The following is a 56,548-nucleotide window of genomic DNA, read 5'->3' on the forward strand; positions in this document are numbered from 1 at the left end:
GTGCCGGCCGGCACCTGTACGTCGACGATCGCTCCTTTGGCCTTGCCCAGCAGTGCCTGGCCCACCGGGGATTCGTTGGAGATCTTGTTGTTCATCGGATCGGATTCGGCGGACCCGACGATGGTGTATTCGACGATGTCGCCAAACTCCAGGTCTTTCAGTTTGACGGTGGAACCGACGCTCACCACTCCGGTATCCACGTCTTCGTTGGTGATGATGCGGGCGTTGCGCAGCATTTTTTCCAGCGTGAGAATGCGCCCTTCGATAAAGGCCTGCTCGTTTTTCGCCTCTTCGTACTCAGAGTTCTCGCTGATATCGCCATAGCTGATCGCTTCCTTGATCCGCGCCGCTACCTCTTTGCGTTTAACCGTTTTCAAATCCTCCAGCTCTTGTTCCAGTTTCGCCAAACCTTCTGGTGTAAGAATTACTTCTTTTTCCGACATGGTTCAATTCCCCCGTTTACAGATAATTCCTTCGCACCTGGTAAAGTACAAAGAATTATATGTAGATGTTCTATACAATATACAGTTCGATCGTGCATGACATAAGGCTTCATAGGGAAAGCTGCCAGGGTGAACTGGCAGCTTGAGTCCTGATAATACGGTGTATTATAGGATATGAAGGAACCCTTGTCAATGTCTGGGATGTTACGAGCTGACGGCTTCATCCGGCACGAAAACGTCTGCTTCGTCGAGATCGTCGGCGTGGTTTTCCACCCATTCGACGTAGTCCATCAAGATGCGGCGCAGCTCTTCCTCCGTCTCCACGGCATTGATCAGGTTTTTGGCATGGGTGGCCCCTTTCAGCCCTTTCAGATACCAGGCTGCGTGCTTGCGCATCTCCAGGATGCCGACGCGCGGCCCCTTCAAGGCGATCAGCCGCTGAGCGTGCAGCAGGCAAATCTCCACTTTTTCGCGGGCTGTCGGCTCCGGCGGCAGCACCCCTTTGGTCAGGTACTGAACAGTGCGGTACAGCATCCACGGGTTGCCCAAAGCGGCTCGGCCGATCATCACGCCGTCACAGCCGGTCATGTCCAGCATGCGGCGCGCGTCTTCCGGCGTCGCGACGTCGCCGTTGCCAATCACGGGAATGGAGACCGCTTCCTTGACGCGGCGAATCCAGTTCCAATCAGCCTTGCCCTTGTACATCTGCACGCGGGTGCGACCGTGGACGGCAATCGCCTGGGCACCGGCACGCTCCACCGCCTGGGCGTTTTCAATCGCGTACAGATGCTCGTCATCCCAGCCCAGACGCATTTTGACCGTAACCGGTTTGTCCACGACATCAACAACCGCGGAGACGACTTCGTATATCTTGTTCGGGTCCAGCAGCAGCCGGGCGCCGGCATCACAATTCACGATCTTGGGAACGGGACAGCCCATGTTAATGTCGATGATGTCCGCGTTGGTGTTCTTGTCAACATACTTCGCCGCTTCGACCAGCGTTTCCTTGTCTCCGCCAAAAATCTGCAGGCTCAACGGCTTTTCCCGTTCGTCAACAAACAGCATATCCATCGTCTTCTTGTTGCCGTGCACGATTCCCTTGTCGCTGACCATTTCGGCACAGACCAAACCGGTGCCAAACTCCTTGGCGATCAAGCGGAAAGCGGGATTGCACACCCCTGCCATCGGCGCAAGAACGACGTTGTTTTTCAACTCGATGTTACCGATTTTCATTTATACACAACCTCCTTTTCCCGCAAGGTACAAGTGACCTCTGCGCTGATACATGCGCGGGCGGGCGATGCGGAGAGCGTCTGACCCAGCTGAAAGGTCATTTACTATTTATAGCACATAATTCTTCGTAGTCCACCTGTAAAGTGCTGGCGATTTTGCGCAGCACCGGTTCGGTCGGCGTGCGGGTGCCCCTCTCCAGTGAACCGACAAACGACAGGGACACGCCCATCTTGTCAGCCAGGGTCTGCTGCGTGTACCCCTTCAACTTCCGGAATGACCGTATGCGATTGCCCAATCGATTGTTCCCCACTTTCGTACCCCCTTGTCATCCTGCGGCAACAACCGGAGAAGGTCATCGACGGTCCGGCCGAATACGGGAAGCGGTCCTCCCTCCCAGACGTCACGAAGCGGAATCAGAACAAATGCCCGATCAGCCATCTCCGGATGGGGAATGACCAGGTGTTCCTGCCTCACCGCTTGGCCGCCGTACAGCAGCACGTCGATGTCGATCGTGCGCGGCCCCCAGCGGACGGTGCGCACACGTCCCAGTTCCTGTTCCACTGCCAGCGCTTCCTCCAGCAGTTTTTCCGGGGACAGATCCGTTTCCACCGCGATCGCCATGTTCAGGAACGCGTCCTGCTCCACGTACCCGACCGGATCGGTTTCATAGACGGATGAGATCCGCACGACGCGGATGCCCTTCCGTTCGTTTAGCTTTTGCACTGCCTGCCGTAAGTTGTCCGCCCGGTCCCCCAAGTTGGAACCAAGGGCGAGATACGACCGTACCGTCATACGTTCATGTCCTCTCTTCTGCGCGTCATCTCGATGGCAACCGAGTCGTATTGGCCGTTGATGGGCGGGTTGGGTTTCGTCACCTTCACCGTCACTTCCGCGATCGGGAATGACTGCAACAGTTGGCCGGCAATGCGGGCCGTCAACGCTTCCACCAGGTTGTATCGCTCTGTTTCGACGATTTTTCGAACACAATCAAAGATATCGGCGTAATTGACCGTATCGTTTAGATCGTCGCTGGCTCCGGCGCGGGACAAGTCCAACGCCAGCACCAGATCCACGTAAAAACGCTGCCCGAGCTGGGCCTCTGCTTCGAAAACGCCGTGATAGCCGTAAAATGACATGCGGTTAAAGTAGATTTTATCCAACAGGGAGGCCTCCCTTGCACATCGCGTCCATCATTGTGACGACCCGCTTCATTTCCTTGACGTCGTGCACCCGGACGATGTGGCAGCCCTTCGCTACGCCCAGGGCGACGGTGGCAGCCGTACCCTCCATTCGGTCATGCACCGGCAGGTCGAGCACCTTGCCAATCATCGATTTGCGCGACGTGCCGAACAGCACCGGATAGCCGAGCGCGACCAGATCGTCCAGGCGGCGCATCGCCTCCAAATTTTGGTCCAGCGTTTTGGCAAACCCGATCCCCGGATCGAGGATGATCTGCTCGTCGCGGACACCAGCCTCCCGCGCGATGCGGACCGATTCCCGCAGATCGCGCACCATGTCGCAAAAGAAGCGGGAGTAGGCCATGTCTTCCCGGTTGTGCATCAAAATGATCGGAGCATCGTAGCGCGCGGCAACCCGGGCGATTCGCCGGTCCCGTTTGGCTCCCCAGACGTCGTTGATGATGTGGGCGCCGGCTTTGATTGCCTGCTCCGCCACTTCAGACTTGTAGGTGTCAATGGACAGCGGGACCTGCACTTCCTCCACCAGCGCGCGGATGACCGGCATGACGCGCTCCAACTCTTCCTCCAGTCCTACTTCCACAGCACCGGGGCGCGTCGACTCTCCGCCGATGTCAATGATGTCCGCTCCCGCTTCCACCATCGCGCGAGCCCGGGCAACCGCCTGATCCAAGTCCACGTACCGGCCGCCGTCGGAAAAGGAGTCGGGCGTCACATTCAAAATCCCCATCACCAGGGTCCGCTGTCCCAACGGCAGCACATAACGGCCGCAGACCAGCCCCCGTCGCTGCCGAAGCTGCCGACGCATGGTCAATAGCTCCAACACTTCCTGTGCCGCTTCCAGCAGGCTTCCTTCCTGATCCGGCAGCCGGTGCAGCAAGCCCTCCAGCTGACCTTGTGTCGCCTGGATCAGAATGTCGGCCACTCCGGACGAAGCCGGATTGTCGAGGACGACTGCATCGCCTCCGCACGCCTGTACGCTTGTCCGCAGCAGTCGTGCAGCTGCCGGCGACAGACGTTCCAGGTGGATCAACAGCGGTTCTCCCGCTACGGCCAGCCGCTCCAGGTCGGACTCGCACACGTTTCGGTCAGACAGTTCCGCCGCCAGTCCGGCCCGGCTCCGGCCGTGTATCACAAATGGATTGTGCTTCATCTGCCTAGCTCCCCTTCAGTTGTCAATGACAAGGTGGCATGTTGATTGATAGCATACCATACTTACCTACCGGACGCTACCGATTCGCGGTAGGCGCGGCGCAAAGCACGGGTGTATTCCCCGTACGAAGCCGGCACCGGTCGGCCGTCGATTGTGCTCACCGGCACGACCTCCTGCACCGAGTTGGTGACAAACACTTCGTCCGCCTGCACCAGCGCATCCGGCCGGTACCATCCCTCTTGGGCGGGGATGCCGAGCTTTTGCGCCAGTTTCAGCACATGGCGCCGGGTCACGCCGTCGAGAATGCCTGTGTCCGTGGAAGGCGTGTACAAGTGGCCGTTGGTCACCCAAAACAGGTTGCTGACGATGCCCTCTGCCACATAGCCTTCCCGTGTCAAAAACAACCCTTCCACGTCCGGCTGTGCTCCCAATTCCAGACGGGCCAGCGCGTTGTTTATATAGTTGTGCGATTTGAACCGCTGATGACCCTCCGCCGTCTGGCGCGGTACGGACAGCGTTTGCAGTTTCTTGGGCCGGGGCGGTTCCGTCAGGGGCGGCACTTCTTTTGCAAAGATGAAGAGCGACGGCCTCACATACTCATCCGACGCCAGGCCGACTCCCTCCGGCCCGGCTGTCACGCTGAGCCGCACATACGCGTCGGCCAGCCCGTTGGCATCCGCCGTCCGCAGGATCGCGTCAGCCAATTCCTCCGCCGTCCACGGCGCTTTGATGCGCAGCGCCAACAGCCCCGAACTGAGCCGGGCGTAATGGTCGTCCCACAGAAAGAGGCGGCGCTGGTAGACGCGCACCGTTTCAAACAGGCCAATTCCGTACAGGAAACCGTGATCCAGGACGGACACCGACGCCTGTTCCGCAGGCATGATTGTTCCGTTTACGTAGATATGCATTTCGCGCTCGCTCCCGACAATCGGTATTCGAGTTCATCATACCACATTACGTCCTGCCTCAGCGCTCTTTCCGCGCACCGTGTACGGTGCATCATCGGGGATGGCGACATGGTAATCCCTACAAAAAAAAGGCAGTACGCACGGGACGCACCGCCTTTTTCTGCCGGATGGCTGTTGATTGGCTTCAACGCTTCTCCCCGTTTTTTACGGAGACATCCAGCCCTTGTATTTTCTTTTCCTCGTCGTCGTTGGTCAGTTCCCTGGCCGCCAACTTGAACTCCGTCAACGTCCGGCCAAAGGCGCGGCCGATCTCCGGCAGCTTGCTCGGTCCAAAGATGACCAGGGCGATAATCAGAATCAAGATAAGCCCGGGGATACCAATGCTGGATAACATGTCAGGCTACACTCCCTCGCAGATTAAAAGCCGGTGATGGCAATGACGCCAGGCAGAGCTACCGAGCTGCCGCCTTTCGGCCAGTGGCTGGTCGGCCGGTCGTAGGACGTCAGGTTTTCCCCCGGATGCTGCACGGACAGGAACAACGTCTTTTCGTCCGGGGTAAACCACGGGCCGGTCATCTCCGCGCCGACCGGTGCAGATGCAAACTGCACCGCTTCCCCTTTGTGGTCTCCGGAGGTCGGGATCAAGTAGACGCCGTTGTTGCCGAATGGCGTGTAGATGCCGCTGTTCATGGACGATGACGAAATGTCGGTCACCACCCAGAGGTTGCCTGCGCTGTCAAACGCCATGTTGTCCGGTGCCGCAAACCCGCTCTGCGGACCGCCGGCGGCAAAGATTTCAAAGGTAAATGCGGTGCCGGCATGATTGCCGTCCTGTTCAAACAGGCGGACGATCTGGCCGTAGAAGTTGCCGTGCTTTGCGTTGTTCGTCATGGCGATAAAAACGCTGCCGTCGATCGGATGAACCTCGACGTCTTCCGGCCGGTCCATCGGGGTGGCCCCTACGGCTTTGGCCGCATCGCGGCAGTTGACCAACACGTCGGCCTGGGAGGAAAACAGCGGTTTGCCCGCGCTGTCGGTCGCCTGCTGCAGCACCTCGTTGGAGGCATAGTCCAGCGCAATCCAGGCGCCCTTGCCGAAGTTGGCCACGTACAGCGTACCTTCTTCCAGCAGCTTGGAGTTTTGTTTGCCCGCTTTCGGGTCGTATTTGCCTTTGGAGACGTATTTGTACACGTACTGGTCGTTGGCGTCGTCACCCATGTAGACGACCAGCTGTCCCGTCGGCGCGATCACCATGGCCGTATTTTCATGGGAAAAACGGCCCAGGGCGGTATGCTTTTTCGGCGTGGATGCCGGATCAAACGGATCCACCTCCACCACCCATCCGTAGTGGCGGCTGTCCGGCAACTTGCAGTCGTTCACCACGTCCTGGAAGTTTTCTTCGCAGGAGAGGATGGTGTTCCACAGCGTCACACCGCCGGAGCAGTTTGCAAACGTGCCGGTCACTTCCTTGGCGATGGACGCGGCCGGGCCGGTCAACACGTGTTTGGTCAAACCGCTGACGCGGCAACCGTAGGCGGAGTCGCTGACCAGCTTCCACCTGCCGTTTTCCTTTTTCACTTCGATCACCGACCCGCCCAGCGCATACAGGTACTTCCGGATTTGCTCCGCCGTTCGCCGGTTCTGTTTTGGATCGGCGTTAAGCGCGTCATAGCCGGTGACGTAGTATTCCAGTTCGCCCAGATACTCGTGATTTACCCACAGGAGGCCGTGGTCCGACCTGCCGTCAATCGGGAGGAAACAGGTGAAGTCAGCGTTGAAGCCAAACGTGTCGCCTGCCTTGTTGATTCTGTCACCGTAGACAGCCACGACGTCGTATCGAAATCCTTCGGGCAGCACTACATCGTCCTTGGTGGTTGGCCGGATCGGTTTGAACTTTGGGGAAAACTTGTGCTTTTTTGCCTCCAGCCCGAACAGGTGGTCGGCCGTTTTTCCGGAGAGCGATTCACCCGCTGCCAGCGCCGGTATGCCGGTCGCCAGTGAAGCCAGCGCTGCCGCACCAGCGCCGAGATATGTCAAAAACTGTCGACGGTTCACGTCCATTGCACATTCGCTCCTTTACGTTACGCATCTGTTACGTCGATTGTACAAGCGAATCGTCGACATTCGGTTAATTCCGGATAAATGTTGTGTTAATCTTTGGTCTATTGAATAAAAAAGCGCCCGAGTGCATCGGACGCTTTCACATTATCGTTATCCTGCTGCTTGTTTCGCATACGTATCAAGGAAGTTTTGCAGTAGCTGTTTGCCGTACTGGGTAATGATCGATTCGGGGTGAAACTGCACGCCTTCGATCGGGTAATGGCGATGGCGCACGGCCATGATCTCCCCTTCCTCCGTCCGTGCGGTCACTTCCAGCACGTCGGGCAGGCTCGCCTCCTCCAAAATCAGCGAGTGGTAGCGCGCCGCCGTAAATGGAGAGGGAATGCCGCGAAAAATCGTCTGGCCGTCGTGATACACCTCGGACGTCTTGCCATGCATCAGCCGCTCGGCACGCACCACCTTGCCGCCGAACACCTGACCGATCGACTGATGGCCCAGACATACGCCCAGCATCGGAATTTTGCCGGCGAAATAACGGATGGCCTCCATGCTGATGCCCGCCTCATTGGGCGTGCACGGCCCCGGCGAAATCATCAGGTAGTCCGGCGCGAGGCGCTCAATCTCCTCCAGCGTAATCTTGTCGTTGCGGACGACCCGCAGCTCCTCGCCCAGCTCCCCCACGTACTGCACCAGGTTGTAGGTAAAGGAATCGTAGTTGTCAATCATCAAAATCATACGCTCAACTCCTCTCGACTCGCCTTTCTCTGCTCACTCAACTCCAATGCTTTCCACAACGCTTCCGCCTTTTTCAGCGACTCGACATACTCTGCCTCGGGACGGGAGTCGATGACGATACCCGCCCCCGCCTGCACGTGGGCCATGTCGTCCTTGACCACCATGGTGCGGATGGCGATGTTGACTTCCACGTCGCCATTAAACCCGAACCAGCCAATCGACCCGGTGTAGACACCCCGTTTGACCGGTTCCAGCTCCTCGATGATCTCCATCGTCCGCACTTTGGGCGCACCGGTGATCGTCCCGCCGGGAAATGCAGCCGCGACCGCGTCAAACGCGTCTTTTCCCTCCGCCAACTCTCCTTCCACATGGGAGACGATATGCATGACGTGGGAGTACTTTTCCACGACCATGAACTCGCTCACCCGTACGCTGCCGTACCGGCATACACGGCCGAGGTCGTTGCGCTCCAGATCGACCAGCATGACGTGTTCCGCCCGCTCTTTTTCGTTCTCCACCAGTTCGCGCACCAGTGCCTCGTCTTCCGCGTCGTTTCTTCCCCGCGGGCGCGTGCCGGCGATCGGCCGGGTGCTGACTGCGCCGCCCTTTACCTTGATGAGCAGCTCCGGCGAACCGCTGACCAGTTGAAACTCGGGGAAGTGCAGGTAGCCCATGTACGGCGACGGGTTTAGCTTGCGCAGCACGCTGTAGACGTCGGCTGGCATCACCCGCATCGGCTTGCTCTGCCGCACCGAGAGGTTCACCTGAAACACGTCCCCTTGGGCAATGTACGCCTGCACGCGGCGCACCGCCTCTTCAAACTGTTCCTGGCCAAATGACACCTGGGCCGGGGTGGCCGACTCCAGCGGCCGCTTGCGCAGCGCGTCCCAGTCGGTATCGTCCGCCTGTGCGTCCCGGGTCAGGGATGTAAGCTCTCGGGCCCGCTGTGACAGGAGCTCCGCCGCGTCGCGGTACGAATCTTCCGTCAATCCGCTCGTCGGCAGGTGCGTCAGGCAGTAACATTCCCGCGTCGCATGATCAAAGACAAGAAGGTCTTGCACTATCATAACATACAGGTCGGGCAGCCGTAAGTCGTCTGCAGCGATCTGCGGCAGGGTCGGTTCAAAAAAACGGTTCATGTCGTAACTAAGGTATCCCAATGCGCCGCCGCAAAAGTCGGGCAGACCCGGCACAACCGGTGTCCGGTAGCGGGCCAGCAGCTCACGAAGCGCAAACAGCGGGTTTTCCCCTGTTATCCGTTCAGTTTGGCCGTCAGCGAACGTGACTGTGGTTTGCAGGTCCTTGCTCTGCATCACCGCGACGGGCTGCCAGGTGAGATAGGTAAAGCGGCCGGCTCGTCCGCTCTCCAAGAGCGCCGCTCCCTCCAGTGAGGGCTGCAGGGCATTGAGCAGTTCCCACGGGTCCAGGTTCTCCGGCCAGGCGAAGCGTACAGCAAGCGGGACGTACGGATACTCGCCAGCATACTTCTCGATGTCGGTAAAGGATGGCAGGATCAAATCAATTCACGCTCCGTCATTCTGCTTTCTCGCCTCCAGCATATCACATTCACCGGGGATGTTTCGCGGTTACTTTTTGGCTGCGCGGAACGAATCGCATGAAATAAAGAACGCCGGCCGCAAGCCGACGTTTCATTTGGTCCAACGCTTCTTTCCGTCTTATTCTTCAAACTGATACAGCGGGGTGGACAGGTAGCGTTCACCGTTGCTCGGAATGACCGCCACTACTTTTTTGCCCCGACCCAGCTTCTGCGCCACCTTCAGCGCGGCAAAAATAGCCGCACCGGAAGAAATGCCGCCGAGAATCCCCTCGTTGCGGGCAACGCGTCGTGCCGTTTCGAAGGCTTCCTCGTTTTCTACCTTGATGATCTCGTCATACACATTGGTGTCCAGAATCGCCGGTACAAAGCCGGCTCCGATGCCCTGAATCTTGTGCGGGCCCGGTTTTCCGCCGGACAAAACGGGCGAGGCGGCCGGTTCCACGGCGACAATGTGGACATGGGGGTAATGTTCACGCAGCAGTTGACCAACGCCTGTGATCGTCCCGCCGGTGCCGACACCGGAAATAAACGCGTCGATCCCGCCGATTTCTTTTGCCTGCTCCAAGAGTTCCCGACCGGTCGTCTCCCGATGCACTTTCGGGTTGGCCGGGTTGTTGAACTGCTGCGGCATGAAATAGGAAGGATTTTCTTTCACCAGCTCTTCCGCCTTGCGAATGGCGCCGCCCATGCCTTCGCTGCCCGGTGTCAGCACCAGCTCTGCTCCGTAGGCGCGCAGCAGATTGCGCCGCTCAATGCTCATCGTCTCCGGCATGACCAGGATGGCGCGGTATCCTTTGGCTGCTGCCACCATGGCCAAGCCGATCCCGGTGTTGCCGCTCGTTGGTTCGATAATCGTGTCTCCCGGTTTCAGTTTGCCTTCCGCCTCAGCAGCTTCGATCATCGCCAGAGCAATCCGGTCCTTGACGCTGCTGCCCGGATTGAAAAACTCCAGTTTCAGGTAAATGTCGGCCATATCAGCGCTGACGACGCGATTCAGCTTCACCAGCGGCGTATACCCGATCAGGTCCGTAATGGAATTGGCGACACGCATCGTGTCAATCCCCCTTTTTATAACCTAGTAAAATGCTAGGTTTTATTGGCATAATTATAACAAGGTGTGCCTAGGCCGGTCAATGAGGCATTTGCCCAGATATCTGGGCGCCGACCGCCTTGCGCAATCGTTACAAAACGATCGCCACCGGGTAAAGGCGGTCGACGAGCGGTACCCTGGTTTACATCTCCTGCATGATCTCTTCCAGCGCCGCTTTATCGTAGTGGTAGCGCTCGTTGCAGAAGTGACAGTGGACCTCTGCTTCGCCCTTTTCTTCAATCAGGGCCGTCATTTCCTCTTTGCCCAGGCTGACCAACGCCTGGCTCACCTTTTCCGGCGAACAGGTGCAGCGAAACTGAATGTCGGTCCGGCTGAGAATTTTCGGCTCGTCCAACACGCGCTCCAGAATCTGTTCCGGCGTCAGACCTTCCCCGATCATCCGGGATACCTGCGGGAGCTGCCCCAGCCGTTCTTCGATCCGGCTCACTACCTCGTCCGGCGTACCCGGCAGGAGCTGCAGAATAAACCCGCCGGCGGCCAGCACGGAGCGATCTTCCGGATTGACCAGCACACCCACGCCGACCGCAGACGGGGTTTGCTCCGAAGTGACAAAGTAGTAGGTGAAATCCTCGCCAATTTCACCGGAGACAATCGGCGAACTGCCCCTGTACGGCTCCTTCATTCCCAGGTCTTTGACCACGTACAGAAACCCGTCGGTGCCGACCGCGCGAGCCACATCCAGTTTGCCCTTGTCGTTCAGTTCAAAGTGAACGTGCGGGTTGGTCACGTAAGCGATGCCTTCCCCGTGGGCGTTGGCCTCGGCGATAATCTGCCCAATGGGCCCGCCCCCTTTTACTTTGACGGAAAGCCGCTCATCTCCTTTCAGCATGGCCCCCATCATCAACGTGACGGTCAACGTCCGCCCTGCGGCCGCCGTCGCCGTGTTCCACATGTCGTGGCGGCGTCTCATTTCTTCAACAATGCCGGTCGTCCGGGCGGCAAATGCGCGCACATGCCCGTTATACCCGGTCGCCCGTATCAAATAATCGCTCATGCAGCGATCCTCCTTTTGCCATGACGTCTGCAAGAAGTAGTGTACCACAAGAAAACCGATGCCGCTCAAGCCAAGCGTGCAGCGCGGCGCATGGACAGATTTCCGACTCATCCGGGCGGTATCCATCACTTTGTCACACACTTTGAAGCAGCAGTTTGGCCAGTAATCGCCCCCAATCACAACAAGCCGGACAAGTCGTGTCTGCAAAAAAAATCCCCTCGTCAACGGAGGGGGATGCGTATTCTTTATTATGAAGTGTTGTCACGTCAGGTATTCTTTGAGCACGCGGGAACACTTTTGCTTGCGCAGCCGATCAATGGTGGTCGCCTCGATCTGACGGATGCGCTCTCGAGTGAGGCCAAACATCCTGCCCACTTCCTCCAGCGTGTAAACATGGTCGTCGTACAGGCCGTAGCGCATGGCGATAATCTCCTGGGCGCGCGGGCTAAGACGTTCCAGCGCGGCTCGCATTTGAACGCGCAGATCGATCTTCTCAATCCAGTCTTCCAACGACGCTTCTCCGTCATCTACGATCTCCGCATAGCTCAGGCATTCGTCATCATGTTCAAATGAGTTGGGTTCGTCGTCCAGTTCAGCATCAATCGATTCCATTTTGAGCATCAGCGCATACTCAATTGCTTCTACTTTTTCTACGGGAATGTCCAACCAGTCGGCAATCTCCTGCCGATCCGGCGTGCGGTTCAGCAGGTGGGCCAGGTGAGTCACCTGCTTTTGATAGTGCCGAATCTGCTCATGCATGTGGACGGGAATGCGGATGAGCGCACCTTTATCGTTAATCGCGCGGGTGATCGCCTGTGAAATCCACCAGTGGGAATAATGGTAGAGACGGACACCTCGGTTCACATCAAACTTGTCAATGGCAGTAAACAGGCCGATAGTTCCTTCCTGGATCAAGTCCATAAACGGCATGCCCTTTTGTAAATGGCGCAGGGCTGTGCTGACCACATAGCGCAAATAGGCCCGCACCAGCGTCTCCCGGGCGCTCAAATCCCCGTCACGCTGATAGCGAACCAGGCAGTCCAGCTCTTCCTCTTTGTCCAACATGGGTGTTGCAGCGACGCTTTCCAGAAACAGCAGGGTTGACGTGTCGGACCGCAACGAGCGGGGCACGGTAATACCCAACTGCTTTTCGACTTCCCGCCAGCGACGGGGAGTAGACTGGAAAGTGGAGGTACTCACAGTCATATGCAACCCTCACTTCTCTGGAATGGATATTCACGTTGAGGTACAAGCCAGTTGTTCTCGGATGCGTTATTGTATGCGTATTTCGACAAAGCCTGGGCAATTCCTCCCTGTTTACAGAATATTAATGTTAGTATTAGCAAATAGTTGATGGGAGCGCTGACATTTTTAGGTATTTTGCTTTACACAAAAAGCATCCCGAAACAACGGGATGCTTGGAGAAAAACGTCGAAAATTCGCGATATCTCCAGCCGGCATTACCGCTTTAGCTCCTCGACGCTGACGACGGGAAAGGCGTGAGCGGGCAGTAACGGCAGAAACGGACGCTCGTCCACGTACGCAACGACCACATGAGAGGGGCCTACCATTGTCTTCGGAGCAAGCCGGAGTTCCTCCCCGCGCTGGGTCACCACCACAATCTGCAGATGACCGCCAGACGGACGCTCTGCGCCGGTTATTGCCTGCTCCAGGTGCAGAGCAGCTCCGTCGTACCGCAGCCGGAGCTGCAGATCCTTACGCCAGGAACGAAAGTCGACGTAATGGCGCACAAACCGCAGCGGATCGGTAGTGACGCTGTCGGCGGCCGGCAGGTAGCTGCTGCCTTCCCGGCGATAGCCGCCATTCTCCCGCATGCGCTGGTCAAAGCGGAGCAGCGCCTCTTCCTCGACCAGATCAATGACGCCCTCTGTCTTCAACACTGGCTCGACTGCAAAGGTAGCGTGATGGTTGGCCAGTTCCAGCAAGGTTTTCACTTCCATCTTTTTCTGCATGGCAATGTCGGCGTCGACGACAAACAACCCCACCAGCAGAAATAACAGCAGAGCCGAAATGGACAGTACATTGATGCCCGTAAGCCTCCCCTCCCTTTTCAAACCGTTCGGGCAGCTATTTCCCATGGGCACCGCCATTCGATTGGGCAAACAGCTTTATTCGCAACCTGGTTTATAAATCGTAATCCATGATATTGATCGTCCCGTACCGCTCCACCCGCATCGTTTCGCTGCCTACAGGAAGCAGTTGAGTCAGGCGCGGATAGGGGATTTCCACCTGCAGTAAAAATTCATCTTCGTGACTCCACAATACCGGATCGGCCGCCCGCGTTCTGACGATGCTGACGGACAGCTCTGAGTCATGCAGGAAGAACGATTTTTCCGACAGTTCCCGCGAGACAAAGGAACGGACGTCAGCCAATACTTCTGCATCGCTGCCGCCCCCGTGATTGCTGACGTATTTGGCGGCGGCAGCGCTCACCTCCAGCAATTCGTTATGCGTCTGCACCACGGTATGAACCTGCAGGATACCTAGCGGGACCAAAAGAAGCACCATCACATTGAGAAGAACGGCCACAACCTGTCCCATCAGCCCGTCCCAAACCGCGTCACGTTTTCCAACAGGTCCCCGAAAAACCGCGTGCAGACCGAAAGGAGGTTGTCGGGGCCGCTCAACAGCAGGTGAACAGTTATCGGCAGGACGATCACCATCAAGGCAAGCACAGCAATGAGTTTGTTCACACTACCACCCCGGATCAAAGTATTCGGAGGGACGACTGCCCGTAAACAAGAACGCGGCATTGCCTTCCGCAAACTGATTCAGCCATTGGGCGACACGGGACGGCCGGACGATGAGGGTAAGCGTGACCATTTCGTTTCGCTCCTTCAAGGCCCGCTGCTGCTCCGTTTGAGGCCAGCTCCCCGCAAACACGTCTCCCGTCACATCCCAGCCCAGCTCCGCCATCTTTTGCCGGTAGTAATCGGCAAGGGCCGGATCGAGATAGCCGATATCCTGCATGTCATCCAGCACATCAGCGAAAATGCTGCGTGCGATCGCTCGTTCCATGGTGTACATGTGGCTGGCCGCAACGGCGGAAAACAGCACAATCATGACAGACAGGCAGATGAGAAATACCTTTGTCTTGACCATCTAAGCCGGTCAGCGATCGTTCAATGAAAGCTGAACGTCGCTGCCCTGTACACCCTTTCCTGTTGGGTTTGATACAACTGTTTTGAGGAATCGCTCCCCCATATAAACGCGCACAGACTGCCAACCATGACCAGGATGATGAGAAACGTCTGCAGATTGAGCATCAGTTGCTGGAGTACGGAGTGCCGTCCTGCATTTCGAACTGCACCCGTTCGCTTCTGGTGTCGTATTTGAGCGAGCGGACCGAATTGTTGATGCGTTCCGCCGATTGGTTGGCCGATGGGCTGAGCTCGTTTCCGTAGGAACTGACGCCGATGCCAAGCACCATGACACACGCCAGGAAGATAAAAAACATTTTGGACATACGAAACACTCTCCTTACATGATTTGATCAGGTTGACAAACTGCCGAAAACATGAGCGGGGGAACCGGTTTGTCCTAAGGGATGGCCTGGTTTATCCAATGAACCGCCCTGTCGCGCAAACCGCCCTCATGTACAATCGAGCCGTTTACCTTTGACAGACTGGATACGATAATGCCCAGTGTCAATACAATGCAGATGAGAATGGAAAAGAGCTTAGTCATGTTGCTGCCCCTACCTTACGTCAAGTATTTGTCGAGAATCTCGGTAAGCAACTTGTACCAGGGAAACATGGCTACCAACAATCCAATGTAGAAAGCCGGGTAAACGATCACGCTGTAGCCAATCCCCAGCGATTTGATCTGCTTGCGGTGACGATACATGCGTCGATGATCGACCGCCCACTCCAACCGCTGCATGGTGACAGCCATCTGCCCCTCGCTTAGGTGCTCGACCGTCCTCATGCTGGACACGAGCATGACCGCGTCGTCCACACCAAGCCTGCGCTTAAACGTCTCCAGTGCTTCCTCGCGGTCCTTGTTCCACTCTGACAACGTTGGCAGGTACTCCTTCAGCTTGCGCGTAGGCCGTGCTGCCTTGACCATCGCATTGTATATGGGCACCTGGTTTTCCAGCAGATTTACGTATCGGTTGACGAAGCGGGCGATATCGGTGCTGAGCACTTCCTCGCGGTACCCCGCCCACATCTTTAAGCCGACGTACGGCAGCATAAAACTGATCGCAGACGCCACAATCAGGGAAAACAGCGGAAAAGACTCGCCTGCGCTCAGCATCCCCCACAACAGAATCAGCACACAAACGGCACTCCCGCTGGCAAGCTGCAGGAACACCCACTCCGGTTTTCCCCAACCAAACGGCCGGCCTGCTCGCGCCAGCAGTTTTTCCCACGCGCCGTCTTCCTCGGCGTTGACCGCCTTTTCCCACAAGCGGCGCCACTGCCCGGTGACAAACAGCCTGGGGCGGCGCATCGACGCCACCTGCTTGCCGATGGCAAACACGGCCACAAACACGAACAGGGACCCCAGCGTCAGGCAGACATACATGAGCAACAAGCGCATCAGCGATACCTCCGTCCCCAGATGAACGCTAATAAAATGGAAAGAGCCCAGACCGTTACCGCGAGCGACAGTATGGCCTGTCCGTCAGCGGTAAAGAAATACAGGCGGTATGAATCTTTCAGCAGGCTCTGGTTGTAAGGAATCAGACAGATGCAGATCAGGATGACCAGAATCAAGCTGACCCAGATCGCGTAAATCTCAGAGTTCCTTTCCTCTTTTTCGTCTTGTTGAATAAACATTTCGTTGGTCAATCGATTCAGTGCGCTCTGAATGTCCTCCGTCTCGCCTTCCAGACCGCTGGCCGCATACATGGCAAAATCGTGGGCCCACGGGTGATTAATCCGCTCGGCGAAGATCTCCACCGCCCGGACGGGATTTCCTCCGTCCGACAGATGGTTGTTGAGCAGCAGCAAATCGGGCAGCAGCTCTTTCGGACATTCTTCCACCATATCTCGAAACGTCAGGATAATGTTTTTCCGGCTGCTGTAATAACGTGCAAACAGGTCGACAAAGCGGCAAAACGCGCCAATTTTCTTGTTGATGCGCACTGTATAGCGGGCGTACAGCAGCAGAGTCGGCAGCAATACCAAGAGCACAAACAGGGACAGGGATACGACGATATTGCCAAGCAGGATGCCGGAAACAAACCCTGCAGCTCCCCCAATCAGCGACAGCAGAATATGGGCTTCCGGCGTACCGCCAGCGATCCCGCACCATTTTTCGTACCTCTCGTATATGATGCGGTTTGTTTTGTGGCGCAGCATCCTCTCTCGCCACACGGCCACCGTCTTGGGAAAGAAGACGTTGGGAGCGGACCAGGTACGGTACAAATGAAGTCCGAGCAGCCAGAACCCGGCAAACAGGCAGACAGACATGGGAATAAACAGCAGGTGTTTCATAGCATCCTTCCCATATCGATGAGACGTAACTCCTTTAAGACAGCCAGATCAGCCCTGCCCACGTGGCACATGTATTCCACCAAATGTTCGTCCAGCTTCTTCCCGGTCCATTCATAAGCACCTGTCTGCCTGTTGCGAAAGACAAGCGGCACGGACTCAACCCGGTTCATCACGTCGTTCCATTCGCTGACATGTATGGCGTCGATATAGCGGTGTCCATTATTCCGATAGGTCAGTGAATTGACGAAATTGACTGCCCGACTGATCCTCTCCTGGGTCAGTTCAATGCTCCGTCCGCCATATTGATAAACGAGGTCGGTCAAGTCTTGCAGTGCCTTGTGTGGAAATCGTTCATGCATGGCGGCGATCGTAGCGTCTGTTCCCCGCACGCCGGCGTTGACAAAGTGATACGCTTCGATCGGCTCCCGTATCTCCCCGATCAGAATCGTGTTGGCGGTGGTCCGGTACATGTCCTTGAAGCAGCTTTCCAATTCGATGCCGATCTCTTCCACGTTTTGCAGTTCGATCACCTCGCCCGGCCAAACATCACCAAATCTCATTTCATGTTCACTTTCAAAAATCGTGACGTACTCGGTTTGAGGGTCTTTCAGTTTTAACATGCAGAGCATCAGCGTTGTCTTGCCCGCTGCCATCGGTCCGATCACCAGGACGTTGCTTCTGCCGTACACCTGCTGCTCCAGCAAAAGCTGCACCCTTTCGTCAAACGTGGGCAGCGGCTGCATTCGCAATTGGTCCAGCGAAAACGAAGGCGTGGTAAAGCGGCGCACAATGATGGTCGGCACCCGGGAATAGGGAAAGGTGAACATGGTCAGCCTGGCTTTCAACGAATCGAGATACCCGCTCAAGCGCGGCTTTTTTTCGTGAAAGGTCAGGCCGGCGGCATTGGTCAGCTTTTGCTGAAGCGTCTCCACCTCCGTCCAAGTGGGTGTGTACGGCAGGCTCTTTTTTTGCCCCTGCTCGATGTACGCCACCGGTCGACCTGCTGACACCCGTACCTCCTCCACCCATGGCGACAAATGCAGGACGGCATCCAGAATTCCCCACCCGTACGTGGCAAACAACAGCCCTTCGTATCCGTTGACATGCGGCAGAATTTCCTCGGTTACCGGCCGCTTCAGCACTTCTTCAAAGTAATGCTGCAAACGCAGGATGACATGGTTGTGGCTGTTCCGGTCGCCCATCTCCGCGAGGGTCAATATCCGCTGCATCTCCATCTTCTCCTCGGGAGTGGTGCCAAAGTGGTTCAGGTAGTCGCGGGCTGCTTGCTTGAGGTCTTCCACATCCTTGAGCTGCGATGCGTTCCATTGTCGGATAGCGGTTTTCATCGGCAAACCACAGCTCCTTCGTCCGCATGTACCGCATCCACCATCGCCTGCAGGCTGGTGACGTACGGCTTGGGCGGAAAGATTTCTTCCACCAGCACGCTGTGACTGCGGTGCGATTGAATCAGCCGGGCATTGGAAATGCGCGGCACCACTCCATATACGGAGATTCCTTCACCGATGCGGTACGTCTGCCCCTTGTCCAGATGACTGAGCATCACCTGATACTTCACCCCCCGCTCTGCCCAGGCATGAATCCACGCCTTTGCGTTCTCGATGCCAAACGGATCAGCCCGCACAAAAAACAGATTGCGGTCGGACTCGTAAATCAACCGGTGCAAGGCCTCCGTCTCCGGAAAGCAGTATCCCCAGTCGATGTAGATGTAATCGAACTGCTGGCGCAGGGCCGTGAGCAAATTGGAGATCTCTCCGCTTTTCCAGTTGCATGTGGCGCTGGCATAGTAGAGGTTGGGCAAGTGGCTGATCTGTTTGCAGCCTCGCTCCCACTTGCGGGCCAGCGCTGTGCGCATTTCCAGCAGGTCTGGCCGAAACAACGCCAGATGATGCAGCTGCAGCTTGAAAAAACGGGTCAAATCCGGCTTTTGCGCGTTCATGTCAAGAACGACGATGCGCTTGTCGGGATTGCGCTTTGCCAGCAGAATCGGATAATTGATGCAAAACGTGGTGATGCCTGAGGAACCGTAGCTCATCAAAGTGTAGACAATGCCGTCGCCCTTTGCGGCGGGCAGTTCCTCGTTTTGCTGCGTAACGCCCAGTATCAGCGCGATTTTTTCCCGGATCTCCTCCTGGTTGAGAGTGGCCGGAAGGATGTACAATCCGGCTGGATCGATTTTCTCCATGACTGTTGCGATCAGGGATTCATCCTTGTACAAAGGCACGATGATGACGGGCACACCCTCCGGGAGAACCTCCTGCACACGCGGCAGCCACTCCCAGACCGGTTCGTCAAACATTTCGGAAAACAGCACCGCTGCTTCCGGTCGGTACAGTTTGGCGAGGCGAAAATACTCTTCGGCCGACTCTGCAACCAGCGACTCGCATTCCGTCGGCAGGTAGGTTTTGACCAGTGATTTCATCGGAAAACATACAAGGGTTCTCATGGGGTCCGATCCTCCGCATCGGAAATTTGACCAATCTGAATGGTCCCGTACATCATGGCTTCGCTCAATGCGACATACTGCTGATCGGAAAGGTTGAAGCCGATATAAGCCGTCAAGGCGGTCGGCTGCGCACGGTAGTCGCGGTAACGCTTTTCCCCGTTCAAGAGCGGTTTTTCCCGGGAGCCGTTAAACACAGCATCCATGTGATCGGGGCCTGGAAGCATGCTTGGCTTCAGCGTGTATATCTCCGTACCGTTGCTGTCCTTCACCGTTGCCAACCGGCTTTCAAACAGCAGGTCGGCCGTCGCGTTCGTCTTGCGAAAATGCGTCGGTTCGGGCAAATGCTCCAGCTCCGTCGGCGGCTTGTACTTTACCCAAATCTTGACGCGGTCCCCTTTTCGCAGCTCGGTGATGGGTTCGATAGACGTCAGCGGAAATTCGTAGCGAGCCTCCCCCTTTTCCGGCAGCAGTTGCGTATCGGTCAGCTTCTGTTTCAGCACTTGTTCCCCGGCGTAGATCGTCTGGGAACTGCGTTTTCCCAATACGCTCTCCAGCGATTGAAAAGACCCGGGCAAAATCTCGTCCACTTCTTCCTGAACCAGCACCACGTCCTCTCGCGTGATCGGTTCAAAGGGGTCGATCTGTTTTCCTTCGGCCACCTTTACCACCGGCGCAAACAGCCGTTCAATGGCCAGCGCGTCGATATACCGGGTCGCCGCGTAAAAGCAGGAACCGGCCAAGAGAAACGAGAGCAAACTGATGAGCAGCAGCGTCTGCTTTTTCATAACATCCTTCCCTTTTCCGAGTGTAGCAGCGGTAGGAACCGATGTTCCTCCTCCGTGTACAGCTCCAGCAAGAGGCTGGCTTTTGCTTGGGCAGCCGCCGTTTTCTCGCTGTCGATCAGGGGAATGACCGCGTCAATGCCTGGAGCAAAACGTTCGCTGTTCCAGAGCGAGATGGTTCCTTCCACCTTTTTCATGATGGCGGAGCGGCTCAGATATTCGTTCCATTTGTTTGCGATCAGCCTGATTTTTTCGCCGTGTTTCTCCCACCACGAGGGCGTTTCTTCTGTCAGAAACAATCGGGTAAACCTGGCCAGGTCGGAATCGAACACGACCCAGATTTCGTCAGCCAGATCCATTACCCGGACGGCCTGTTCTTCTTTCCAGCGCGAAGACAAATCGATGACGACCGTGGCGCTCTCTTTGGTCATTCTCAGCAGCCAGTCCGCCGTGTCGGTCGGAGTTAATGATTCATTCGACAAAGGGGTATCCACCAAGATGCGCAAGTGATTGGATTGCATGAGGAGCACGGATGCGGATGAGTTCTTGAAGCGATGATGCGCTCTGCGTTCGCAGTCGAGCGCGAAGTAATAATAGGAAGCGGTACCGGGCAGTTCGCACAGCGTGACGGAAACTCCGCTGCCGGCCAGCAAAAACGACGCGTTGGCCGCCAGGAAACTGGCGCCGGCCTGGGCGTACAACCCGGTTACGGCGATACAGCGGCGCACCGCTGCAGGTTGTTCTTCCGTCAAAGAGGCTGACAGTTTGTCCTTTAATGACTGCCACAATCGCTCTTCTTCCCGGGATCGGGCGTATTCCCTCTTCTCCAGTTCGCGGAACTGGGTGACGAAGCGGTTTACCTGCTGAAACATCGCTTACCCCGCCTGCGAACCCTTCTGATTCTCTTTCGTCAGCAGGTACTTTTTAAATTTTTCCACCATTTCCTTCATGGTCAGCGACTTGCGGTGATAGTAGTAGATTTTTCGGAGCCGTTCGCGCTCCTGCGGGGTGAGCTCCTGCTTTACCTGGCTGACCATGTCCTGCAGCAGGGCCAGTTCCACGTTGTTGGGCCTGCCTTTTCGCGGAGGGTTGGCAAAAAGCTGCTGCTGCTTCTTGTCAAACGCATTGGGATACTCCACCAGCCACATGTCCACCAATGATTCGATGTCATCGTACGTGCGAATCCCGAGCTTCATCAGGTATTTGAAGTAGGCGGGCAGCGTCCGTTCGCGGGCCTGTCCCATCTGCCAGCGCTTGATAAATCCCGTCGGCGTCGTCAACAGTTTGGTCACGTCCCGAATCAGTGCGCTGCGATTTTCCGACTTGTATTGCACAATCGCCTCCTTGACGAGCGAGAACAAAATGTCGTGGTAGTTGGCCTCATCTGATCGGCTGCCGTACTGGAGCAGATACCAGTCTTCCACCGCCTGGTCAAAGTCTTTGCGGCATGTGGTTAACCGGAGCTGGTCTAGGTGTTCGTAAAAGCGATCCAGTCCGTAGCGGGCAACGAACTCTTCCTGGTAACTGCCGAACACGTACGCGATGAACACTTCTTTCAACTCTTCCAGTGAAATCAGGCAATTCGTTTGTTCGTAGCAGCGTTCGACCAATTCGATTGCGCTATTCACAATCACTTCAAATTACCCCCAATATTTACAAATTTATACATTTATAGACATTTTGCTACATCTCTCGCGCTTCGTCAAATTATTTTTCCATATCGGAAAAATGGGGGATGATCCGCCTCGCACGCACCCGTGCAAGGCGAATCCCGAGAGGTCTACTCCACGTAAAAGTAGAGTTCCTCTCCCGTCGCGAGCAGAAGAGCGATTCTTCCCCCGCGCTCCATGACGGTTGGAGCACTCTCCATCGTCACTGCCCCGTCATTGAGTACAACTCTGCTTCCAAATCGGTGCACAGACTCGATCTGGAAGAAACCCTGCGGCATGCGGTCCAGCGACAGATGCCTGCCGGGTTTGTGCTTTTGGTAGCGGACTCGCCTGCCCAAAAGCAGCTCCACGTTTGCGGAGCATTTGTGGTGAGCTTCTACTGTTGCCATGCGCAACGCCTCCTTTTCTCACCAACATACGGCCGTTTCATGTGCTTATAAGCCTATGAAACTACCTTTACCGTATGAAAAGACAGCGCATGGACGCAAATAAATTTTACGGTTCGTTCCACAATTCAGGATCGGCCAGTTCGGGATACATGTCGGTGATCATGTCGAAAGGGGAGAAATACAGGGTATCGACCAGGATTTTCAGCTTGTACTTTCTCAGCAGGCTGTATGCCTGCTCCGTCTTTCCGAAGATGCGGGGAAGCTGCCGCAGGTCCTGCAGCTTCATCAGTTCGCGGCACATGTAGTCAATGCAGATTTTGGCCCGTTCCTCCCCCTTGACACTCTGAAAGTACAGCGGTGGAAAGTGGCGGCGGACGCCCGCCAGCACTTCCCGGTACACCCACAGCACCTTTTGTTTTTCCGTCATTCGCGGAAGGTACGGATACGCGTATTCGACCATGTAGTAGACGTCCTGCGGCTTCGCCTCGATCGGCGGCTCGATGTACTCGCGGACCAGATGCAGTTTCAGTTCCTTGACGTCCTTGATGCTCATCTCCTTCCGCGCCTGCTCCGGTGTCCATTTTTTTACCTGTTCGATCGCGTACCGCAAGACAAGCTGCACTTTTTGCTTGCGGTATTGTGCATCTTCAAATTCGTACGGCGAAAAGCGCTTCTGTTCTCCGTTGAGAATACGCTTGTACCGTTCGACAATTCTTGACGGCACTGCTCCTCACTCCTGTCCCATTTCTGGAATATATTGTTACGTTACCATGCAGAAATAGGACAAAAATAACAGTTCACCCGCGCTTATCTGGTTCAAAAATCATAGATGCCCGACTGGGACGTTCTGTCCATCCCGGCTTCGACCTCCTGCCACAGGAGGGGAAGTCGGCTGAAAACCTCCACGCGTACGTGATAAATGCCCTGCCGGTACAAATGTTTTTGCTCTCCCTTTTGATGAATGATCACTGCTTCATCCGCCCGCCGTTTGATGGCCGGACTGTTCAGGCGCCACAGAATCTCCGCCTCCTCCCTCGCGCCGCGAACGATGTCGGCCTTGTTCCGCCTCGCTTCCCTCGTCGTGGCAAACAGATACGTCCGCTTGCTGCCCTCATCGTCGATGTACACCCACTTTCCTGCAGCCCGCGCCCCTTTGGACACGATGTCAGCCGTCTGCTGCGCCTGCATGCTCAACAATCCCGCCTGGCCTGTGAGCAGCAGCAGCGATACCAGTCCGCCCAGACAGAGGAGAAAAAAGAGCGCGGTCAACGTGATGGACCCGCGCTCATCAACCAATCGCTCGCTTATCCCGCGCAAGCGCATCAACTTCCTTCCTCCGCGTTTTCGATCATTACGTGGTAGCTTTCCGTCACTTCCTGCGGCGTGCCGGATGCCAGCAGGCGAAATGCGATCGTCGCCTTCGCCTCGACGTGATTTCCTTTTTCCACGTCCCGCCCGTAAGCGACAGCCGCACCTCCCCCCACGTCATGCCAATGCCCTGCTCCAGCTCCGCCTCGCCCCGTTCCCTGGCGTGGTACTGCGCCAATCCGTAATTGGGCTGCACGGCGGCGATCCGCCCGGCCTCATAGGCGGCCTCCAGCGCTTTTTGCCGGTTGTAGAGAATGGTAAACTGGTCAAACGTAAATACAAACAGTATCCAGACGAGCGGAAACACCAGTACAAACTCCAGGAGCTGGCTGCCACGCTCGTCCCATACGAAACGGCTCCAACGTTTTTTCATCTGCTTACCTCCAGGCCGGCTGCAGCAAATAAGCGGCCAGCAGGAAAACCGCATAGGGAAAAACAAGGGCGGATTCTGCACGACCAGGCAGCCACAACTGCCGATGCGCGGTCCAGCCCGCCGCCAGTCCGTGCAGATTGAAGCGCAGCCGCCGCCACGTCTTCGGACGGCAGCAGACTACTGCCAGGCACAGCAGCAGCGAGTGCAAAAACAGCGGATACACCTCCGCCCAACTGGTCCAGGCGCCGACTGCCATCAGCAGCTTCTGGTCGCCCATCCCCATGCCTCGCACCGCGACCGGCCCGACCGTCAGCAAAAACGCCCCCAGCAATCCGCCCAACGCCAGCCATCCCGCTCCGCTCTGCCACTGATAAAGCAGACCAGCGGCCATTGCGGGCATGGTCAACCTGTTCGGCACCTTGCGGCAGCGCCAGTCAGACCACGCAGCGGCCGCCAGCAGGGCGAACAAGACCGCCTCTTTCATTTGCTGAGCTTTTCCTCCAGTTCCTTCAACTTGGCGTCCTCCGCTTCCCCCAGGGTAGCCAGCGTGGGGATGATCAGGATCAGGATGACGGCGATGATAATGACCATCTCCACAATCGTGACGCCATCCTCCTCCCGGGCAAATCTGCGCACGTATTCTCGAACGAACGACATACAATCCCTCCTTTGCGGTGTGTATTATCACTCTGACAAAAGACAGCGGGCACCGCAAAAAAAAATTACAGCCGCGCGCCAATGCCCATGAATGCTGGCCCCATGACCAGGTACAGCAAAGGGACGCCCATCATCACGATTACAAACGGCAGCAGCCGGACGCTCAGCCGATTCATGTGGGCGGAAACCGCATCTTCCTGCTGGCGGACCTGCTCCTCCACCAGGACGGCCAGCATGGGAGCCACGCTGACGCCTTTGCTGATCGCCTCGTTGATCTCCAAGGCGATGGCCGTCAGCGTATCCACCTCCCAGCGAAAGGCCAGTTCCTCCAGGGCCTTGCGCCAACTGCCGCAGCGCTTCTCTTCCACTTCCAGCCTGGCAAGTTCGCGTCCCAGCCTCCCGTCAAAGCGGCGGGCCGCCTGTTTGACCGCTGCCTGTATCGGCATGCCCGCCTCGACAAGCGCCTGCACAATGCTGAAAAAGACCGGCACCTGTTCCGCCATTTCCGCCTTCGCCCGCTTGTCCGCCCATTCCAGGAGCAGGGTGGGCAGCAAAAACGCCAGGACGGCCCCCAGCATCGGCCAGGCAGCCAGCATACTCCACTCCCGCCCGCTGTACAGCCGGGCAGCCAGCTGCAAGGCCGCTCCCAGCAAGACGGCACCGCCCACTGCCTTGGCCAGGGCCACTTCCGTCACCGTGATTGGGGAGCGCAGCCGGTAGAGCATGTCCGCCGTTTTCTTTCGGTCCACGCCCGTCCATCGGCATAAACAATCCAGCCACCGCTCGCGCCGCTCCAACAGGCGTACGATCGTCCAGGAGGACCGCCGACGGCGAAACGATTCCGCCAAATGGGCCTGCCGCTCCCGCTCCAGCCGCCCAAACAAATCTCCCTCATCCGCAGCCGTCTTTTCCAGGCAGGCCGGCAGCCCAAACAAGAGCACGGCCACCCCGGCCAGCGCGCTGATCAACAACACATGGTCATCCTCCTTTGTGAATGCCTTTGCGGGCGAGGTGGCGAATCACTTCCCCGCCAATCAGAATGGAGAGCAGCGCGCCCAGAATGGACAGGCGTCCTTGAATCGTTGCCGTCAGCGGATCAAAATGGTGCGGATTATTTACGTACAAGGCGGTGACAAAGACAAACGGCATGACGCTCAGCACGTTGACCTGTGCCACGATCTGCGCCGTCGCCGCCCTCTGCCTGCGCAGCGATTGGCGGCGCCTGAGGATGGTGGCCGCCGCCAGATCAAGCGTTCTGGCCATGTCTCCGCCCATTTCCCGCTGAATCTGCACGATGGTCGACAAGTAACGGACATCTGGCGAGCCCGTCCGCCGGTAAAAGGCAGCCATCACCTGTTCCAGCGGCACCTGCGCCCGCAGCAGCTCCACCACCCGGCGGTATTCGTCCGTGACGGTCTTGTTCACGTACGGACTGGCCGCCACTTCTTCAAATGCGTGCAGGTAGGACGGAGAGGTGCGAAGCGAGCTGGCCATCAGGCGAATCGCCTTTACGTTATCCTCTTCAAACCGGTCTTTGCGCCTCGCTCCCAATACGCTGACCAGCCGCTCCGCAAACAGAATGCCGGCAGGCAGGGCGGGCAGCGCCAGCCACCAGGAACGCAAAATCTGCCCGCTCACTCCGTATGCAGCCAGTCCGAACAGGCAGACCAGCGCCACGTACTGATGGACCTCCATTCCTGAACCCGACCGCTGCAGCCGCTCATCCAACCGGTCCCACACGCTCTTTCGCTCCTTTTGAAGCTGTTCGACGATTGCGTGCCTGCCTGCCGATCCCCCCTGCCAGAAACGGCGGGGAAGCAGCAGCAGGACGATTCCCGTACCTGCCCCGGCGGCAATCACCATCCCGATATCGACCATGATTTGTCCCTCCTACATTGGGATGGGCGTCGGAAAAAAGACTTGTTCCGCCTCTTCCGGCCGCAATCCCTTTTCCAGCCAGCGCCGCACCAGTTTCTCCGGCTTGTAGCCGGTCCATCTGAACTCTCCCACCACTTTGCCGTCCCGTATCCCTGTCGGTTCGTACACGTAGATGTCCTGCAAATATACGCGTTCTGCGATCACCTGCCGTACGTTGCAGGCCCGCCGGATCAGCTCCTCGTGCGACTGACCGGTTCCCACCACCTCGGTGATCGCCACCACTTTGCGGCTGCCGTCCTCCTCGAACCGCTTGACCTGCACAATCAGGTCGAGTGCCGAACCGATCATCAAGTTGCGCTCCAACGAACTGTACGTCTCATCCGCTTTGCCGAACAGGATGGGCAGGGTCGAGTCAACCAGCGCACGCGGCGAATTGGCGTGGGCCGTGCTCCAGCTGCCCGGGTGGTCGGTATTCATCGCCCACAGCATGTCGACGATCTCCCCTCCACGCACCTCGCCGACGATAATCACGTCCGGCCGTTTGCGCAGCGAAAGACGGACACAATCCCGGATGGAAAACCCGCCTTTTCCCTCATGGTTGGGCGGTTTGGCCAGAAAGCGGCGGACGAACGGATGCTGCAGTTTCAGTTCCAGCACGTCCTCGATCGTGATGATGCTCAAGTGGTGCGGCACGTATTGCGAGATCAGATTGAGCAGATGGGTCTTGCCCGACCCCGTCCCGCCACTGACCAGCCCGGATGCACGGGACAAGCCGACCGCCCACTGCAAAAAGCGAAGCATCGGCTCGCAGATCGAACCGTAGGCCAAATAGTCCGCCTCTGTCAGCAAATCGCGGTGTTTGCGGATCGTCAGCATGTGGCCGTCCGGCGAAATGGAGCGGTGGGCTGCCGAGATGCGTGAGCCGTCTGGAAGCTGGGTATTTAATTCCGCCCTGGTTTCGTTAAACTCCCGACCCATCGAGGCGGCGATCTGCTCCAGCAGGCGGAGCATCTCCTCCTCGTCCCGGAACACGGGAACATCCGGCACTTCCAACCTTCCCGTGCTCTTGCGCTCCACCACCAGGCGGTCGTAGCGGTGAAACAGGATTTCCGTGATGTCCGGGTCCTCCAGCAACGGGTCCAAGGGGCCCCAGCCAATCAGCGAGCGCAGCAGCCGCTCCACCTCGACTTCCAAATGCGCGGAGGCAAGCGACGTGCTGGTCTCCAGCAGCAGGCGGATATCGCGGGACAGTTCCTCCAGATACGCCGGCTGATGCTTTTCCTCCCACAGCCGCTTTCCGTGTTTCTCCACAATTTGCGTCCGGACGGCCGCCTCTGTCTCCGCCGGTATCCGCTTGTCGCCGACCGGCTGCTGCATGTGCATCCGCTCGTTTAGCGTTTGCGGCGCGCGCGCCGTTTCCCGCACATGGGATCGCAGGTCAAACCGCTCTCGTCCTGCCGTTTGAATCCCCAGCAGCGTTTTTCGGTCAAAATTCATCACGTTTCCCTCCTTACCGCCACAGCCATTTCAACAAGGCGGGCCGCTCTTTCGCTTTTCCCTTGACGCTGTCGTTTTTGGCTGAATCCAGCGGCAGCAGGATGCTGCCGAGCGCTTCGATCGCCTCTTTTGCCGCGCTTCTGCCGGGATGAAGCACCATGGGCGTCCCGGTGTTGATCGACTTTTTCACTTCCGCGTCATCCGGGATCGGGTGGATCTTTTGGCTCGGATGCAGGTGAAAATACGCCCGAATCTCGTCCAGTGTAAACATCTCCCGCTTCTGCATCCGGTTCATGCACAATTGAATCCGCTCCTCCGGATATTCCGCCTCCCGCAGCAGTTTTAACATCCGTTGAATATTTTCAATGGAATCTACGATGGGATTTCCGACCATCACCACGCGATCGGCAAAAAACAACGCCTGGATCGTCGCGTCCGTCGTATCGGGTGCCGTGTCGATCAGGATCACGTCGTACGCGCTGTGTTTGAGCGTTTCCAGCATCAGGTACAGGTGGTAGTCGCGAATCTCAAAACTGTACCGGATGTCCCGCGGCGACGTGAGCACGTGAAGGCCCGTTTCCTCATAGGTAACGACGTACTTGTCCACCTCTTCGGGCTGCATCTTCACGGCCGCGACATACTCCTGCCACTCCTCGGGGCGTACGTCCAGCGGATCTTTGCCGTGACGGCGAACCAGTTCCTGCAGCCGGGCATCGATGTCCTGCACCCAGGTGAACAGGTTGGGCGAACGCGGCAGATTGAGCGACGTGGCAAACGTGCCCAAATCCAGGTTAAAGTCGACTGCCAGCACCCTGAGCGGCCGCCCGTCCCGCTTTTGCAGGGAAAAATAGACCGCCAGCTCCCGCGACAGAAAGGTCTTACCTACCCCTCCCTTGGGGCCGTAGACGGTAATCAGGTGCTTGCTCGACGAGCGGCTTTCCCGGTAAGGCTGGACCGGTTTCGCCTCGGCGACGACATGAAGACCGGGCGCAGATCCACTCTCTGCGGCAAACGCTGGGGCTCCTCCCGCTTGCACTCCTCCCATCGGCAGCACCTGCAGGGAAGCGTGCTGCATCGCCAGCGCCTCCAACTGTCCGGGCTGGATCGGCTTGGCGATTACCCATATGCCCAGGTTGCGAAAAAACGGTTCCCACGCCAGCTCCCGGGGCTCGCATGCGGCGATATACGCCAAATGGGGAAACGCCAGCCGAAATTGCTGGCACAGCACGCCTCGTTCGGCCTCCCTGATCCCGCCCAGCAGCACCAGGTCTGGCCGGACGTCACGCAGCATCCGCCAGGCGGTTTCCACATTTTCCGCCTGGCCGCACGGCTCCAGCCACTGGCTGCCAGCCAACTGCTTCCCAAGCGCGCTGCCCACGGCGGGATCGTCATCCACGATCAGCAGTCGTTTTCTCACGAACGTTCCTCCTCTCCGTCGATCCATCTTTTTTTGGTCTTGATCAAGGCGGCGGCAAACGCCGCGTCACCAATACCTGCTGTTTGCCCGTCTGCCGGTGACGCCTGGCCCAGGCGGATTTTGCCGTAGTGTAGCGCATGGGTAAGCAGAACGGCCTCGTCCATCCTGAGCGACAGGGTCACCGCCTTCAGCCGGGGATGATCCCCCTCCATCTCCCGCTGGACACCGATGATCGGCATGTTTTTTAAAAGCAGCCCCGTGTGGGCGCCGGCGTCGTCTTCAAACGATGCATACACGTGTACCCGCTCCCCGACAGCGACGTAGGGAGTCACACCCGATACGTTGTCGACGGGGATGCTGATGCCGGTCATGGATGCACCCAGTGCCCGCTCCTGCCCTGCTGCACCCGGCCGTTCCACATCCTCGGCCAACAGCGGCCGGCCTCCCTCTACCCGGCGGGCCAGGGGCAGGCCGACGAAGCGCGGCGCCTCCTCCCACGTGATCAGCCCCGGCACCGGAGACGACTGCATGCGAAACAGGCCGCCCAGCGAAAGCTCCGCCCGCTCCAGGTCGGACGCTTCCAACCGCTGTCCGCTTTCTTTGACCACTCCCTGCCGCAGTTTGACGTAGGCGATCGTGTGCGGCTTCAGCACGTGATACGCACCGGCCGCCACGCAGGCTGCCAACAGCAGGATCGCCACCAGCCGCAGCGGATGTATCGACATCCCGCAACCTCCTCTCCTGTATGCTGCCATCAGCGTACAAAGGGATAACGGGACAAAAAAAGCCGCTCCAGGTGTGGAGCGGCACAGACGGGGGACAAAACGTCTGGGACTGACCGATTTCATTATCCGGTTGGTGCCGGTTTTTCGTTCATCTTCTCGATCACCTCTTCGATTTCAACCCCTGCAAAATCTGTAAACAGATTTTTTATAGCTGCAGCAACAATACCCAGGAGTAACAGCACAAGCAAAACGGCAACCGCCGGAGGGGTCCACTCTCCCACGAAATTCCCCTCCCGATTACGTGTTCCGCCAACCCTGCAGTCATTCTCACTGCTCCGCTCTGCAATTGTCCTTTCACAAACAATCAATTCTCGCTGCGGCTAGAACAGTCTGTATACGTAGGACAAAAACATACCGAAGAAGAACAAGGTAGTGACGCCAATCGGCTTTCGCTCCCGCTCGATATCTATAAACCTAAACACAAAGAACAGAATCAATATGACAATCTTCCAAAGAGCGGATACAAATGGAAACGTAAGGCCGATTCCAAATGCGATCGTTCTCATGACTATAAAACTGGCAGATTTCATTTTCTCCTCATTCACCCCGTTGATTCCCTGCACACGTACAGTCGCCCGGAGCATCGCCATTCTCCTGCACTCGTCATGCTTGTAAGAATGCCGCTTTTATAAATCTATCATGTTCTATCAGCCAAACATTACCATTTCTTATCACAAATGTAAACAAGAAGCTATTGCCGATAAGCCACCGAAAAGAGAAAAGCCGCAGCATTCCTGAAGAAGCTGCGGCTTTCTCTTTCCACTGCGCACGCGTTTCTTTGCGCGTACGCCCCTTATTGATTTCGTTCGTAGATCAGGCGAAGTCCCTTCAAGGTCAGGTAGGGATCGACCACGTCGATGCACGATGCCTCATCTGCGACCAACGAGGCCAGGCCGCCGGTCGCCACCACGGTGGGGCGGGTCTTGTTCTCGGCGATAATCCGCCGTACGATGCCTTCCACCAGGCCCACAAACCCGTAGTAGATTCCGGCCTGCATGGCAGTAATCGTGTTGCGCCCCACCACGCTGGGCGGTTTGGTCATCTCGAAGCGCGGCAGCTTGGCAGCGCGGCTCACCAGCGCTTCCGTGGAGACGCTGATCCCCGGAGCGATCGCGCCGCCCCAGTACTGTCCCCGTTCGTCCACGTAGCAAAACGTGGTGGCCGTCCCGAAGTCGACGACGATCAGCGGCGCGCCGTAATGATGGATGGCCGCCACCGCGTTGACGATCCGGTCCGAGCCCACCTCGCGGGGATACTCGTACTTGATGTTGAGGCCGGTCTTGATCCCCGGTCCGACGATCAGCGGCTTGATGCGGAAGTATTTGTCGCACATCCGCTCGATCGTCAGATTCAGCGGCGGCACCACCGAAGAGATGATCACCCCGTCCACCTGATCCAGCGTCAGGCCGACGCTGTCAAACAAACTGCGGACCAGCATGCCGTACTCATCCTCGGTCTTGTTGCGGTCGGTGGCGATCCGCCAATGGTGCCGCAGCTCTTCGCCCGTATACAGTCCCATGACAATATTGGAGTTGCCGACATCCATCACCAGTAGCATGCGGGTTCCCCTTACCGTTTACGTGTATTGAGATCGAGACTGATATCCAGCGCCTTGACCGAATGCGTCAGCGCCCCGACGGAGATGACGTCCACACCTGTCTCCGCGATGGAACGGATTGTGTCCAGCGTGACGCCGCCGGAGGCTTCCACCACGGCGCGGCCGCCAATCAGCGTCACCGCCTGTTTCATTACGTCCAGCGGCATGTTGTCCAGCATGATGATGTCCGCCCCTGCGTCCAGCGCCTCCTGCACCTGGTCGAGCGTCTCCGTCTCCACCTCAATCGTCATCGTGTGCGGAACCGCCGCCCGGGCCGAAGCCACCGCCTGGGCAATGCCGCCGGCGCCCTTGATGTGGTTGTCCTTGATCATCACCGCGTCATACAAGGCGTAGCGGTGGTTGTGACCGCCGCCGACGCGGACCGCGTACTTCTCCAGCATGCGCAGCCCCGGTGTGGTTTTGCGCGTATCCACCACCCGCGCCTTGGTGCCGGAGACCGCTTGGGCGTACTCGCTGGTCCGGGTGGCGATGCCGGAGAGGCGCTGCAGCAGGTTGAGCGCCAGCCGCTCTCCGCTGAGAATGGAGCGGACCGAACCGCTCACTTCGGCGATCTGCTCCCCCTTTTCGACGCGGGCCCCTTCCTTCACCAGCGCGGTAAAGGACAGCGTCGGGTCCACTGTTTCAAACACCAACTGCGCCACCGGCAGACCGGCGATGACGCCCGCTTCCTTTGCGTACAGAATCCCGACGCCCTGCGCCGTTTCCGGGATGGTGCTCATTGTAGTCACGTCGCCAAATCCGATATCTTCCTGCAGCCACTCTTCGATTTTGCGCTGCAATTCCCGTTTACTCCACATCGTACTGTTCACTCTCCTCGCGCACGCCTTCGCCGATCGATTGGATGATGTGCTTGCGCCAAATCAGGTCGTCCTTGTTGGGGAAATCAATGCGATAGTGACCGCCCCGGCTTTCCTCCCGCAGCAGTGCCGCGCGCGTCGTCAGCACGGCGGTATTCAGCAGGTTGAGAAACTCAAACGATTCCCGGTCACTGTACGTTCCGTAACAAAACTGCTGCATGCGCTCCAGCTCGTCCAGCGCTTTTCGCAGGCCTTTCTCATGCCGTTTCAAGCCCACGTGGCGCAGCATCAGTTTTTGCAAGCGGACCCGCTGTTCCCGCGTGTCCACGCTGCGGGATGTCCGCTTTGGCTCCACCGCGGCAAACGGACGCACCTCGGGCAGCGGCGTCAGCTCGCGGATGCGGCGAACGATGCGGTGACCGAACACCACCGCCTCCGACAGCGAGTTGCTCGCCAGCCGGTTGGCACCGTGCACCCCCGTGCAGGACACCTCGCCGCAGGCAAACAGCCGCCTGGTGGAGGTCTCGCCATTCAGATCCGTCTGCACCCCGCCCATGATGTAGTGGCAGGCGGGCGCCACCGGAATCCAGTCCGTCACCATGTCCAGCCCGTACTGCAGGCAGAACCGGTAGATGGTCGGAAACCGGTGCTTGATCAGCTCTTCCGACTCATGAGTAATATCCAGGTATACGTAGGACGAATGGGTCTTTTCCATCTCCGACACGATCGCCCGGGCCACGACGTCGCGGGGAGCCAGTTCTTTTTGCGGGTGGTATTTTTCCATGAACCTCTCGCCGCTGGTGTTGCGCAAAATGGCTCCTTCCCCGCGCACCGCCTCCGAGATGAGAAAACGGGGCGCTCCCGGGTAGTAAAGCGCGGTGGGATGAAATTGAATAAACTCCACGTCCTTGATCCGTGCCCCGGCGCGGTACGCCATCGCGATCCCGTCCGCCGTGGCGATGTCGGGGTTGGTCGTGTAGCGGTAGAGCTGTCCCGCTCCCCCCGTCGCCAGCACGGTTGCGTTTGATTCGAGGAAAAACAGGCCGCCTTCCTGGTTCTGCACGATGACTCCGACGCACTCGCCGTCCTGTGTCACCACATCGATCGCGAAGTGGTTTTCCAGCACGGTGATGTTGGCTTGATCGCGCACACGGGCGGACAAGGCGCGGACGATCTCCGCCCCGGTCGCGTCGCCGTGGGCGTGCAGGATCCGCCGCTTGCTGTGCGCTCCCTCTTTGGTCAGCTCATAGCGCCCCTGGGCGTCCTTGTCAAATTTCGTACCGTACGCGATCAGCTCTTTCAACCGCTCCGGTCCTTCGTGCACCAGCACCTCCACCGCTGCGTACGAGCAGAGGCCCGCTCCGGCGATCAACGTATCCTGCCGGTGCAGCGCGGGGGAGTCCGATTTGGCCGTCACAGCGGCGATCCCTCCCTGGGCCCAGCGGGTATTGCTGTCGTCCAGCCCCTTTTTGCTGATCAGTACCACGTCGGCGTACTCGCTCGCCTGAAGTGCCGTGTACAACCCGGCAATCCCGGCGCCGATCACCGCCACGTCCGTTTTTACACGAGGCAGCGTATGCAGGTCAAAGTCAACGATATAACGGGGAATCATGCCGCTGTGTCCCTTCTCTCTTCCGTGTGATCAGATGGCACATCTTGTCCCACTCATTATAGCAAATACCCGTTTGCCGCCAAAAGCCGGTATGCCGCCCGATAAACAAGCAGATGGCCGATCGCCGCTCGTTACAGCCAGCGGAAAACATTTGTTACTACCCGGCTCCCCCAAAAACGGGAGCGGCAAAAAAGAAAACATGCCGCCCATTTTCAGGCAGCATGTTTCGCTCATGCGTTCGCTTGCGTCCAATCCATTACGTCCCATTTACAGAGAGCGCGCCTTTTTTCCTGTACAGACGGCCGCTCACTGTGCCGGCCGGCACTCCTTGCACGTACCGTATACCTCAAATTTGTGGCCGGTCACCTGGAATTCCTCCGGGATCGATTGCAGCACGCTCATCGGACAGCCGGGCAGTGCCGACGTCTTGCCGCATACCGTGCAAATCACGTGATGATGGTGGTGGCCGTCAACCGAGCAGGCCAGCCGGTACTTTCCTTCCCCGTCCAGCTCCGTCTCTTCCAGGATGCCCAGTTTCACAAATGTGGAGATGTTGCGATAGACTGTGTCAAAGCTGAGAGAGGGGTAGTGGTCCCTGATTCGCTCCATGATTTCCTTGGCCGACAGGTACCGTTTCTCTTCCGCGCAGATGCGGATCATCTCTTCCCGTTTGCCGGTGTATTTGTATCCGTTTTCTTTCAATATCTGCAGCGCTTCTTCTACCGTCATCGCCAACGCTCCTTCCCGCTTACTATGGTCTTACCGCAGAGCGGCCCTCAGCCGTTTCACTCCCAATACCGCAACCAAGATGAGAACAGCCATCAATACAATGGTACCACCTGAAGCCCAGTCCAGCAGATAAGCAAGGTAGAGGCCGACCAGCACGGACATCTCCGCGAAGACGATCGCGTACAGGATCGTCTGGCGGAAGCTGCCGGCAATCTGCAGGCTGGCCGCCACCGGTATGGTGATCAGCGCCGAGATCAAGAGCACGCCGACAATCCGCATCGACGCCGCGATCGTCAGCGCGACCAGCACCATGAACCAGAGGTTGATCGACCGGCGAGCCACCCCGGAGACGCGGGCAAATTCCTCGTCGAACGAGACGGCAAACAGCTCCTTGTACAGCAAAAACACGGTGACCAGCACCACCGCCGCCACGCCAATCAGCGCATACAAGTCGTCCTTGGTCACGGCGACGATCTTCCCGAACAAGTACGAGTACAGGTCGGCGTTAAATCCTTTGGCGATGCTGATCAATACCGTAAACAGCCCCAGCCCGCCGGAGATGATGATCGGTATCGCCAAATCCTGATACGATTTGTATACCTTTCTCAACCGCTCGATAAACAGCGATCCTGCCACCGAAAACAACATGCCGAAAAACAGCGGATTGACCGCTTGAAACAGCGCCACCTTTTTGGACAGCAGCATCCCCGCCGCGACGCCGGAAAGCGTCACGTGGGACAGTCCGTCCGCCATCATCGACAGGCGGCGCACAATCAAAAACGTCCCCAATATGGGACAAATCAGTCCGATCAGCACCCCGGACAGCAGGGTGTAACGCAAAAAGTCATACTGCCACCAGTCAGCCAGCATGGTCATGCTCCTTCTTTCCGTTCCCCGATTGTCAATGATGATGAGCGAGCAGCTTCACCGTATCGCCGTACATCTGCTGCAAGATGCGCTCGTGACTGTGGGCAAACTCGTCCGCCGTCCCGTGGAAGTGCAGCCGCCGCTGCAGGCAGGCCACCTTGTTCACCCACTGGGTCATCACGCCCACATCGTGGCTGACGATCATCATCGTCATGCCGTTCTCTTCCTTGAGCGAGCGCAGCAGCTCGTAAAACTGCTCGATCGATTCCTGATCCACGCCCACCGTTGGTTCGTCGAGGATCAGCAGTTCCGGCTCCGCCACCAGCGCCCGGGCGATAAACACCCGCTGGAGCTGACCGCCAGACAGGCTGCCGATCCGCTGATCCAGCTTTTCCGCCAAGCCGACGCGTTCCACCACGTCCCGCACCTTCTCGTGATGGTGCGGCTTCAGGCGGCGGAACAGCCCGACCTTGCCCACCAGGCCGGAGGAGACCACTTCCCGCACGGTAGCCGGAAAACCGCCCGCGCCGTGGGCAGCCTGCTGGGCGACGTAACCGATCTTGGTCCAGTCGCGGAACCGGGAGAGCGGCTGACCGAACAGCTCCACCTTCCCTTTGGTCGCCGGCAGCAGACCGAGGATCAGCTTCATCAATGTCGATTTGCCCGACCCGTTGGGACCGACGATGCCGACAAAATCCCCCCGCTCCAGCGTAAAGGTGACGTCGTCCAGCACCACTTTATCTTCGTATTGAAAGCTGACCGAAGTGAGCTGTACCACGGCCTCTTTGTGATGCGTCCGTTCCATAAGACAATCCCTTCTCAAATCGGATTTATTCAGATTTGCTCCCTTCATCCTACTACGATTAGCCAAAATCCTCAAGTATACACATATCCTTCGCATTCACCGGCACGGGCAAGCACACTCGGAGGACAACCTCGTCTTCTTACTGCAGCGCTATGCGCAGCATGTTCAGATTGTCGCGCATGATGGAGAGATAATCCTTGCCGGACTGAGCTTCTTGTTCCGTCAGTCCTTCCAAGGGGTTGAGCGTGCCTGTTTTCACGCCTGCCTCTTTGGCGATGACCTCCGCCACTTTCGGAGAGACCAGCGTTTCAAACAGAACGTAGGAGATGTTGTGCTCCTTGATGTGCTCCACCAGTTCCTTCATGTCGGAAGGGGACGGTTCATCCGCCGGGTTAAGTCCGGAGATGGCCACCTGTTTCAATCCATAACGGTGCGCCAGGTAAGCAAATGCGCTGTGAGAGACCATAAATTCTTTTTTCGGCGCCTTTGCCACCATCTCCTGAAACTCCTGGTCAAGCTGGTCCAAGTCGCTGGCCAGCTGCTTGAAGTTCGCTTCGTAATCGGCCGCGTGCGCCTGGTCTTTTTGCGCCAGCGCCGCCTTGATCTTTTCGGCCTGCTCCTTCAGCATGGTCGGGTCGAGCCATACGTGCGGGTCAAACTGCCCGTGCTCGTGGGCCTTTGTCGAGCCTCCTTCCTCGTGCTCCTCGTGTCCGTGTTCCGCGCTCCCTTCCTGATGTTCGTCACCGTGCTGGTGATCCTCCGCGGCCTTGAGCAGTTCCAATCCTTCCGTGGCGTTGATCACAACCGTCTTGTTTTTGTCGAGACCCTCGACCGCCTTGTCCACCCACGCCTCAAAGCCATTGCCGTTGTAGATGAACAGATCGGCTCCCGACAGGCCGACCATGTCCTGTGCCGTCGGTTCAAAATCGTGGGGTTCAACGCCGGTCGGCACGATGTTGGTTACCTCGGCGTGATCGCCGGCGATCCGCTTGGCCGCGAACTCCAGCGGATAGATGGAGGTGTATACTTTCAGTTTTGACGCGCCCGCATCTGTCTGGGGCCCGTTTTGGGAGGCGTCCTGCGCTCCGCAGCCGGCAAGCGCTGCCGCCGTGATGACACTCAGTATAGTTAACAGGCTCTTTTTCATCCTTACTCGTCCTCTCCAAATTCATAATCATTACGATTTACAAGATGTCGTTCTTAATTATACGGACAGATGACCGGGATGTAAATAGGATTTATTCCGATTTACCTGCTGGCTTTCACACTTTCTGCACAAGGATATGATATGATTGTCGCAAGGAGGTATGTCCCGCATGAAACGGAAACCGTTGCTCGCCATCAGTCTCCTGGCGGCGGCCCTGATTGCCGGCTGCGACGGGCAGGATAATGCCCAGGGCGACCACTCCGGTCACCAACAGCACGCCCCCAATGGAGACCTGCAGGAATTGACCGCCTCGGCGGACCAACTGCCCAGCTTTTTGAACGATCTGGACCCCCAGATCGTAGCGGCCTATAAAATCGCCGCCGCCAACCGCGACCTGTTGAAATCCATTCCATGCTACTGCGGCTGCGGGGAAAGCGCCGGCCATCAGCACAACGGCAACTGCTTTATCAAGGAAGAACGGGAAGACGGCTCCATCGTCTGGGACGATCACGGCACACGCTGCGGCGTCTGCATGGAAATCGCCATCGTCTCGTCCAAACTGAAGCAGGAGGGCAAATCGGTCAAGGAAATCCGCCAGTTTATCGACGACACCTACAAGGAAGGCTACGCCGAACCGACGCCTACCCCGATGCCATCGTAATTACGCGCGCCCTGTCTTGCCGGGGACGCGCCCGCTGCATGTGCCCCCACAAGCAAAAACCTGCACCCTCGCGCATCGTGCACACGGGTGCAGGTTTTTTCCTGTTTGCTCGCCTGTGTCGTTACGCCGGCGCCACTTCCAGCATGCGCTCCAACGAAGCGCGAGCACGGTTGGCGATTTCCTCCGGCACGTAAATTTCCGGCTTCATGTTTTCCAAGGCTTCCACGCATTTTTTCAGGTTGTTTACCTTCATGTTCGGGCAGACCAGGTACTTCGACGCAAAGATAAAGGTTTTGTCCGGACTGTCCTTCTCCAGCATGTAGCGCGTGCCGTCTTCGGTCCCGATGATGAACTCCTTGTGGGAGGACTCGCGGCAGAACTTCAAAATGCCCGTCGTGGAACCGACGTAGTCTGCCAGGGCGACCACTTCCGGACGGCACTCCGGATGGACGACGACCAGCGCGTTGGGATGCTGCCGTTTCAACGTCATGATGTCTTCGACGGAAAGCTGGTCGTGGGTGTTGCAGTACCCTTCCCAGATGATCATTTTCTTGTCGGTAAACTGGGAGACGTAGTGGCCCAGGTTTTTGTCCGGCACCCAGATGATCTCGTCACTGTCGATGGACTCGATCACGCGTTTGGCGTTGGAAGACGTACAGCAGATGTATGTTTCCGCTTTCACGTCTGCCGAAGTATTAATGTACGCCACGACTTTGGCGTTGGGGTGCTGAGCTTTGAGGCGGCGCAGGCCTTCCACGTTGACCATGTCCGCCATCGGACAGCCGGCCCGCTCGTCGGGAATGATCACCTTCTTGTTGGGATTGAGAATTTTTGCACTTTCTCCCATGAAGTGAACGCCGCAGAACAGTATCACGTCCGCATCGGTCTCTTTCGCCTTTTGGGCCAAACCAAACGAATCGCCAATATAGTCAGCCACTTCCTGAATCTCCGGCCGTTGGTAGTAGTGAGCCAAGATAATGGCATTGCGTTCTTTTTTCAACTGCATCAGCCGTTCGCGTAACTCAGCATTTCGCTGCGCTTTCTTCTCTAACGCCAAGGCTTCCATGGAATATCCCCCTACATGGTGTCGTAACTTAGGGCCATTGTAATCCCAATGCTCCCCCTTGTCAATGTATTGTCCTTGGGGGAACTGCTGGTTTTTACCCGCGCCCGAGCACGCGTTCCCGGATAAACCGGGCGACCCCGTCTTCATTGTGGTGCGGGGCAATAAACCGGGCGATTTTTTTGATCGCCGGGTCCGCATTCTCCATCGCCACGGAGTAGCCGGCATGGGTCAGCGCTTCGCGGTCGTTGTCCGCGTCGCCAAACGCCATGACCTGTTCCGGGGTAAAGCCCCACTTGCGGATAAAATAAAGAAGTCCCTCCCACTTGGACGCGTGTTTGGGAATCACCTCGATGTTGTACGGACCCGAGGTAGTGATCGCCGCTGACTCGCCCCACTGTTCCAGGCGCTGACGCACCGGTTCCAGCTGCTCCGGTACAGGGTGCCAGATAAACAGCTTGACGATCTCCGCTTCGCCTGTCGATACCAGCCGCATCATCTCCTCCAACGGTGCGACGCGGGCCCACTCGTAAAACGCATGGCGGCGCAGCTCCAGGCCTTCCACCGAAGCATCCTCCCCGATCAGCGTTTCGATGCGCTCCCGGTCTTCCTGCACCATCCAGCGGTTGCCGGCCGTGTCGTGCAGTTCGTAATACAGCAGTTCCTGCCGAAGTGTATCCACCACTTCCCGCACCATGTCCGCCGGCAAAAAGGTGCGCTGCACCAGCCGTCCGTCCGCTTCGTACACGGCCGCCCCGTTGCTGCAGACGTAGCCGTCAAAGGGAAAGCCGTCAATCGGAAGTCGGGCCGACGGGTACGTTCTGCCCGTCGACAGCACCAGCTTGCAGCCGCTGGCCTGGAGCAGACGGCACGCCTCCCGAGTCGCCTCCGTCATCCGTGCGTCCTCGTTCAACAACGTACCGTCCATGTCAAAAGCCGCCAAGCGCAGTTGGGAAAACAACGCCATCTCCTCCTTTGCTAATAGAAAAGCGCAGGCTGACGCTCCTGCACTTTTTCCTTCCGTACGTGTTCCGTTGATTCACCTTCACTGTACCCGATTCTGTTCCCAGTTTCAATAGGAGGGACGCATAATTCCCGATCACGCCAGGCGGCCTAGTTCTCCCCGCCCATAAGCAGGCAGACCTCGACTGACCCCGCCTGGTCCGAGCGGGCCCTATCACCCATGACACCACGGACTTTGTCTCCAAACGAAAAGGAGCGCACACAGCGCTCCTTATGCCTTCGGTTCTTCGTTTGTCTCTTCGTCCTTTTTGGGCTGGATATTGACTACGACATCGCTGTTGTCCGCTGCCGTGTCGTCTTCTTCCAGTTTGCCCGTTTCGATCAGCCGCTTGATCTGCTCCGCATCCAGCGTTTCGACGCGCAGGAGCGTGGTCGCCACCAGCTCGAGCTGGTCGCGGTGCTTGATGAGCAGCTCTTTGCATCGCTCGTAGCACTCGTTGATGATGCGCTGCATCTCCTGGTCGATCTCGTAGGCGATCTGGTCGGAGTAGTTGCGCTCGTGGCCGATGTCGCGGCCGAGGAACACCTGTCCCTGGTTGCGGCCGAACTGCATCGGGCCCAGACGGCTCATGCCGTACTCGGTGATCATGCTGCGAGCAATTGCCGTCGCGCGCTGGAAGTCATTGTGCGCACCGGTACTGATGTCGCCCAGCACCAGCTCTTCTGCAACCCGTCCGCCCAGCAGACCGGTGATCTTGTCAAGCAGATCGGACTTGGTGGCAAAAAAGCGGTCTTCTTTTGGCAGCATGACGGTGTAACCGCCTGCCTGACCGCGCGGAATGATGGTCACCTTGTGCACCATTTCCGCATTTTTCAAATGATAGCCGACGATGGTGTGACCCGCTTCGTGATATGCCACGAGACGGCGTTCTTCCTCGCTGATGACGCGGGATTTCTTGGCCGGTCCGGCGATGACGCGGTCGATCGCCTCGTCTACCTCTTCCATGCTGATCTGCTTCTTGTTTTTCCGGGCGGTCAGGAGTGCCGCTTCGTTCAGCAGGTTCTCCAGATCGGCGCCGGTAAAGCCCGAGGTCCCGCGGGCGATGACGTCCAGCTTCACATCGTCGCCGAGCGGCTTGTTGCGGGCGTGGACTTTCAGCACCGCTTCCCGTCCTTTGATGTCCGGGCGGTCTACGGTAATTTGTCGGTCAAAACGTCCCGGACGCAGCAGGGCCGGGTCCAGAATGTCCGGACGGTTGGTGGCAGCGATGATGATAATGCCTTCGTTGCCGGCGAACCCGTCCATTTCCACGAGCAATTGGTTCAGCGTCTGCTCGCGTTCATCATGGCCGCCGCCCAACCCCGCACCGCGCTGGCGGCCGACGGCGTCAATCTCGTCGATAAAAATAATACATGGCGCGTTTTTCTTTGCGTTTTCAAACAGGTCGCGCACGCGGGATGCACCCACGCCGACAAACATCTCCACGAAGTCAGAACCGGAAATGCTGAAAAACGGCACACCTGCCTCGCCTGCTACGGCTCGCGCCAGCAGGGTTTTACCCGTACCCGGAGGGCCGACCAGCAGCACGCCTTTGGGGATGCGGGCACCGACTGCGTTGAATTTGCGCGGGTCCTTGAGGAAATCGACGACTTCCTCCAACTCCGCCTTCTCTTCGTCTGCCCCTGCCACATCGTCAAATGTAACGCGTTTCTTCTCTTCGTTGTACAGCTTCGCGCGGCTTTTGCCGAAGTTCATCACCCGGCTGCCGCCGCCCTGGGCCTGATTCAAGAGGAAGAAGAACAGGATGAAGATGATGACAAAAGGAATGATCGAGGTCAGGAACGTCAGCCAGATGCTGTTCCCTTCCTGCGGGCCAAATTCGACCCGTTTCACTTTTTGTGCATCAATCTTTTCGTTCAGCAGCGCGATCATATCCGAATCGTACAACGGCACGTACGTGATAAACTTTTCGTTTTCCTGTCCCTGAGATTTCAGCAACGTACCTTCCACGCGATAGGTGCTGCCCTCGGGACGAAGGGAAAGCTCACTAATGTTGTTAGCTTGCAGTTGTACCCGGAATTCCTGATATGTAAGTTTCGCAACCTTATCAGAACCGGAGAGGATAAAATTCACGATCCCGACCGTGACAAGAAATATTAGTAGGTAGAACCCGGTGTTACGAAAAAAGCGATTCATTCCTTACCTCCTCTCACGAACAGACACTTTTCACATTTTACCATAGGAAGCAGGGTCTTCACAACAAAGCTACTTGGTGTACACTTCCGGTTTCAACACGCCGATGTACGGCAAGTTGCGGTACCGCTCGGCATAATCCAGCCCGTAGCCGACCACGAATTCGTCCGGAATGGTAAAGCCGCTGTAGTCCGGCGAAATGTCCACTTTGCGCCGTTCCGGCTTGTTCAGAAGCGTCACCACTTTGACCGAAGCTGCCTCCCGGTGGCGAAGCAGTTCCACCAGACGGCTCAAGGTGAGACCGCTGTCCATGATGTCCTCAACGACCAACACGTGCCGGTTCTGTACGGAGGTGTCCAGGTCCTTCAGGATTTTGACCATGCCGCTCGACTCCGTGCCGCTGCCGTAGCTGGAGACGGCCATAAAGTCCATTTCGCAGGGGATGTTCATCTGCCGGATCAGGTCAGCCATGAACAAAACGGCCCCTTTCAGCACGCAAATGACCAGCGGGTTTTTGTCCCGGTATTCCTCGCTGAGAATGTCACCCAGCTCTTTTACTTTTGCAGCGATTTCTTCCTGTGTCAGCAAGATCTTCTTGATGTCGTCATTCATAATAAAACCTCCCGCCAATCTTCTCCAAACTCAACTTCCATGTACAAAACCCGCCTGGTCTGATCATCGACAGGCGCTGTGGCGGAACGGCGGACGCCGGGCACCCAGATCAACTCCTCTCCCGACACCACAAGCGGCAGTTTGTCCCGCCACGCCAGCGGCACCTTGGCGTCGATCAGGAGCTCTTTCAGCTTTTTGGCATGTTCTGCACCAAACGGGGTGAACCGGTCACCCGGGGTTCGGCTGCGTACGAACAGCGGCCCGGGAAGCCGATCCGCATCAAAAACGACCGCATTGTCCGGCAGTTGTGCCCAATCGACCGGGCTTTCACGAATAACCGTATGTATCCTGGTTCCGCTCTCCGCGATCAAAGTCGTCCCTGGGACAACAAGCGGGTATCGAAAACCGTGTATCTGGCGATGACGTCCATCACTCCGGAAACAAACCTGCCCGTACATTCGCTGTACGGTCACCTGTTCGGGCAAATGCAGCTCGGCTGATGGACGGTTACCCTCTATCATGTGCAAAACGGCCTCCACATGCTGCGAAGACCATTCGGTTTGCCTTGAGAGATAACTTAATATTAGAGTAATCATTCTCCTTTGTAAAGCAACGTCACAAGTTTGAAATTTGTCAATATCAACCGTTACAGCGTCCGGTTTCCTCCGGGTCACCACCTGTTCCAGGCGCCGTTCGCTTTCCCGCTGCAGATACGCCTCATCCTGCCGCACGGCATCCGAAAGCGACAGGATGTGTTCGCGGTAGCGTTCGTTCACCTGCTCCAACAGCGGCATGACGTCCAGCCTGAGCAGATTGCGCTTGTACTTTCGCGAGCGGTTGCTGCTGTCCTCACGCGGCGCAAGGCCGTTCTCGCGGCAGTAGCGCTCCAGATCGGACCGGCTGGTCGACAGCAGCGGGCGCACCAGCTCGATTTTGCCCTCCTCCAGCCAGCGGCGCTGCGGCATGCCAGTCAGGCCGTGCAGCCTCGTTCCGCGCAGCAACCGAAACAGGATCGTCTCCACCTGATCGTCGGCATGGTGCCCCAGCGCCACTTTACCCGCGCCGTGACGTTGAGCCACCTGCCTGTACAGCTCGTAGCGAATCGCCCGGCTGGCTTCCTGTGCCCCCATCCCCGTTTCTTCCATATAAGCGGGGACATTCCGTTCAAACAGGTGAAACGCGACCCCGAGCCGCCGACAGAGAGCCTCCGCGCAGCGGGCGTCCTCCCTCGCTTCTTCTCCGCGAAAGCCGTGGTTGAGGTGCACCGCGTGCAGTGTCCAGCCATAGGGATAGTGTTGATTTAGCGACCACAAGATATGCAGAAGCGCCGTCGAGTCGTTTCCGCCGGACAGGCCGACCACGATGGTGTCGCCCGACGTCAACAGCCCCTCCCGCTCAATGTGGCTGCGCACGTTTTCCAGCACGTTTTTTCGCATGGCGGACTCCTTTCCAGATGGTCACGAGCGACACGCCAAAAATCAGCCCGAAGGCAATCGCACCGGCCACCATCGCCGTCTGCGTAGCCAGCGATATTCCCTCCATGTTCTGACCGTTGACGAAGGCGAGCATCGCCTTGTAGGCCAGCGAACCGGGCACCAGGGGAATAATGCCGGCTACGCTAAAGTTGGTCGACGGGACGCGCAGAAAGATGGAAAGCAGTTGGCTCAACAGCGAGACAGCCGTCGCCGCGGCAAACGTGGAGAGCATCACTTCCGCCCCCCACAGCGGCAGCAGGGAAAAGACCAGCCATCCCGTCATGCCGGCCAAACCACAGGCCAGCAGTGTACGGACGGGCACGTTAAACAGCATTCCCCACGCGATCGAAGAACACAAACTCAATCCCAAACCTTTCAACAGAATCATCGCACCTCACCTCGTGAACCACAGGGTAACCGCTGTCGCCGCTGCCACGGACAGTGCCGTGAGCAGCGCTTCCGCTCCTCTGGACACGCCGGCCACCAGATCGCCGGCCATCAGGTCCCGCAGCGAGTTGGTAATGGCGATACCTGGAAACAGCGGCAGCATCGCCCCGATGATGAGGACGCTGATGCGCAGTTCGGGAAACAGCGTAACGATAAGCAGTGCCAGCATTCCGCCCAACAGCGCGGAGACAAACTCAAAGAAAAATTTCACCCGGAATAACTGTTCAAAAAAATCGGAGCTTAATCTGACCGTTACGGCCGCCAACGCAGCCGGCAGCAGTTCGTACCAATATCCGCCGGAAAGCATGGCAAAAGAGCCGCTGGCCATGCCAGCCGCCACAAGCTGCAACCACTTCGGATAAATGGTTGTTTTCTGATCGATTTCACAAAGCATCCGATACGCCTGCTGCAAGGTGATTTGCCCGGAGACAAAGCGGCGGGACACGTCGTTGGCAAGCGTGACCTTGTTCAGATCAATGGTTCGGTGGGGGGTGCGAATCATACGCGTATGGTCCTCCCCATTGATGCGAAACGAAAGAATAATGCTGGTCGGCGTCGCCGAGCTGTTGACCGAATCCATACCGGCCGCCCGCGCGATCAACGTCATTGTTTCCTCTGAGCGGTACGTCTCGCCGCCGTTCTTCAACATGATTTCGCCTGCCAACAGGCACGTATCCATAACCAAGTCTGGGGACACCGACAAGTCACACCCTTCACATCATCCATGCGTAATACAGAGTCCCCGCAAGCAGCAGCAAGGAGGCGACAAACAGCCCTCCCACCAGCTTACCCGCAGAGTCGGACGCCTGTTTGCCCCGATGGCCGATCGTACGCTCGCGCACGATGGCGAGCATCTCCGACCGCATCTCCCCTGCAGATGCGTACTTGCCGTGAAGCGCTTTTACAAGGGAAACCCGATACGGGTACAGGCTGTCACTGTTCCGTATTATATCACAGAGCAGACTGGTTTGACGCGGTTCCTGGCGCCTGCTTTTCCACATTTCCGGATCTGCCGACAGACGCACGGCCATGACCGCCAGGGAAAACAGGTCGTACGCGATGTCGGCCCGCCGGTCACCCGCCTGCCATGCGGCGCGGTCGTACTCCTCCGTGAACTGGCGGACTGCGTTCCCCATTTTGGTGACGCCTCCGAAATCAATGAGCCGAACCTGCTTGTCCGCATGGGTGACCATCACGTTTTCCGGTTTCAGGTCGCCGAACACCCAGCCGTGTCGGTGCAGTATCTCCAACCGGGCCAGCAGTTGGATCATCAGGATAGGCACCCAATCGGTCCCCATCCGTTTGACATAGCGATCCAACTGCTCCCCCTCCAGGTATTCCATGGCGTAAAAGGTAAAGGTCTTGCCGTTGATGACCAGATCATCCACGTCGCTGACCAGCGGCGCCACGCGAGCATCCCGCCCCTGCTGCACGCTTTTCAGCACGTTCACTTCCATTAAAAGGTCCATGCCCTCCGCCCCGACTTTGACGGCCCGCCGCACGCCTCCCTGGGCGGCCAGATACACGGCGCCATTCGCCCCGCGTCCCAGCTCCCGCAGGACGCGGTACGACTTTTGGTTCCATTTGCCGCAAAACTGCAGGGGCAGGTCGGGTATCGTCGGTTTGTTAGAAGACATGGTCGCGCAGACTGCCGTCGTCTTCTTCCTGTTCGTTACGGAAGCGTTCGGACAGCGAAGCCGGGAGCTGTACGTGCTCAAAGAGCGCAATCGCTTCTACGATCGCCGGTCCGGTAGGCGTGATTCCGCTCATGGTCAGCCCGGACGTCAGCTGATGCGCCTGTTCTACCTGATCTGTCCACGGAATGCGCACATCCAGATGCTTTTGTTTCCCAGGAAATGAACAAACGGCCATGCGGCTCTGCCCGCTGCGTGAGCGCAAGCTGATGCTGAAATCGTGGATCGCCTGCTGAACGGCGCTGAGCTTTGATTTCATACTGCCGGACGTATCGACAAGCATGACCACGTCCAGACGGCTCCGTTCCCCCAGCTCGTCCACCATGCCTGCTACCTGGACCCGCTTTTCCGGAGACAGCACGTCGATGGCGGAATCGCCTAAAATCTCCTTCAATTCCTTGTTGACGACATGGTGGATCGTTCGAGTCATGGCTTTTCGCGTCAGCATCTGCACCGTTTGCGCCAACTGCTGCGGGTAAACGATGTCGTACAGACCTCCGCCCGCATTTGCGATCTCGCGGATTTCCTTTTCCCCCTGCTCGCCCATATCGCCCTTTTCAATCACGCCGATGACGTTTACCGTTATGCCTTGTTCCCTGGCCAGTGCCGCTGCTGCCACCGGGCTTATGCCGGCATTGGAGCAGCCGTCTGTAACGACCAGAATTTGCCGCAGTGTAGCTTCTTTCACAAAAATCTCCCCATTCTGCCTATATTTGTATTTCGCTACCAGTATCGACAGAGGGGAAGGGAATCATACCTTTCAGCTCACGACCCGCGGCCGTTCCAGCTTGGGCATCCCGTGCACCTGGATGGCCGACCACTGCGGCACAAAACGGTCGAGGCGAGCCACCAGCACGGTCATATCGTCGACAATGCTGCCGGAGTGCTGCCGGATCACCCGCTCCAAAAGCAGGTCGGCCACTTCCTGCGGGTCGGCCGTCTGCAGTTCGGAAATCATCCGCTTCATCCAGACCTGCCTGTTTTCGATGTGTCGGGGCGCCTCGTAAATGCCGTCGGACATCATGATCAGCAGGTCGCCTGGCTTCAATGTCCGCGTAACCACATCCACCTCGATATCCTCCAATATGCCGGCGGGCAGGTTGCTGGCGGTTACAGTGATGACGTCATCCCCCCGTTTGATGAAGCTGGGGGTAGAGCCGATTTTGACAAACCTGACATGGGCGGTCTGCAGGTCGATCAGCGCGAGATCGACCGTGGCAAACATCTCGTCGGTGGAGCGCAGCGCCAGTACGGAATTGACGGTCTTGATCGACAGTTTTTCGTCGATACCCGACCGGAGCAGCTGCTGCAGCATGTCCAACGCCGACTGGCTCTCCAGATACGCCCGCTCGCCGTTACCCATACCGTCGCTGATCGCCAAGGCCATCTTGCTGTTGCCCAGATCCATCGTGCGGAAACTGTCGCCGGACAACAGCTTGCCGTCCTTGGCGGCGCCGGCCACTCCGATGTCGATGTCGAACGCTTTGGCGGAAGCAAGGCACATCCGGCACGCCCCATCCTTTTGCGGCTCGCAGTGCCGCTCCCTCACCACGATGTTCTCGCCCAGGATTTCGGTCAGCATCGGAGCGACGATTTTGGCACACTCGTCCCGTCCGTAACAGGTCGGCTGGCTGATCTCGATGTCTACCTTGCCTTCTTCCAGGTTATGGATCTCCACACGACGCACAGACAGCCCCAGTCCTTCCAGGGCCTGCGACACCTGCTTTTCCTGCAGGGTCAGCTCCATGCCCTCCCGCTGAATCTCGCGGGCAAAATCGCTCATCACCCGGGAGACACCTGACAGTTGGTCGGCCACCAGCTTGCGGCTTTCCCGCACCTGCCGCTTCAACTGCTCAAATGACTGCTCCCGTTCGAATTCCTGCTCCATTACGGTAAACACCTTGTCCACCTTGACACATTTGCGCTCCCAGTCGCGCGGCGGAGTGACGCCGGCCAGCGTGCCGGTTTCGTACAGTTTTTCCGCCAGCCAGCGCATCCCTTGATACGTGGCCTGCGTATCCTTTTCCCAACACTGTTCTTTTTCCAGCACTTCTGGCAGGTAAACGAGGTCACCCGGCTCAGGAAGACGTCTGCCTGTTCTTCCCGCTCCTCGGCGTCGGACGTCTGGGCAAAGCTTTTGGAAAGCTGCGTGAACAGCTCGGCGAACTGCTGGATTTTCCCCGCCGTCACATCCCGCACGCGCCGCATGTACTCCTGGTGGGATTGCAGGTTTTCCGGCGTGCCGGGGATGAATCGGGCGACTTTTTTCCACAAAGCCGCCGGCGTCAGGACGAACAGGAGGATGGCCAGTCCCGATTCGGTCAACGACAGGTACAGGGTGTCCTCCGCCCCGCCGTAGATCGCCAGAATCGCCGTGCCGATCAAAAGCCCGGCGGAGACCCCTGCCTTGCCCGCCTCCTTGAGCAGTCCGGCCAGCAATCCGGAAAAAGCGAGCAGATTGATTTGCAGCAGCGCGCTGACGTTGGCCAGGCTGAGGATAAGACCGGTGACGACCCCCACCGCTGCCCCGATCGTCCCGCCGCCGGTAAAGGCAAACAGCAGCAGCAGGTAACGGGAGAGCACGTGTTCCATGGAGACGCCTTCGACGACCCAGTCCACCGTCCCCGTCATCAGCGACGCCAGCAGGATGACGAGCGACACCACTTCTTCATTTTTCAGCGGTTCGTACGGTTTGGCCAAATGGACGATCGACAGCGACTGGATGAAGATCAGCGTCAGCACAAAGCTGAGCACGCCCTCCACCGCCACCATTACCAGTTTGTACGTAGTTACCTGATTGGTAATGACAGCAAACAGCAGATGGCTGACGAACACCGTCACGAACACCAAAAGAGGCGTCCGGGAAAAATCCTTCCGCCGGAACCGCTCGCTCCATTTGCATACGAACAGACCAAGTGCGACACTGATGGTCGCCTGCAGGCCCAGCGGAATCGCCTGCGAAAACGCCCCGAGGATCAGCGCCGCAGCCGAAATGATTACGCAATCCCGACGCAGGTAGTACATCACCATGAGATACGGCACAACAAACGGCGACAGCTCCTCCAGGATCAGGGCTCGTCCGAGCAAAAAGCCCATCAACATCGGAAGGACATGCCATTTCTGTGCGGTATCTGCGACCTTTTGCCCCCAGCTGCCTGTCGCCGCTTCCCATTGTTGTGAGACACGGCGCGCCCATACATGGCCCGTGTCGGATATGTTTTTGTTTGCGATCATCGTTACACCACCCCGTTCTGGCATCAATGTGGTTACCATTATACGGAGGAGGTTTTGTAAATTTTGTCAAAATACCTTGAAGCATTCTCAGAATCGTGCGACAAATTCATTGACGCAAAGGGACAAAAAAAAACCGACGTTTTGGCGGTCAACGTCGGCTGACAGGTGATTCGCGCTTAGCGAAACGGGCTTAATAATTACCATTCGTCACGTTTTTAAAATGCCCTTCCTCAATTTATCGTCAAATTGCGCATTTTTGTTAGAAAGAAAAGTGAAAAAAGTCAAAACCTTTCGCTAACGACCTCGTCCTCGCTTGTCCCGTTTTTTCCGCAGAGACATCTGGCGGTCTTCGCTGTCCTTGAGGAACCGGCTCAGCTTTTCTTCAAACCCGTCTCCTCGCTCCCGCTGGGGACGCGGCCCCCGCTCCTTGTCCCGGGCTTTTTTAATGGACAGGCCAATCTTGCCGTCACGGACGTGCAATACCTTTACCGTCACGACATCGCCCACTTTCAGGTGCTGGTGAATATCCCTCACATACGTGTCCGCAATTTCGCTGATGTGCACGAGACCGGTCACGCCGCCGGGCAGCTCCACAAACGCGCCGAATTTCGTGATGCCAGTCACTTTTCCTTCAAGCTTGCTCCCTACCTCGACTCCCATGAAAGTGGAAAGCCTCCCTCTGCTCGTAGATAACCTGAGCGACTATTCCGGAATCACGTATATGCTCTCCCCAGGCTTGGTGAGAAACCACTCTTTTCGCGCCAGTTCGGCGATGTACTCCTGGTCGTACAGACGGCTTGCCTTGTAAGACAGCTCCGCTTGCTGCTGCTGTACCTCGGCCGCTTCCTTCTTCAGGGTTTCCAGCTCCGCTTCCTTCTCAGACAGCATTCCACTCTGGAGGTAGAGTGTGTAGCCGATCCAGACAAACAGGCAGAGGACGAAGAACAGAAAGAGACGTATCCTGCGCTTTTGCCCTTTTCTGTTGACGTGAGAGGGGGATGGTGTAGTCATGTCAGGCCACCTCTAATGTCGTTACTCCTGCTTCTTCTTAGAGTGAAACCAATTCTTCCAATTGGTCCAAAATCCTGTTGTGTTTCGGTACATTTTTTCCCCAAATGCCGACCCCATCTGGCAAAAGGAGACGCGGTGTAACGCGCCAGCTTCCACCCAAACCCGAACACGGTCATCACGGCCGCGTACAAAGACGCAAGCAACATGAAGACCAGGCGGTAGACAAACAGGATGGGACGGATGATGAGCAGGTCAATCACCCGCAAAATGGTTCGATATAACCACTTACAAAATTTTATCACGGCCATCAGGAATTGGATATACTTCTTACTTCCTATGACAAAATACACCCATGCCCCAAACAACATGCCGAGAAAGATGGGAAACCGTACAATGCCGTCATTCACCTTGACCAGGATGAAAAACACAAGCCCCATGCTGCCCAGCCAGAACAACACGTCGCAAACAAACAACAGCCACGCCGGCAGTCTGCTTCTTCCTGTCAAGACGTGGTAGGTATCGTACCCCATCCCCATTAGCGCCCCGCACGCCGACATGACCAGAACCGTTTGAATCTGAACGGCAATGCTCACTTGAACAACTTCCCGAAGAATCCTCTGGACCGGTCGCTGGCGTGCCCTTGTTCCAGATAGACCATTTCGTGAACCAGGCCGTCAATCGCCACTTCTCCGGTCTCCAGACTGAGGTTTTTCATATGCAGGTTCTGGCCGCGTATGGTTAAATAGCCGCCTTCCGTCTCCAGCAAGAACTCCTCGCTGTCAAAGCTTTCGACGTTTTTCACTCCGGAAATCGCCAGGCTGCGGCGGTTGATCATCACGACTTCGTGGCGAGGCCGCTTCATCTGGTCGTTCATCCTGCTCCCTCCTAACGTACCGCTTCTTGTACCATCGTATGGAGGGGGATGTCCTTTTAGACCAAAAAACAGCCCCACCGAAGATGACGGTGAGGCTGCCCCAACACTAAGCCCCGTTTCCGCGGAAACGGGGCAGCGTGCTTTCGTGTGTTTACTTGTACACGGTGTAGTTGCCGTTGTAGTAGGTGATCTTGTACTGCGTCCGCTCGGCGACGAATCGGAGCGGCACGACCGGCATGTTGTTGCGCGCCTGTACGGCGACCGGCAGCGTCACCGCCTTGCCGTTGACGGTCGCGGTCTTGGACCCGACCGTGAACTGGATGGTAGTGCCCCCGCTGACGATCCGCGCGGAGGACTTGGTCCAGGTCACGGACATGCCGAGCGCGTCGCGGAAGAAAGACGCGGGCATCAGCGTGTGGCCGTTTACGGTGAACGGCGCTGCTGCCAAGGCTTGCGTCTTGCCCTGTTTGGTAAACGACGCCACGTTTGCCTTGAAGCTGACTGCGTTTGGCGACACGATGGTAACCGGGCGGGAGAACAGCACTCCCTGCTGTTCGGACGTATAAACCCCGATGCTGTAGGTGCCCGGCGCAGCCGGTGCGGCGATGCCTGCCGACTCCAGCACGTTGATTTGGACCGGCACGTTAACCGGGAGGTCTTGCGCCGGGTAGACGAGCACGTTCTTGCCGCGAACGCCGACGTACGCGGCCGCTACCCCGTTGACGGTCACGCTGTTCGGCTGGATGTACGCCGGTACGCGGAATTCGAGCGGCAGTACGATTTCGACAAAGCCCTTGTTTTTCTCCAGCGGCATGCCCAGTGCCTTGATTCCGACCTGCAGGCCGGTGACTGCCTGCGCCGCCGTTTTGGTCAGCCCCACTGTGGCCGTGCTGTTGTCCACAGCCACCGGCGCGGCGGGAACTGCCATACCGGTGATGTCGAACGGTTTGGACCAGTACTTTTTCTTGTCCACCGTGACGACCAGCTCGTACGATCCCGCTGTTTTCGGGTTGGTCACAAAGGCATCCAGGCCAAACTCAATGCTCAGCTTGCTGCTGCTGCTAAACCGGCTGGGCGTGCGAAAAGAAACCTTTCCGCCGCTGACGCCGACGTTGGTCACCTGTTCGCCGTTCACCTTGATCGCGGACTCGGAGATGAAGGGCGGGACCATGTCCACACTGGGAAACTCCACCGTGATGTCGGTGCCGCCGCTCACTTTGGCGGACAAATTCAGATCCATCCGGTAACTGCTGCGGGCCCCCGGAGCCTTGTCGGAGAGGGCTACGTCAAAGGACGCCTTTTTGGAATCCTTGATCTCGACTTTCTCCGACTCGTACGTACGATTGTTGTACGACACCTTGTACACGTAGCTGGTTCCGGCCTCGGACGGGTTTTGAATATCCGCCGATGTGGCAAACTCCAGCTTGATGTAGTTGTCCCCGTCCGCGCCGCTGGGCACCTCGATTCGCACGGTGTCACTGTCCGTGACGGAGACGTTCTGGGCTTTGTAGCTGTTAACCTTGACATCGGATTTGTCGATGCTTTTCGGCAGCATGTCCTTTGCCGGGAAATCGACGTAGATGTACTTGCCCTTTTTCAACTTGTCCGACTTGGACAGGCTGATTTTGCCCAGCGTCAGCGAGGTGGAAGCTCCCGCATCTTGACTGCTTTGGCTGACTTCGAACGATTTGCTGCTTGTTTTGTTGCTGCTTGAGGATTTGCCGACGGACACCTTGTAGCTTTTTGACGACTCGTTTGAGGTCTCCACTTTGATGGTATAGTCGCCCTTGCTTTTCGGATTGGTGATCTTGTCGATCGTCAGGGTCAGCGTCGTGTCCGCCTTCACCCGTTCGTCCACTTTTACTTTGACGGTGGTCTTGCTCACTGACACGCTCTTGATGTCGATCGAGCGGCCACGGTCATCCTCCAAGCTGACGTCCGACCGTTTCAGACTTTTGTACACCTTGTAATCGCTGGGAAACTTGACGATGATCTCGTCTCCGGCCTTCAGGTCCTTGTCGATTTCAATCTCGATCGTGTATTCGGTCTCCTCATCCGTGTCCGGATCGTCTGCTGAAACATCTTCCACGGTCAAGGCATGAACGGTCTGCGGAACTGCCGCGAACGGCCCGGTCAACACCGTGACGGCCAACAGCGCGGACAAGCCTGTTTTCGCGCTTTTGTTCACCATTAACGCCTCCTTTTCCTGCAACTCCCTCCATCATAGGAAATGAGTGGGAAAGAAGTCGTTACAAACAGGTAACAAATCCCTGCGAACCGCTTTCTCCGGTGTTTCCCGCAGCCGTGTTCGCTGCACCCTGATGGCCAGGAGGCCGCATTCACGCGTCGATCTTCATCGATTCAGCCACGCCAGCAGCGCCCACCGCCGTTCCATGCGCCGCTTGTAGGCCGGCAGTCCGCGATAGACCTCAACCGCCTCGCGAAACGCCTGCTTGGCCCGTTCCTTCTGCGTAAGCTCCGCGTACAGCTTCCCCAGCTTGTAGTAGACCTCGCACGACGACGTGTGCATGGACGCCAGCTCTTCCAGGAACCCCAGCGCCTTTTCGCGCTGGTTATGGGCGGCATAGGCTTCGCCCAGCCGGAGGTACGGTTCCCCGTATTTGACGCGCGGATTGATCGTCAGAGCTTGCTGAAGCAGCCGCTCTCCCTCCTCCACCCGGCCCAATTTGAGGCAGCAGATGCCGCGATCGCTCAGATACTCGGCCGATTCTCCCATCGACGGCGCTATCTCTTCCAGATAGGCCAATGCCTCCTCGTACCGCCGCCTCTCCATGAGCAGCCGGGCGGCCTCCAGCTTTGCCGAGGTGTCGTGCGGATTGAGCGCTACCTGACGCTTGAGCGCAGCCAGACGCCGGTTTTGGCGAAACGGTTTGGTAATGTCGGGCAGCAGCCGGACAAAGCGAAGATCAAGCAGATACAAAAGAAGCAAAATGATGATCAGGGCGGCAAACGGGTTGCCGGTCAGCCACCACAAGATCGAAAACAAGAAGACTTTCCCCACAGTTTCTCCCTCTATTCTTCGCGTAAGTTGTTCGCTATTACTATAAGAGGCTCCCTGGTCATTGTCAATTTTTGTGAGAAAAAGAAAAGACTACCCTCTGAGGTAGTCCTCTTCTTCCTTTTCGTCGCGCGGCACCGGCACTTCGCCTACTACGGTGTACAGGGAAGCGGCCTCCTCCTTGCGCGGGTTCTCCTTGATGTCCTCCACTTTGACCACGACGATCTTCTGGCCGAAGCGAATTGCCAGTTTGTCGCCGATCTTGACAGTGCTGGAGGCTTTCGCAGGCCGGTCGTTGATTTCCACGCGCCCCTGATCGCACACTTCCTTGGCCAGGGTGCGCCGTTTGATCAGCCGCGACACTTTCAGGTATTTGTCCAACCTCATGGACACGGTTCCCCCCTTCTTTTATTCGCGGTGTTTTGCTTCCTCCCACCAGGCGTCCATCTCCTGCAGATTGGTCTCTTCAAAGGTACGGCCTGCCTGGCGCAGTTTCTCCTCGATGTAGGCAAAGCGGCGCTTGAATTTGCGGTTGGTCTTCGCCAATGCTTCCTCCGGGTCCAGCTTGAGGAAGCGGGCGAGATTGACGACCGCAAACAGCAGATCGCCCAGTTCACCGGCGCGCTCTTCCGGCGCAGCTTCCCGCAGCTCCCGGAACTCTTCCTCCACTTTCCCGAAAACGTCGGCGATGTCGTCCCAGTCAAACCCGACTTCTGCCGCCTTTTTCTGCAGCTTGTAGGCGTACATCAACGCCGGCAGGTCGCGCGGAATGCCGTCCAACTGCGACCGGGAGCCAGGCTCGATGCCTTTGGCCGCCTTTTCCCGGGCCTTGATTTCCTGCCAGTTGGCCAACGCTTCCTCCGCGTTGCCTGCGCTTTTGTCGCCAAACACGTGCGGGTGACGGCGAATCAGCTTTTCGTTTAGCCCGGCGACGACGTCGTCTACAGTGAAGTAGCCGTCCTCCGCCGCCATCTGGGCATGCAGCATGATCTGCATCAGGAGGTCTCCCAACTCTTCGCACATCGCGTCGGGATCGTCGTCGTCGATGGTCTCCAGCACCTCGTACGTCTCTTCGATCAGATTCTTGCGGATGCTCTGATGGGTCTGCTCCCGATCCCATGGACAGCCATCCGGGCTGCGCAGGATGGCGACAATCTCTTTCAAATAGGCAAACTGCCGGTAACGCACCCGCTCGTCCTGCGTCGGCGCCACGTAGACCAGTGTCAGGTTGCCGAAGTGATCCAGCCGGTCCAGCTCGTACAGCGGCACCGTTTCGATCCGCTCCTGTCCGGCTACGCCGACTGCGGTCGCCACCGTGACTGGATGCTCGTCCGGCAGTACCTCCATCAGCGTCAGCTTGACGTCGGAGGCCACAAACCTGTCATACACCTGAGCGATAATGGTGTGCAGCATCGGATTTACCTGATCAGCCCGCATGTCCGTGCCGTCCAGCAGGGCAAACCCCTCGATCGGATCGATCTGCAGGCGGGCAAACAGCGGATCGAGAAAACTTTGTCCGCCTCCGATCACAACACGGACCTCTCCGTTCGCCTCCCGCTCCAGCAGCAGTTGGACAGTTCGCTCCGCCACCA

General features: G+C 57.6%; 64 protein-coding genes and 1 pseudogene (2 of these 65 running past the window's edge). 1 reads left to right on the forward strand and 64 read right to left on the reverse strand.

Annotated elements, in window-relative coordinates; all coding sequences use genetic code 11:
- The 46 genes from greA to Q7F15_RS19950 form a co-directional block, all read right to left on the reverse strand.
- Positions 1-443, reverse strand: partial view of a transcription elongation factor GreA gene (greA, locus tag Q7F15_RS19725; protein WP_171567557.1) — the 5' portion only. The gene continues 34 nt to the left of window position 1, outside the view; the window shows 443 of its 477 coding nt (coding positions 1-443); it begins with the start codon at positions 441-443; its stop codon lies off the left edge, out of view.
- Positions 444-647: 204 nt separating this feature from the next.
- Positions 648-1,676: a tRNA dihydrouridine synthase DusB gene (gene dusB, locus Q7F15_RS19730; protein ID WP_304414821.1), complete on the reverse strand. Its 1,029-nt coding sequence runs from the start codon at positions 1,674-1,676 to the stop codon at positions 648-650.
- A gap of 97 nt (positions 1,677-1,773) precedes the next feature.
- Positions 1,774-1,986, reverse strand: coding sequence for a helix-turn-helix domain-containing protein (locus Q7F15_RS19735; protein WP_171567559.1), 213 nt, complete (start codon positions 1,984-1,986; stop codon positions 1,774-1,776).
- A complete protein-coding gene (folK, locus tag Q7F15_RS19740) occupies positions 1,938-2,468 on the reverse strand; it encodes a 2-amino-4-hydroxy-6-hydroxymethyldihydropteridine diphosphokinase (protein ID WP_171567560.1) in 531 nt (176 codons plus the stop codon). Before folK ends, Q7F15_RS19735 begins: the two co-directional genes overlap by 49 nt.
- A complete protein-coding gene (gene folB / locus Q7F15_RS19745) occupies positions 2,465-2,836 on the reverse strand; it encodes a dihydroneopterin aldolase (protein WP_171567561.1) in 372 nt (123 codons plus the stop codon). The genes folK and folB overlap by 4 nt, the downstream gene beginning before the upstream one ends.
- Positions 2,829-3,680, reverse strand: a complete 852-nt coding sequence (gene folP / locus Q7F15_RS19750) for a dihydropteroate synthase (protein ID WP_368509265.1) — start codon at positions 3,678-3,680, stop codon at positions 2,829-2,831. Before folP ends, folB begins: the two co-directional genes overlap by 8 nt.
- A 407-nt stretch (positions 3,681-4,087) precedes the next feature.
- A complete protein-coding gene (gene pabC, locus Q7F15_RS19755; protein ID WP_171567563.1) occupies positions 4,088-4,933 on the reverse strand; it encodes an aminodeoxychorismate lyase in 846 nt (281 codons plus the stop codon).
- A gap of 184 nt (positions 4,934-5,117) precedes the next feature.
- Positions 5,118-5,327: a twin-arginine translocase TatA/TatE family subunit gene (gene tatA, locus Q7F15_RS19760; protein WP_171567564.1), complete on the reverse strand. Its 210-nt coding sequence runs from the start codon at positions 5,325-5,327 to the stop codon at positions 5,118-5,120.
- 23 nt (positions 5,328-5,350) lie between these two features.
- Complete coding sequence (locus tag Q7F15_RS19765) at positions 5,351-6,994, reverse strand: PhoX family protein (protein ID WP_304414823.1); 1,644 nt, start codon at positions 6,992-6,994, stop codon at positions 5,351-5,353.
- A 150-nt stretch (positions 6,995-7,144) separates the two neighbouring features.
- Complete coding sequence (pabA, locus tag Q7F15_RS19770; protein ID WP_171567566.1) at positions 7,145-7,729, reverse strand: aminodeoxychorismate/anthranilate synthase component II; 585 nt, start codon at positions 7,727-7,729, stop codon at positions 7,145-7,147.
- Positions 7,726-9,243, reverse strand: coding sequence for an anthranilate synthase component I family protein (locus Q7F15_RS19775; protein ID WP_304415546.1), 1,518 nt, complete (start codon positions 9,241-9,243; stop codon positions 7,726-7,728). Before Q7F15_RS19775 ends, pabA begins: the two co-directional genes overlap by 4 nt.
- 162 nt (positions 9,244-9,405) lie before the next feature.
- On the reverse strand, positions 9,406-10,338 hold the full coding sequence (gene cysK, locus Q7F15_RS19780) for a cysteine synthase A (protein WP_171567567.1): 933 nt from the start codon (positions 10,336-10,338) through the stop codon (positions 9,406-9,408).
- Between the two features lie 181 nt (positions 10,339-10,519).
- Positions 10,520-11,392: an Hsp33 family molecular chaperone HslO gene (gene hslO / locus Q7F15_RS19785; protein WP_230077633.1), complete on the reverse strand. Its 873-nt coding sequence runs from the start codon at positions 11,390-11,392 to the stop codon at positions 10,520-10,522.
- A gap of 261 nt (positions 11,393-11,653) precedes the next feature.
- Positions 11,654-12,598: a sigma-70 family RNA polymerase sigma factor gene (locus tag Q7F15_RS19790; RefSeq protein WP_171567255.1), complete on the reverse strand. Its 945-nt coding sequence runs from the start codon at positions 12,596-12,598 to the stop codon at positions 11,654-11,656.
- Positions 12,599-12,852: 254 nt separating this feature from the next.
- Positions 12,853-13,416 carry a hypothetical protein gene (locus Q7F15_RS19795; RefSeq protein WP_171567259.1) on the reverse strand — a complete coding sequence of 188 codons (564 nt, stop codon included), beginning with the start codon at positions 13,414-13,416 and terminating at the stop codon, positions 12,853-12,855.
- Positions 13,417-13,537: 121 nt separating this feature from the next.
- Entirely contained in the window at positions 13,538-13,954 is a 417-nt protein-coding gene (locus Q7F15_RS19800) for a hypothetical protein (RefSeq protein WP_171567254.1), read from the reverse strand.
- Positions 13,954-14,106: a hypothetical protein gene (locus Q7F15_RS19805; RefSeq protein ID WP_212132595.1), complete on the reverse strand. Its 153-nt coding sequence runs from the start codon at positions 14,104-14,106 to the stop codon at positions 13,954-13,956. The genes Q7F15_RS19800 and Q7F15_RS19805 overlap by 1 nt, the downstream gene beginning before the upstream one ends.
- A gap of 1 nt (position 14,107) precedes the next feature.
- Complete coding sequence (locus Q7F15_RS19810) at positions 14,108-14,515, reverse strand: hypothetical protein (protein WP_212132596.1); 408 nt, start codon at positions 14,513-14,515, stop codon at positions 14,108-14,110.
- A 163-nt stretch (positions 14,516-14,678) separates the two neighbouring features.
- Complete coding sequence (locus Q7F15_RS19815; RefSeq protein WP_171567251.1) at positions 14,679-14,879, reverse strand: hypothetical protein; 201 nt, start codon at positions 14,877-14,879, stop codon at positions 14,679-14,681.
- A gap of 74 nt (positions 14,880-14,953) precedes the next feature.
- Positions 14,954-15,100: a hypothetical protein gene (locus Q7F15_RS19820; RefSeq protein ID WP_212132597.1), complete on the reverse strand. Its 147-nt coding sequence runs from the start codon at positions 15,098-15,100 to the stop codon at positions 14,954-14,956.
- Between the two features lie 15 nt (positions 15,101-15,115).
- Entirely contained in the window at positions 15,116-15,955 is an 840-nt protein-coding gene (locus tag Q7F15_RS19825; protein WP_230077631.1) for a type II secretion system F family protein, read from the reverse strand.
- On the reverse strand, positions 15,955-16,854 hold the full coding sequence (locus Q7F15_RS19830) for a hypothetical protein (protein WP_171567248.1): 900 nt from the start codon (positions 16,852-16,854) through the stop codon (positions 15,955-15,957). Before Q7F15_RS19830 ends, Q7F15_RS19825 begins: the two co-directional genes overlap by 1 nt.
- The gene (locus Q7F15_RS19835) at positions 16,851-18,200 is read right to left on the reverse strand and encodes an ATPase, T2SS/T4P/T4SS family (RefSeq protein ID WP_212132598.1); all 1,350 of its coding nucleotides are present in this window, start codon (positions 18,198-18,200) and stop codon (positions 16,851-16,853) included. The genes Q7F15_RS19830 and Q7F15_RS19835 overlap by 4 nt, the downstream gene beginning before the upstream one ends.
- Complete coding sequence (locus Q7F15_RS19840; protein WP_304414824.1) at positions 18,197-19,318, reverse strand: CpaE/TadZ family protein; 1,122 nt, start codon at positions 19,316-19,318, stop codon at positions 18,197-18,199. The genes Q7F15_RS19835 and Q7F15_RS19840 overlap by 4 nt, the downstream gene beginning before the upstream one ends.
- Complete coding sequence (locus Q7F15_RS19845) at positions 19,315-20,103, reverse strand: SAF domain-containing protein (RefSeq protein ID WP_171567245.1); 789 nt, start codon at positions 20,101-20,103, stop codon at positions 19,315-19,317. Before Q7F15_RS19845 ends, Q7F15_RS19840 begins: the two co-directional genes overlap by 4 nt.
- Entirely contained in the window at positions 20,100-20,972 is an 873-nt protein-coding gene (locus tag Q7F15_RS19850; protein ID WP_304414825.1) for a CpaE/TadZ family protein, read from the reverse strand. Before Q7F15_RS19850 ends, Q7F15_RS19845 begins: the two co-directional genes overlap by 4 nt.
- A 3-nt stretch (positions 20,973-20,975) precedes the next feature.
- Positions 20,976-21,734 carry a hypothetical protein gene (locus tag Q7F15_RS19855; RefSeq protein ID WP_171567243.1) on the reverse strand — a complete coding sequence of 253 codons (759 nt, stop codon included), beginning with the start codon at positions 21,732-21,734 and terminating at the stop codon, positions 20,976-20,978.
- 146 nt (positions 21,735-21,880) lie between these two features.
- A complete protein-coding gene (locus Q7F15_RS19860; protein WP_212132601.1) occupies positions 21,881-22,159 on the reverse strand; it encodes a hypothetical protein in 279 nt (92 codons plus the stop codon).
- A 106-nt stretch (positions 22,160-22,265) separates the two neighbouring features.
- Entirely contained in the window at positions 22,266-22,883 is a 618-nt protein-coding gene (locus Q7F15_RS19865) for a DUF4046 domain-containing protein (RefSeq protein ID WP_304414826.1), read from the reverse strand.
- 92 nt (positions 22,884-22,975) lie between these two features.
- Positions 22,976-23,482 carry a hypothetical protein gene (locus Q7F15_RS19870; protein ID WP_304415547.1) on the reverse strand — a complete coding sequence of 169 codons (507 nt, stop codon included), beginning with the start codon at positions 23,480-23,482 and terminating at the stop codon, positions 22,976-22,978.
- Between the two features lie 46 nt (positions 23,483-23,528).
- A complete protein-coding gene (locus Q7F15_RS19875) occupies positions 23,529-23,900 on the reverse strand; it encodes a TadE/TadG family type IV pilus assembly protein (protein ID WP_304414827.1) in 372 nt (123 codons plus the stop codon).
- Positions 23,901-23,904: 4 nt separating this feature from the next.
- Entirely contained in the window at positions 23,905-24,384 is a 480-nt protein-coding gene (locus Q7F15_RS19880; RefSeq protein ID WP_304414828.1) for a prepilin peptidase, read from the reverse strand.
- A complete protein-coding gene (locus tag Q7F15_RS19885; protein WP_230077626.1) occupies positions 24,381-24,557 on the reverse strand; it encodes a pilus assembly protein in 177 nt (58 codons plus the stop codon). Before Q7F15_RS19885 ends, Q7F15_RS19880 begins: the two co-directional genes overlap by 4 nt.
- A gap of 65 nt (positions 24,558-24,622) precedes the next feature.
- Positions 24,623-25,531, reverse strand: coding sequence for a type II secretion system F family protein (locus Q7F15_RS19890; RefSeq protein WP_171567237.1), 909 nt, complete (start codon positions 25,529-25,531; stop codon positions 24,623-24,625).
- 4 nt (positions 25,532-25,535) lie between these two features.
- Positions 25,536-26,435, reverse strand: a complete 900-nt coding sequence (locus Q7F15_RS19895; RefSeq protein ID WP_171567236.1) for a type II secretion system F family protein — start codon at positions 26,433-26,435, stop codon at positions 25,536-25,538.
- Positions 26,436-26,447: 12 nt separating this feature from the next.
- Positions 26,448-27,932 carry a TadA family conjugal transfer-associated ATPase gene (locus Q7F15_RS19900; protein WP_304414829.1) on the reverse strand — a complete coding sequence of 495 codons (1,485 nt, stop codon included), beginning with the start codon at positions 27,930-27,932 and terminating at the stop codon, positions 26,448-26,450.
- Positions 27,933-27,945: 13 nt separating this feature from the next.
- On the reverse strand, positions 27,946-29,349 hold the full coding sequence (locus Q7F15_RS19905) for a CpaE/TadZ family protein (RefSeq protein WP_304414830.1): 1,404 nt from the start codon (positions 29,347-29,349) through the stop codon (positions 27,946-27,948).
- The gene (cpaB, locus tag Q7F15_RS19910; RefSeq protein WP_304414831.1) at positions 29,346-30,074 is read right to left on the reverse strand and encodes a Flp pilus assembly protein CpaB; all 729 of its coding nucleotides are present in this window, start codon (positions 30,072-30,074) and stop codon (positions 29,346-29,348) included. The genes Q7F15_RS19905 and cpaB overlap by 4 nt, the downstream gene beginning before the upstream one ends.
- A gap of 122 nt (positions 30,075-30,196) precedes the next feature.
- On the reverse strand, positions 30,197-30,355 hold the full coding sequence (locus Q7F15_RS19915; protein WP_171567232.1) for a hypothetical protein: 159 nt from the start codon (positions 30,353-30,355) through the stop codon (positions 30,197-30,199).
- A 572-nt stretch (positions 30,356-30,927) separates the two neighbouring features.
- Positions 30,928-31,692: a type III pantothenate kinase gene (locus Q7F15_RS19920; protein WP_230077615.1), complete on the reverse strand. Its 765-nt coding sequence runs from the start codon at positions 31,690-31,692 to the stop codon at positions 30,928-30,930.
- An 11-nt stretch (positions 31,693-31,703) separates the two neighbouring features.
- On the reverse strand, positions 31,704-32,549 hold the full coding sequence (gene nadC / locus Q7F15_RS19925; RefSeq protein WP_171567230.1) for a carboxylating nicotinate-nucleotide diphosphorylase: 846 nt from the start codon (positions 32,547-32,549) through the stop codon (positions 31,704-31,706).
- Entirely contained in the window at positions 32,539-34,161 is a 1,623-nt protein-coding gene (gene nadB, locus Q7F15_RS19930; RefSeq protein ID WP_171567229.1) for an L-aspartate oxidase, read from the reverse strand. The genes nadC and nadB overlap by 11 nt, the downstream gene beginning before the upstream one ends.
- Before the next feature lie 306 nt (positions 34,162-34,467).
- On the reverse strand, positions 34,468-34,890 hold the full coding sequence (locus Q7F15_RS19935) for a Fur family transcriptional regulator (RefSeq protein ID WP_171567228.1): 423 nt from the start codon (positions 34,888-34,890) through the stop codon (positions 34,468-34,470).
- Between the two features lie 30 nt (positions 34,891-34,920).
- On the reverse strand, positions 34,921-35,760 hold the full coding sequence (locus tag Q7F15_RS19940) for a metal ABC transporter permease (RefSeq protein ID WP_171567227.1): 840 nt from the start codon (positions 35,758-35,760) through the stop codon (positions 34,921-34,923).
- Between the two features lie 31 nt (positions 35,761-35,791).
- Positions 35,792-36,562 (reverse strand): metal ABC transporter ATP-binding protein, encoded by a 771-nt coding sequence (locus tag Q7F15_RS19945; RefSeq protein WP_171567226.1) that lies wholly within the window; start codon positions 36,560-36,562, stop codon positions 35,792-35,794.
- A 139-nt stretch (positions 36,563-36,701) separates the two neighbouring features.
- Positions 36,702-37,709, reverse strand: a complete 1,008-nt coding sequence (locus Q7F15_RS19950; protein WP_304414832.1) for a metal ABC transporter substrate-binding protein — start codon at positions 37,707-37,709, stop codon at positions 36,702-36,704.
- Positions 37,710-37,878: 169 nt separating this feature from the next.
- Between Q7F15_RS19950 and Q7F15_RS19955 the strand changes: the two genes are divergently transcribed.
- Positions 37,879-38,370: a PCYCGC motif-containing (lipo)protein gene (locus Q7F15_RS19955; protein WP_171567224.1), complete on the forward strand. Its 492-nt coding sequence runs from the start codon at positions 37,879-37,881 to the stop codon at positions 38,368-38,370.
- A 121-nt stretch (positions 38,371-38,491) separates the two neighbouring features.
- Here the strand turns inward: Q7F15_RS19955 and nadA are convergent, their stop codons facing one another.
- The 18 genes and pseudogenes from nadA to yabN form a co-directional block, all read right to left on the reverse strand.
- Positions 38,492-39,436, reverse strand: a complete 945-nt coding sequence (gene nadA / locus Q7F15_RS19960) for a quinolinate synthase NadA (RefSeq protein WP_304414833.1) — start codon at positions 39,434-39,436, stop codon at positions 38,492-38,494.
- Between the two features lie 94 nt (positions 39,437-39,530).
- A complete protein-coding gene (locus Q7F15_RS19965; protein WP_249179015.1) occupies positions 39,531-40,394 on the reverse strand; it encodes an HAD family hydrolase in 864 nt (287 codons plus the stop codon).
- 273 nt (positions 40,395-40,667) lie between these two features.
- On the reverse strand, positions 40,668-42,593 hold the full coding sequence (gene ftsH, locus Q7F15_RS19970) for an ATP-dependent zinc metalloprotease FtsH (protein WP_171567221.1): 1,926 nt from the start codon (positions 42,591-42,593) through the stop codon (positions 40,668-40,670).
- A gap of 69 nt (positions 42,594-42,662) precedes the next feature.
- A complete protein-coding gene (gene hpt / locus Q7F15_RS19975; RefSeq protein WP_171567220.1) occupies positions 42,663-43,202 on the reverse strand; it encodes a hypoxanthine phosphoribosyltransferase in 540 nt (179 codons plus the stop codon).
- Complete coding sequence (gene tilS, locus Q7F15_RS19980) at positions 43,199-44,626, reverse strand: tRNA lysidine(34) synthetase TilS (RefSeq protein WP_304415548.1); 1,428 nt, start codon at positions 44,624-44,626, stop codon at positions 43,199-43,201. The genes hpt and tilS overlap by 4 nt, the downstream gene beginning before the upstream one ends.
- Positions 44,598-45,065 (reverse strand): threonine/serine exporter family protein, encoded by a 468-nt coding sequence (locus Q7F15_RS19985; RefSeq protein WP_216369542.1) that lies wholly within the window; start codon positions 45,063-45,065, stop codon positions 44,598-44,600. The genes tilS and Q7F15_RS19985 overlap by 29 nt, the downstream gene beginning before the upstream one ends.
- A 6-nt stretch (positions 45,066-45,071) precedes the next feature.
- Positions 45,072-45,821, reverse strand: a complete 750-nt coding sequence (locus tag Q7F15_RS19990) for a threonine/serine exporter family protein (RefSeq protein ID WP_171567219.1) — start codon at positions 45,819-45,821, stop codon at positions 45,072-45,074.
- Between the two features lie 16 nt (positions 45,822-45,837).
- Positions 45,838-46,761: a serine/threonine protein kinase PrkT gene (gene prkT, locus Q7F15_RS19995; RefSeq protein ID WP_171567218.1), complete on the reverse strand. Its 924-nt coding sequence runs from the start codon at positions 46,759-46,761 to the stop codon at positions 45,838-45,840.
- Entirely contained in the window at positions 46,751-47,506 is a 756-nt protein-coding gene (locus tag Q7F15_RS20000; protein WP_304414834.1) for a vWA domain-containing protein, read from the reverse strand. Before Q7F15_RS20000 ends, prkT begins: the two co-directional genes overlap by 11 nt.
- Positions 47,507-47,578: 72 nt before the next feature.
- Positions 47,579-50,052: pseudogene (gene spoIIE / locus Q7F15_RS20010) on the reverse strand (stage II sporulation protein E).
- Between the two features lie 294 nt (positions 50,053-50,346).
- The gene (locus tag Q7F15_RS20015; protein ID WP_171567215.1) at positions 50,347-50,712 is read right to left on the reverse strand and encodes a S1 RNA-binding domain-containing protein; all 366 of its coding nucleotides are present in this window, start codon (positions 50,710-50,712) and stop codon (positions 50,347-50,349) included.
- Positions 50,713-50,754: 42 nt separating this feature from the next.
- On the reverse strand, positions 50,755-51,063 hold the full coding sequence (locus Q7F15_RS20020; RefSeq protein WP_171567214.1) for an FtsB family cell division protein: 309 nt from the start codon (positions 51,061-51,063) through the stop codon (positions 50,755-50,757).
- A complete protein-coding gene (yabQ, locus tag Q7F15_RS20025; protein WP_304414837.1) occupies positions 51,060-51,656 on the reverse strand; it encodes a spore cortex biosynthesis protein YabQ in 597 nt (198 codons plus the stop codon). Before yabQ ends, Q7F15_RS20020 begins: the two co-directional genes overlap by 4 nt.
- Positions 51,653-51,937, reverse strand: a complete 285-nt coding sequence (yabP, locus tag Q7F15_RS20030; protein ID WP_171567212.1) for a sporulation protein YabP — start codon at positions 51,935-51,937, stop codon at positions 51,653-51,655. Before yabP ends, yabQ begins: the two co-directional genes overlap by 4 nt.
- A 151-nt stretch (positions 51,938-52,088) precedes the next feature.
- The gene (locus tag Q7F15_RS20035) at positions 52,089-54,128 is read right to left on the reverse strand and encodes a copper amine oxidase N-terminal domain-containing protein (RefSeq protein ID WP_216369541.1); all 2,040 of its coding nucleotides are present in this window, start codon (positions 54,126-54,128) and stop codon (positions 52,089-52,091) included.
- A 162-nt stretch (positions 54,129-54,290) separates the two neighbouring features.
- Positions 54,291-54,959 (reverse strand): tetratricopeptide repeat protein, encoded by a 669-nt coding sequence (locus Q7F15_RS20040; RefSeq protein WP_171567210.1) that lies wholly within the window; start codon positions 54,957-54,959, stop codon positions 54,291-54,293.
- Positions 54,960-55,049: 90 nt separating this feature from the next.
- Positions 55,050-55,343 carry an RNA-binding S4 domain-containing protein gene (locus Q7F15_RS20045; protein WP_029098019.1) on the reverse strand — a complete coding sequence of 98 codons (294 nt, stop codon included), beginning with the start codon at positions 55,341-55,343 and terminating at the stop codon, positions 55,050-55,052.
- A gap of 21 nt (positions 55,344-55,364) precedes the next feature.
- Positions 55,365-56,548, reverse strand: partial view of a bifunctional methyltransferase/pyrophosphohydrolase YabN gene (yabN, locus tag Q7F15_RS20050; protein WP_171567209.1) — the 3' portion only. It continues 292 nt past the right edge of the window; 1,184 of the gene's 1,476 nt are visible here — the last part of the coding sequence; its start codon lies beyond the right edge, outside the window; its stop codon occupies positions 55,365-55,367.

It is taken from the genome of Brevibacillus aydinogluensis (genome assembly GCF_961514395.1).
GTDB lineage: Bacteria > Bacillota > Bacilli > Brevibacillales > Brevibacillaceae > Brevibacillus > Brevibacillus aydinogluensis.

Coding starts and splice junctions, on each gene's coding strand:
- nadB (WP_171567229.1), bottom strand. CDS start 34,161: ATGATTCCCCGTTATATCGTTGACTTTGACCTGCATACGCTGCCTCGT.
- Q7F15_RS19835 (WP_212132598.1), bottom strand. CDS start 18,200: ATGAAAACCGCTATCCGACAATGGAACGCATCGCAGCTCAAGGATGTG.
- nadC (WP_171567230.1), bottom strand. CDS start 32,549: ATGTGGAGTAAACGGGAATTGCAGCGCAAAATCGAAGAGTGGCTGCAG.
- Q7F15_RS19845 (WP_171567245.1), bottom strand. CDS start 20,103: ATGAAAAAGCAGACGCTGCTGCTCATCAGTTTGCTCTCGTTTCTCTTG.
- Q7F15_RS19900 (WP_304414829.1), bottom strand. CDS start 27,932: ATGAATTTTGACCGAAAAACGCTGCTGGGGATTCAAACGGCAGGACGA.
- cpaB (WP_304414831.1), bottom strand. CDS start 30,074: ATGTCGATACATCCGCTGCGGCTGGTGGCGATCCTGCTGTTGGCAGCC.
- Q7F15_RS19815 (WP_171567251.1), bottom strand. CDS start 14,879: ATGTCCAAAATGTTTTTTATCTTCCTGGCGTGTGTCATGGTGCTTGGC.
- Q7F15_RS19885 (WP_230077626.1), bottom strand. CDS start 24,557: ATGTCGTTCGTTCGAGAATACGTGCGCAGATTTGCCCGGGAGGAGGAT.
- Q7F15_RS19870 (WP_304415547.1), bottom strand. CDS start 23,482: ATGCGCTTGCGCGGGATAAGCGAGCGATTGGTTGATGAGCGCGGGTCC.
- Q7F15_RS20035 (WP_216369541.1), bottom strand. CDS start 54,128: ATGGTGAACAAAAGCGCGAAAACAGGCTTGTCCGCGCTGTTGGCCGTC.
- Q7F15_RS20045 (WP_029098019.1), bottom strand. CDS start 55,343: ATGAGGTTGGACAAATACCTGAAAGTGTCGCGGCTGATCAAACGGCGC.
- Q7F15_RS19800 (WP_171567254.1), bottom strand. CDS start 13,954: ATGGGACAGGTTGTGGCCGTTCTTCTCAATGTGATGGTGCTTCTTTTG.
- Q7F15_RS19830 (WP_171567248.1), bottom strand. CDS start 16,854: ATGAAACACCTGCTGTTTATTCCCATGTCTGTCTGCCTGTTTGCCGGG.
- hslO (WP_230077633.1), bottom strand. CDS start 11,392: ATGAGCGATTATTTGATACGGGCGACCGGGTATAACGGGCATGTGCGC.
- Q7F15_RS19945 (WP_171567226.1), bottom strand. CDS start 36,562: ATGGAACGGACGCATCACAAAGAGGCCGTGGTACAGCTCACTTCGGTC.
- Q7F15_RS20015 (WP_171567215.1), bottom strand. CDS start 50,712: ATGGGAGTCGAGGTAGGGAGCAAGCTTGAAGGAAAAGTGACTGGCATC.
- tatA (WP_171567564.1), bottom strand. CDS start 5,327: ATGTTATCCAGCATTGGTATCCCCGGGCTTATCTTGATTCTGATTATC.
- cysK (WP_171567567.1), bottom strand. CDS start 10,338: ATGCGTGTCGCCAATTCCATTACGGACCTGATCGGGTATACGCCGCTG.
- Q7F15_RS19790 (WP_171567255.1), bottom strand. CDS start 12,598: ATGACTGTGAGTACCTCCACTTTCCAGTCTACTCCCCGTCGCTGGCGG.
- prkT (WP_171567218.1), bottom strand. CDS start 46,761: ATGTCTTCTAACAAACCGACGATACCCGACCTGCCCCTGCAGTTTTGC.
- ftsH (WP_171567221.1), bottom strand. CDS start 42,593: ATGAATCGCTTTTTTCGTAACACCGGGTTCTACCTACTAATATTTCTT.
- Q7F15_RS19860 (WP_212132601.1), bottom strand. CDS start 22,159: ATGGCAACAGTAGAAGCTCACCACAAATGCTCCGCAAACGTGGAGCTG.
- hpt (WP_171567220.1), bottom strand. CDS start 43,202: ATGAATGACGACATCAAGAAGATCTTGCTGACACAGGAAGAAATCGCT.
- Q7F15_RS19950 (WP_304414832.1), bottom strand. CDS start 37,709: ATGAAAAAGAGCCTGTTAACTATACTGAGTGTCATCACGGCGGCAGCG.
- Q7F15_RS19840 (WP_304414824.1), bottom strand. CDS start 19,318: ATGAGAACCCTTGTATGTTTTCCGATGAAATCACTGGTCAAAACCTAC.
- Q7F15_RS19765 (WP_304414823.1), bottom strand. CDS start 6,994: ATGGACGTGAACCGTCGACAGTTTTTGACATATCTCGGCGCTGGTGCG.
- Q7F15_RS19880 (WP_304414828.1), bottom strand. CDS start 24,384: ATGAAAGAGGCGGTCTTGTTCGCCCTGCTGGCGGCCGCTGCGTGGTCT.
- Q7F15_RS20020 (WP_171567214.1), bottom strand. CDS start 51,063: ATGACTACACCATCCCCCTCTCACGTCAACAGAAAAGGGCAAAAGCGC.
- Q7F15_RS19825 (WP_230077631.1), bottom strand. CDS start 15,955: ATGCGCTTGTTGCTCATGTATGTCTGCCTGACGCTGGGGTCCCTGTTC.
- Q7F15_RS19875 (WP_304414827.1), bottom strand. CDS start 23,900: ATGAAAAAACGTTGGAGCCGTTTCGTATGGGACGAGCGTGGCAGCCAG.
- Q7F15_RS19985 (WP_216369542.1), bottom strand. CDS start 45,065: ATGATTCTGTTGAAAGGTTTGGGATTGAGTTTGTGTTCTTCGATCGCG.
- Q7F15_RS19810 (WP_212132596.1), bottom strand. CDS start 14,515: ATGGTCAAGACAAAGGTATTTCTCATCTGCCTGTCTGTCATGATTGTG.
- pabA (WP_171567566.1), bottom strand. CDS start 7,729: ATGATTTTGATGATTGACAACTACGATTCCTTTACCTACAACCTGGTG.
- Q7F15_RS19895 (WP_171567236.1), bottom strand. CDS start 26,435: ATGGTCGATATCGGGATGGTGATTGCCGCCGGGGCAGGTACGGGAATC.
- Q7F15_RS19940 (WP_171567227.1), bottom strand. CDS start 35,760: ATGCTGGCTGACTGGTGGCAGTATGACTTTTTGCGTTACACCCTGCTG.
- Q7F15_RS19920 (WP_230077615.1), bottom strand. CDS start 31,692: ATGCTACTGGTGATGGATGTCGGCAACTCCAATATTGTCATGGGACTG.
- nadA (WP_304414833.1), bottom strand. CDS start 39,436: ATGGAAGCCTTGGCGTTAGAGAAGAAAGCGCAGCGAAATGCTGAGTTA.
- Q7F15_RS19955 (WP_171567224.1), top strand. CDS start 37,879: ATGAAACGGAAACCGTTGCTCGCCATCAGTCTCCTGGCGGCGGCCCTG.
- Q7F15_RS19935 (WP_171567228.1), bottom strand. CDS start 34,890: ATGACGGTAGAAGAAGCGCTGCAGATATTGAAAGAAAACGGATACAAA.
- yabP (WP_171567212.1), bottom strand. CDS start 51,937: ATGAACGACCAGATGAAGCGGCCTCGCCACGAAGTCGTGATGATCAAC.
- pabC (WP_171567563.1), bottom strand. CDS start 4,933: ATGCATATCTACGTAAACGGAACAATCATGCCTGCGGAACAGGCGTCG.
- dusB (WP_304414821.1), bottom strand. CDS start 1,676: ATGAAAATCGGTAACATCGAGTTGAAAAACAACGTCGTTCTTGCGCCG.
- folP (WP_368509265.1), bottom strand. CDS start 3,680: ATGCGTCGGCAGCTTCGGCAGCGACGGGGGCTGGTCTGCGGCCGTTAT.
- Q7F15_RS19820 (WP_212132597.1), bottom strand. CDS start 15,100: ATGACTAAGCTCTTTTCCATTCTCATCTGCATTGTATTGACACTGGGC.
- Q7F15_RS19850 (WP_304414825.1), bottom strand. CDS start 20,972: ATGTTTCAGCAGGTAAACCGCTTCGTCACCCAGTTCCGCGAACTGGAG.
- folK (WP_171567560.1), bottom strand. CDS start 2,468: ATGACGGTACGGTCGTATCTCGCCCTTGGTTCCAACTTGGGGGACCGG.